Raw genomic sequence first — 57,671 nt, 5'->3', positions numbered from 1 at the left:
GGAGGGCGGCCTCGGCGGCGTGAGCATCGTCGAAGACCGAGGCGTCGAGCGCGGTCGTCAACTCCTGCGCGGCCGACGTCGCGGATCGGGTGCACCGCACTCGCTCATCGGTCGCCTCGATGAGCTTCCGCGCGTCGGCGACCTCGCGTTCGGCGGCGGCGATCCTCCTCGCCACAGACGGGAAGTCGCCGCGAGCCTCCGAGACCGTCGAGGCCGCCTCGGCCAGGCGCTGCTCGATCACCGCATGTGCCTCCCGGGCCGCGGCGAGAGCGGCCGAGGCCGACTCCCGCTCACTCTGGAGGCTGGCGATCCGCGCCGACAGCTCGACGACCCGTCGCTCCAGGGACGACAGGCGCTCAGCGGCAGCGAGGCTCTGAGCATGCTCCTCGTTCGCTCGGGTCAGCTCCTCGGTCGCCTCGCGGACGTCTCTTCCATCGGCACGACTGCTCGCGGCTGCCAGCTCGACCCGCAACGACGAGACCTTCTCGGCAGCGTAACTCTCCGCATCCGCGGCCTCGTCGCGACGGGCCTCGGCGGCGATGATGTCGTCGGCGGATACGGGATCGGAGTGGTCAGCCGGAGCGGGATGCTCGTGAGCGCCGCACACCGGGCAGGCCTCGCCGTCGACGAGAGCGCTCGCGAGCTCACCTGCGAATCCGTCGAGGCGCCGCTGCCGCAATCGCGCGAGCTCCGTCTGCCTCGTCGCCAGAACGGAGCTGGCCTCGGCCAGGTCTTGCTCCGACGCAGCGCACTCGGCGTCAAGCCGCACGACGTCGTGCGCGGCCGCCAGACGCGCAGTCGCCCCCTGCAGAGTCGCAGCGAGGTCGCTCGCCCTGTCCGCGATGCGACGGAGGTCGTGCCGCTCGACCATCGTCTCGTCGAGCTGCGTCGGAAGGGACTCCCCCTCTGCCTCGATCGAGGCGAGTCTCTCCGCCGCGTCCGCGACCTCCTCGGCAGCCCGACCCCGTTCAGCCTCTCGCTCCGCCGCGGATCTCTCGAGTTCGTCTGCGCGCGCCCAGGTTCCTGTCTCGCGCGTTCGCTCGGACGCCCACGCGGCGATGTCGTCGGTGTCGACCCCGTGCGCGCTCCACTCGCGCTGAGCCCGCTGCTCCCTCTCGAGGGCTTGTTCCAGGGCGGCCTGCGCACGCGCTGCGGCCACGATCGTCGTCCGCAGCGTCTCGGCCTCACGCGCTCGGACCAGCTCCTCACGCGCTGCGGTGATCTGCGGCTCGATCTCCTCGAGGCGGTCGAGCGCCCGCCTCGCACGGTCGCGCTCCTCTTGCGCGCGGCGCTCTTCCCTGGCGCTGTTAAGCGCGGCATCCGCCGTCGAGGACCGGGCCTCGGCGTCGTCGCGTTCGGCCGCTCGGCGCTCCGCCCGGTAGTCGGCTCGCGCTCGCGCGCGGGCGAGCTCGTCGAGCCGTTCCTCGGTCGTGAGCGAGCGAGCGGGGGTCGCGCCGTCTCCGCTCTGCGACTCGCCCTCGACGCCGTCGCGCTCCTCGTTCGCGAGGCCCGCGCTGCGGACGAGCCGCTCGGCCTCGTCGAGTCGCGCCGCGACGACGGCGAGGCCGGAGGACAGTTCCTGCTCGGCGGCGCGGCGACGCTCGTCGAATCGGGCCTGCACGTCTTCGAAGCGCTCGGTGCCGAACAGCCTGCGCAGGAGTGCCTGGCGCTCACGACTGCCCGCGAGGAGGAACTCCGAGAAGCGGTTCTGTGCGAGGAGGATGACCTGCAGGAACTGCTCACGGCTCAGTTGGAGGATGTCGTCGAGCTCGTATGCCGCCTCCCGCTCCCTGGCGGCGAGACCGATCCACTCACCCCCGACGAGGGCGTCGAGCTGCACGGACGAGGCCTGCACCGTCAGACCCCCACCCCGCTTCTTGGGTCGCTCGTACTCGGGCGATCGGCGGACCCGGTAGCGCCCGGCCGGTGTGCTGAACTCGACCACGACCTCGGTGACGTCGTCTGGTTCGCAGTGATCGCTGCGCAGGCGCTTGTCGCCGCCGTCGTAGCGGGGCACCCCGCCGTAGAGCCCGAAGCACACCGCATCGAGGATGCTCGACTTGCCCGCGCCCGTGCGTCCTTCGATCAGGAAGATGCCGTCGTCGGCGAACGCGTCGAAGTCGACGACCTGGCGTTCGCGGAAGGGGCCGAACCCTTGGACCTCGAGTCGATGGAGCTGCACCGGGATCCTCCCGCCTCAGACCAGCGCGTCGGCGCGCACGCGGTCGTCGAGGACCTCGCGGATCAGTTCACCCTCGCGCTCGGTAGGACCGTGCCCCCCACGGACGTGCTCGAGGAACGCATCGATGCGCTCGGTGTCCGACACCGCCCCACGCAGACGATCGACGTAGGTGCGCGGCGTCTGATCGCCGACCTCAGCCGGCTGGTGCTGGACCATCGCGCAGAACGGGAAGTGCTCGCGCAGGCGGCGCATCGGCTCGGCCTGAGCGATCGCGTCGGTATACACAGCGCACACCCAGTGATCGGCGTGCGCCTCGACGTTCGCTTTCGAGAGGATCTCGTCGAGTGTGCCTGTGATCGTGACCAGCGGACGCGGCACGGGGAGGTCGAGCCATTCCGCGCCGGCGAGACCGTCTGCGTCGATGTCGACGAGCCACGACCCGCGCGGCTTGCTCTGCTCGCCGAAGCTGTAGTGCAGCGGCGCTCCCGAGTAGCGCACACGCTCACTGACCTGCTGCCGTCCGTGGATGTGACCGAGCGCCACGTAGTCGGGTCCGTCGAAGACGGAGAGCGGCACGACGTCGAGTCCACCCTGGCGCACCTCGCGCTCGAGTCCGACAGTCGCGTCGACCCCCGCCGAGAAGCAGTGGGAGATCGCGACCGACCGACCGGGATGCGCCCGCATGCCCCGGCGGACCAGGTCCATCGCGTGGGCGACGGTCTGCGCCTGCGTGCGCAGCTCGGCATCCGGCCAGTGCTGGCGGACGATGGCGGGCTCGAGGTACGGGATGCCGAAGAAGTGCACCGGTCCGTGTTCGTCTTCGACCGTGATCGGCGTCCCGATCGCCCGGGGATCGGTGAGCACGTGGATCCCGTCGCGCAGCAGCCGCGCCTGGAACCCCAGGCGAGCGGCGGAATCGTGGTTGCCGCTCGTGACGATCACGCGGGCGCCCGTGTCACTCAGGGCGACGAGCGCGTCGCTGAGCAGTGTGTAGGCCGCGCCGGCCGGGGTCGCGGAGTCGAACACGTCTCCGGCGATCACCACGACGTCGACGTCGTTCGCGCGCACCTGCTCCGTGAGCGCTTCGAGGACCTCGGCCAGGGCGTCCATGGTGGAGTTGCCGTGGAACGTGCGGCCGATGTGCCAGTCGGAGGTGTGCAGGATGCGCATACTCACACGGTACGAACCGCCACCGACATTCGCTCAGAGGCGTGCCGCCGACAGCGCGCACCGGATCGGGCGGCGCCGCCGAACAGCAGATCTCGAGCGGGCTCGCGTAACACGGCGTCACACGACACGACGTTCATCGAGAGCGCAGGAGTCCCGCGTGCTCGGGGTGCGCGGAGAACCAGTCGGCGACGTACCAGCACACCGCATCGACCTTGCGATCACCCCGCGCCTCGATGTCGGCGACGGCACCCTCGACGACGGTCCCGGCGTAGCCGTGGCCCCGGAAAGTCGGGATCGTGAAGGCTCTCGTGAGAGCGATGGTCCGGCCGTCGTCGCGGTAGTCGAGCACGCTCACGAGCTTCCCGTCACGAGTCAGCGTGTACCGCGAGGCGTCCTTCTCATCGGTGAGGATGAATCCGGAGGCGAGTGTCGAGGTGGTCACCCCGTCCACGTTACGCCCGCCGCGCCCATGGGTCGCCGTTTTGACACACGGGGACTTCTTCGGACATAATCCCTCCCATGACTACCAACGCAAGCCCCTTGTCCGCCCAGGAGGCGAACGGGACTGCCGGGATGATGATGCCCGGTCGCGTTGGCATGTGTTGCCGAATGTGTCGCTGAACGAACAGCCACTCCGTCTGACCTGACCTTTCGCGATCTGCGGGGTCCGGGTCTCCGAGCATCCACCCTTGCTCGCTCCTCCGGCTCGCCCGGTCATTCATGCAACGCATCAGAGCCTCCCGGCTCACGTCCTGAGGACTTCATCATCATGTCGAACACCGCACTTCTCGAGCGTCCCTCCACCGCAGCCGCCCCGGCCTCCGCCGCCTCGGCCACGCTCGCCGCCGATCTCCCCGCCGTCCGCTCCCCGCGCGGCTTCGCCCTCTACGTCGGACTCGACGAGATCAAGGCCGCCGAAGCCGGCGTGAGCCTCCCGCTCCTCGTCGACGCCCTTCGCCGCACTCTCGCCGAGCTTGCACCCGGCGCCGAGACGCACGCCACCGTCGCTCTCGCGCCGCACGGCTCCGGCGGACGCGACCTCGATGTCGTGCGCCTCGCGCTGCACGAACCGGGCGCGATCGCCCGCACCAAGGCGGCCGCCGAGGAGGAGAGCACCGACGAAGAGGGCGGTGTCGTCGTCGACATCTCCCGCAAGCGCGTCCTCATCGACGGCGAGTCCGCCGCCTTCACCTACAAGGAGTTCGAGCTGCTGCAGTACCTCGTGCTCCGGGAGGGCCGCACGATCGAGCGCAGTGAGCTCGTGTCTGCTCTCTGGCAGGCGCAGGACGACGAGACCCCCGGCGAACGCACGATCGACGTGCACGTTCGTCGTCTCCGCGCGAAGCTCGGACGCTACGAGGACATCGTTCGCACGGTGCGAGGCATCGGCTACCGCTTCGACCGCCACGCCGACGTGGTGATCCGCTACGGCCACGGAACGCCCTCGCCCGACCGCTTCTGATCGGCGCCCGCGCGCGCCCGGGTGTCAGCCCCGCCGCGTAGGGTGGGCGCATGACCCTGACGCAGGATGCCGCAGCCGCCGAGGCGGCCGCTCACCCTCGTCGGGAATCGGTGTACCGACCCGGTCACCCCGTCGACATCCGACGCACGGTCGGCATGCTCCGTCGCGGCCCCGGCGACCCGACGATGGTGTTCGACGGCGCCGTCATCTGGCGCACCGTGCGCACCTCGCGCGGAGCGGCCACCCTTGCACTCCGTGCCGTCGGCGACGAGATCAGGGCGAGCGCCTGGGGCGCCGGCGCCGACGAGGCACTCGAGACCGTGCCCGCCCTGTGCGGCGCGCACGACGACCCCTCGGGGTTCGACCCCTCGCACCATCCCCTCATCGCGGAGGTCGCGCGGCGGTCTCCGGGTATCCGCCTCGCCAGGACGAACGAGGTCTTCGACGCGCTCGCCTGCGCCATCCTCGAGCAGAAGGTCACCGGGCTGGAGGCCTTCCGTGCCTGGCGCCTGCTGGTGACGAAGTTCGGCCACCGAGCGCCCGGCCCCACTCCCCGCCCCATGTACGCGGCGCCCACGGCATCCGAGTGGCACCGCATCCCCTCGTGGGACTGGCACCGTGCCGGTGTTCAGCCCCCGCAGTCCAAGACGATCGTACGAACTGCCGCGCGTGCCGACTCGCTCGCTCGCGCGTTCCGCGCCGCGACGACCGGTGACGACCGCGATCGTGTGCTCACGAGCCTCCCCGGCATCGGCGTGTGGACCTCCGCCGAGACCCGACTCCGCGCGCTGGGCGACCCCGACGCCGTGAGCGTCGGCGACTACCACCTCGCTCACGAGGTCGGCCACGCCCTCACCGGCCACCGCACCGACGACGACGGGATGCTGGAGCTGCTCGCCCCGTGGGCGGGTCACCGGCAGCGTGTGATCCGCCTCATCTTCGCCAGCGGCGTCAGTGAGCCGCGCAGAGGTCCTCGACTCACCCCCGCCGACCATCGCCGGCATTGACCGCGTGCACGACGCGCGACGGATCTAGGCTGAGACCATGTCACGAACCGCGCTCCGCGCCTCCGTCACCGTCGGTCTGCTCGTCGCCGGGGTCGTGATCGGTCTGGTGTTCCAGAACGTGTGGCTCGGCATCCTGCTCGCCGCGATCGTCTGGCTGGGCTGGTTCCTCGGCTACGAGTCCCGTCGGGGTCGCAACGCCGGTGTGAACGACGAGGACCACGGCATCGAGCTGTGACGGCCGACGGTCGCCGCGCTCAGTGGTAGACGGCGAGCGGACCGGACGGCCCGTCGATCACCCGCACCGGGGTGTCGAACACCCGGGTGAGCACGTCGTCGGTCATGATCTCGGCCGGCGTCCCGAACTCGACGATCTCCCCGTCCTTCATGGCGCAGATGCGATCGGCGTAGTGCCCCGCGAAGTTGATGTCGTGCAGCACGATGACGATCGTGCGCCCGAGTTCCTCTGCGGCACGGCGCAGGTGCTTCATCATCTGCACCGCGTGCTTCATGTCGAGGTTGTTGAGCGGCTCGTCGAGCAGCACGAATTCGGTGTCCTGCGCCAGGACCATCGCGACATAGGCGCGCTGCCGCTGGCCACCGGAGAGCTCGTCGAGGAAGCGCTGTTCGAGATCGGTCAGCCCGAGGAAGTCGATCGCCTCCGAGATCCTGTCCTCATCGACCTGAGTGAGTCGCCCGCCCGAGTGCGGGTAGCGCCCGAAGCCGACGAGCTGGCGGACCGTGAGCCGGGTGACGAAATGGTTCTCCTGCCGGAGGATCGAGACGATCTTCGCGACCTGCTTCGACGGCGCGCGATGGACGTCGACGCCGGCGATCTGCACCGTACCCGCGTCCGGAGCGAGCAGCCGACCGGCCATCGTGAGCAGGGTGGACTTGCCGGCACCGTTCGGACCGATCAACGCGACGATGCCGCCGGCGGGCAGATCGAGCGAGATGGGCCCGATCTCGGTGTCGCCGCTGTAGCGGTGGACGAGATCGCGGATGCGGATCACAGTCGCCCCTTTCGGAGGATGACGATCAGGAACACGAGTCCGCCGATCAGCTCGACGATGATCGTGACGGCGCTGACCAGGGTGAACACGTGCTTGAGCAGGAAGTAGGCGACGCCCAGCGTGACGTAGCCCAGCAGCCAGGCGACGGGGAGCAGCAGGCGGTGATCGTAGGTGTCGGCGATGGCGTAGGCGAGAGTGGCGATGAGGAAGCCCAGGAACGTCATCGGACCGAACAACGACGTGCTCATCGCCGACAGCACGGCGACGAGCGTGAGCACGAGCATGACCTGTCGCTTGTGATTCAGCCCCAGGTTGGTGCTGACGTCACGGCCGAGCGCGATGAGATCGAGGCGACGCGCGAGCATCCAGATCGCGCCGCCCGCAGCGAGACAGACCGGGATGACGAACCACAGGAAGTCCGTGTTCGCGTTCGTGATGCTGCCGAACAGACGCGCCGCGAGCACGTCGAACTCGTTGGGGTCGAGCATCTGCTGCAGGAACGTCGAGAGGGCGCCCATCCCGGTGCCCAGGATGATGCCGATCAGCAGCATGACGTGCAGATTCCCGAAGCGCCCGGAGAGCAGCCAGGAATAGAGGAGGACGGCGAAGAGCACCATGAGTGCGGACTGCAGCAGGAACCGCGTGAAGGGGTCGAATCCCGAGAGTCCCGTGACGCCGAAGAAGAACACGATCGCGGTCTGGATGAGCACGTACAGCGACTCGAATCCCATGATCGACGGGGTGATGATGCGGTTGTTCGTCGCGGTCTGGAATGCGATCGTCGCGAACGCCTGGCAGAAGGTCACGACCGCGATCACGAGCACCCCGGAGATGCGCATGCGCGAGATCCGCAGCCACCGCTCGCTGAACGGCAGGTACGGATTGTCCCAGCACAGCAGGAGTGCGGTGACGATCACCGCCCCGACGATCAGCGCGGCGAGGACGAGGCGGTACCGCCGGCGATGAGCGGGATCCGCGAAGGATCCGGTGGTGCGTGGGAGCGGACGGATGCCGAGGTCAGCGGACACCGGTCCCCCTCCGCACCCGAAGCAGCATGACGATGAAGACGATCGAGCCGACCACACCGAGCACGAGTGAGATTGGCACCTCGAACGGCATGATGATCGTGCGCCCGATGAGGTCGCAGACCGTCACGATCCAGATCCCGGTGAGGAAGACCCAGGGGAGATTCGAGCGCAGATCGTCTCCGCGCACCATCGCCACGAGGTTCGGAACGATGAGCCCGAGGAACGGCAGAGCGCCGATGATCACCGTCACCACACCGGTCGTCATCGCGACCAACCCGACACCGAGCAGCACGACGCGCTCGTAGTGGAGGCCGACATTCGTAGCGATGTCGCGCCCCAGCCCGGCGACGGTGAAGCGATCCGCGGCGACCACGACGACGATGCAGACCCCGAGCACGATCCACAGCGGCTCGTAACGGCCGATCTCGATGCCCGTGAAGCGGCCCATGAACCATCCGCCGATCACCTGCAGGAGGTTGAAGCGCAGGGCGAGGAACGTCGAGACGGCGCTGACGACGGCGCCGAACATGATGCCGACGATCGGCACGATCAGCGAGGACTTCAGCGTGACCCGACGCAGGAAGGCGAAGAACACGAGCGTGCCGAGGAAGGCGAAGACGATCGCGATCGCCATCTTCTCGATGACCCCGGACGCCGGCAACAGGATGTATGTGACGAGAAGACCCAGTCCTGCCCATTCGGTCGTGCCGACCGTGGTCGGCTCCACGAAGCGGTTCTGCGTCATGAGCTGCATCACGAGACCCGCCATCGCCATGCTCGCCCCAGCGAGGACGAGCGATACCGTGCGCGGCACACGGGTGATCCAGAGGAACTCCCGCCCCTCGCCGTCGGGAGCCGTGATGTCGGCCACCCCGGTGAAGATCGACACCGCGATGAGGCCCAGAGTCAGTACCCCGGCGAGCAGTAGCGGCCAGGTGCGTGCCCAGCGGGAGCGGGCACGTCGATGCGATGCGGTGCCCGCGAGCGCGTCGATGTTCGTGATGCGCCGAGGCGGCGGCTCAGCGGGGATCGTCGAGGTCACAGGTGTCTCCGTACGGGTGCGCGCCGCTACCGCGTCCAGCGGGCGGGGTAGCGGCGCGCATGCGGCGTCAACGCGTCAGCGCGTCAGCGCGTCAGGCGGACTCGAACAGCTCGGTGAGTCCGTTCAGGACCGCGACGTACGCGAACACGTCCTCGGTCAGGTAGTAGTCGGCGGGCATCACGGTGATGGCTTCGTTCTGCACGGCCGGGACTTTCGCGAGCGCCGCCGAACCGGTGATGAGCTCGAGTGCGGGAACCACGGTCTGCCCCTCCTCCGACACGGCCGCGTCGCGGTCGAGCACGAGCAGGTAGTCCGCGTTCGCCTGGGCGAGAGCCTCGAGGGAGACGTTGTCGCCGGTGTGGTCCGTCGTGCCCTCGGCGTCGAGCGCGGGGGTCATCCCGACCAGATCGAAGAAGATGCTCGCACCGCGCCCGTCGGTCGGGTTGGAGTAGTTGATCTCGCCGCCCGAGGTGACCAGGCCCATGACCGTTTTCTCGGGGTCGTAGGCGTCCTTGGCCTCGTCGAGCGCGGTGTGGAAGTCGTCGACGAGGGCGTCGGCCTCCGCCTTCCTGTTGAAGACCTCGCCCAGGAGGGTGATGCTCTCGACGACGAACTCGTCGGCCGACTGGTCCGCGGGGCCGGTCATGTCCAGGAATGCGGCGTCGGGCGCGGCATCCTTCACACCCTGCGCGTTCTCCTCGCTGCTGAACCGGTAGCCGTTGACGACCAGGTCGGGGTCGGCCGCGACGATCTGCTCGAAGTCAGGCTCGGTGTGCAGGCCGATGTTGAGGATCTCCGACGAGTCCTTGAGCGGGTTCTCGGGGCTGAACAGGTCGAGCGGTGCGACCGTGACGGGGAGGTCCCAGTCGGCGGCGAGCTGGAAGAAACGGTTGTCGGTGATCGCGACGCTGTCGGCGCTCTCGATCGTCACCTCGTTGCCCGCCATGTCGGTGACCGTGACCGGATAGTAGTCCTCGGATGCGGCCGGTTCCTCGACGTCCGAGGCGTCGGACGTGGCAGCGCAGCCGCCGAGGGCGAGCACGGCGACGAGGCCGAATCCGACAGCGGTGAGCGTTCTGGGCATGGACATGGAGGGACTCCTGTTCTGCGGGGACATCGCGCTCTCGGCGCGGAATGGGCAGGGTTAGGCTGACCTAACCCTCACCAGCATAGGTTAGCCTTACTTTATGAGCGACACGCAATCAGGCTTCTCGATCGAGCGCCGCGGGCTCGACCTGCGGTTCCGCACCGTCACGCTCTCCTCCCGCGAGTGGCTCGCGCCCGACTACGTGCGCGTGCGCCTGACAGGCAGCGACCTTGACGGCTTCACATCGCTCGGGTCCGACGACCACATGCGGCTGTTCTTCCCCGCGGGTCCAGTGGACTCGGTCGAGGAGATGCGGGCTGCGCCGAGCCGCGAGTACACGCCCCTCGCGTGGGGAGACGACTGGCTCGACGTGGAGTTCGCGGTGCACGGCGACGCGGGCGTGGCGGCACCGTGGGCGGCGAACGCTCCCCTCGGGTCGTCGATCGGCGTGGGCGGACCGCGAGGCTCGGCCGTGATCCACGGCGAGCCCGCATCCTGGTTCCTCGTCGGCGACGAGACGGCGATCCCGGCGATCCGTCGCTTCGCCGCGCTCATCCCCGAGGGTGCGCCGGCGCGCATCATCATCGAGAGCGTATCGGTGCAGCACGAGGTCGACATCGATTCGCCCGTCGAGGTCGAGTGGCTGCACAGGGGCGCTGCGGCATCCAGCTCGGCCCTGGTCGCCTTCCTCGAGGGGCTGACCGAGGCGGATGCGGTCGGCGACGACCCATTCGTCTTCGTCGCCGCCGAGCAGTCGATCGTGAAGCCCGGCCGCGCGCTGCTGGAGCGGTGGGGCGTCGATTCCGGGAAAGCGGTCGTCAAGGGCTACTGGAAGCGCGGCGAAGCCGAGTATCACGCTCCCCACTGACACCGGCGCGGCGCCCTGACAGACTGGCCGGATGGCTCTTCTCGATCACCTGGGCATCACCGTCGACGACCTCGAACGCGGACGGACGCAGTTCCACCCCGTGCTCACCGCTCTGGGATACGTGAGCGGAGGGGAGGACGACCACTCGATCTCCTGGAACAACGGAGACGAGACCGAGATCATCCTCTACGTCTGGGATGAGGACTCCGAGCCGCATCGGCACGGGCGCATCGGCTGGCAGCACATCGCCTTCGCCGTCGACTCGCGCGACGAGGTCGATCGTCTGCACCACATCGCGAAGGATGCCGGCTGGACGGTCGTCCGCGAGCCGAAGGAGTACCCGCGGTACTCGGCTCGCTACTACGCGTCGTTCGTCGAGGATGCCGACGGCATCCGCATCGAGTTCATGCACAACCCACCGCGGGAGAGCTGACGCGCCGACTCTCTCTGCACCGTACGAGGCTTCGGTCACCTCTCCCCCGCCAGTGGAATCCCGGAATCCGTTGTCGCGGACACATGTCAGACTCGCCTGATCGATGCGACGATCGGGGGATGGGGATCATGAACGATGCGCAGACCTGGACGATGATCGGCGTCGTCAGTGCTCTGCTGTTCGGCATGATCGGCGTCGTCTCGACACTCTTCGTGAGAATCCTGCGCGCCGAGATCGGCGGACTCCGAGGCGAGATGAATGCGCGCTTCGAAGCCGTGGACAGCAGATTCGACGCGGTCGACAGCAAGTTCGACTCCGTCGGCAGCAAGTTCGACGCCATCAACAGCCGCATCGATGCCATGAGCATCCGCATCGACGGGCTCGACCGGGACGTGCAGGCGCTCGTGAAACGAACCTTCGGACTCGACCGCGAATGACGCCGAGGTCACGCCGACGCCGCTTGACGCCCGGGCGTGTCGTCCCCTACTGTGGCAAAGCTGTGCCGATCGGCGCAGCACGCCAGCCGAGGAGACGACGGATGACCGCCCCGCGGAATCTTCCCATCGCAGCGGTGTCGATGTTTCAGCAGAAGCACGACGACCGCTACGAGTCGTACCCTCCGGCGCGCGCCGTGTGACAGCATCCGCTCTCGCAACGCCCCGCACCGTCAGGTCCGGGGCGTTTTCCGTGTGGGAGATCCTCGACCTGTGACTGGACACATCACAAGGAAAGGAATCATGGAGAGGCTCTCCGCACGGCTGCTGTCGTGGGCGTCGCTGATCGACGAGAAGACGCTCGATCAGGCGCACACCACGGCCCGCATGCCGTTCATCCACCCGCACCTGGCGCTGATGCCGGACGCGCACCTCGGAAAGGGGGCGACGGTCGGCTCGGTCATCCCGACGCTCGGCGCGATCATCCCCGCCGCGGTCGGCGTCGACATCGGCTGCGGCATGATCGCCGTCCGCACCCAGTTCGAGAGGGGCGACCTCGAGGGTCGCGACCTCGCGGAGCTGCGGGAGCAGATCGAGCGCGCCATCCCGCTCTCGGCCGGCCGCTACAACCGCAAGGTCGTCGCGACGGCGGAGCCGAGGATCGCCGAGCTCGAGCAGCTCGCCGACACGAACGGTTTCGACCCTGCGAAGTACGCCGGGAACTGGCGGCTCCAGCTGGGCACGCTCGGCTCGGGCAACCACTTCATCGAGGTGTCGGTCGACGAGCTCGACCGGGTGTGGCTCTTCCTGCACTCGGGCTCGCGCGGGGTCGGCAACCGGATCGCCGGGCACCACATCGGTGTCGCGCAGCGGCTCGCGAAGCAGTGGTGGATCGACCTCCCCGACCCTGACCTGGCGTACCTCGTCGAGGGCACGCCGGAGTTCACCCGGTACATCCGGGAACTGCGGTGGGCGCAGCACTTCGCGCTGCTGAACCGGGAGGAGATGATGGACCGCGTCATCCGCCAGGTGTCGGAGTTCCTCGGCTCGTCCGTGGAGGAGCAGGAGCGGATCAACTGCCACCACAACTTCACCGAGTCGGAGAAGCACTACGGCAAGCAGGTCTGGGTGTCCCGGAAGGGAGCCATCCAGGCGGACGCCGGTCGGCCCGGGCTCATCCCCGGATCGATGGGGACCGCGTCGTACGTCGTCGAGGGGCTCGGGGACCCGCAGTCCCTGAACTCCTCACCGCACGGCGCGGGCCGGGAGTATTCGCGGTCCGCGGCGCGGCGCACCTTCTCCCACGCGCAGCTGCGGGAGGCGATGACGGGCATCGAGTTCCGTGACACCGACGCGTTCGTCGACGAGATCCCGCAGGCCTACAAGCCGATCGACCGGGTGATGGCGGATGCCGCGAGCCTCGTGTCGATCCGGCACACGCTGCGGCAGCTCGTCAACGTGAAGGGCGACTGAGGCGAGGGGTGGGCGACGGGCGACGTCGTTCACCCCTTCAGACGCGGGCGGCCGAGCGGGTCAGAGCACCGGCGCCGCGACGGCCTCGGCATCCGTCCGATCGGTGAAGGCCGTCTTCGGCACGAAGGCGAGCAGCGCGGCGGCCGCGAGGGCGGTCACGCCGCACACGACCCACACCGTGACGTACCCGGCGAACGATCCGGCTGTGCCCTCGACGGCGCCTGCGGCTCCGTTCAGGAGCGCGATGCCGAACACGCATGACGCGATCGCGCCGCCCACGGTCTTGACGGAGTTCGTGAGCCCCGTGGCGACGCCGGTCTGCGTCGCGGGAGCGGCCGATGCCGCCGCGGCGGGCAGAGCCGCCACGAGAGCTCCCGACCCGAGACCCACCACGACCATGTTCGTGATGACCTGGGCGTAGGCGTCGTGGAAGGGCAGGAAGAGCAGGAATCCGACGCCGACGAGCACCGACGCCCCCATCAGCGTGACCCTCGGCGAGATAGCGCGGGCGACTCCAGGGAACAGGAGAGCGCCGACGATCATGCCGATCAGGTAGATCCCGATGATCAACGACGTCGCGAAACCCGTGGTGCCGAGACCGTACCCGTAGACCCCGGGATCGGTACGGGCGAACGTCGACAGCGGAGCCTGCGCGCCCAGCACGCTGACGCCGAAGAGTCCGGCGGTGAGGAAGACCGGACCGAGCGCCGGCGAGCGGAACATGCGCACGTCGATGAGCGGGTCGTCGTTGCGCAGCTCCCAGAGCACGAACGGGATCACGAGCAGGATGCCGAGCAGCACGACGCCCCACGACAGCGGGTTGACGAGCCCGCCCTCGAGACGCAGGAGGCTGAGACCACCCGTGAAGCAGATGAGCGCCAGCGAGATGAGGATCACGCCGACGGTGTCGAAGACGCCGCCCACCGGCTCCGGCGACTCGGTGACCCCGAACAGGATGACGAAGAAGCACACGACGATGAGCAGGGCGGGGATGAGCAGCACCACGGTGAGCGGCAGCACGTCGATGAGCGCCCCTCCGGCGAGGGCTCCGATGATCGCGCCGCCTTCGAGAGCGGCGACGAGCAGACCCGCAGCCTTCGCGGTGATCGAGGCGCGTCCCTCCAGGCGGCGGGCACGGGACCAGATCAGGGCGATCTCGAGCGGCAGCCACACCACGTAGAAGCCCATGAGCGTCCACCCGATGAGGAACACCGCGAACGAGTCGGTGAACGGCAGCACCATCGCGGCGGCAGCGGTCAGCGCGGTCGAGATCAACAGCATCCGCTTGTGGCCGACCATGTCGCCGAGCTTCGCGAACGCCGGCACGACGAGCGCCGACAGCATCAGCTGAGTGCCCTCGAGCCAGTTGACGTCGGCGTCGTGGATGCGGAGGTGGCGGGCGATGTCGCTGAGCATGGGCGTGTAGTACCCCTGCAGCACACCGCTCGTGAACTCGACGAACGCCAGGAAGCCGACGACGGCAGCGAGCGTGCCCAGGGTGCGGGTGCGCGTCATCGCGACTCCTCGGTGACAAGGCGGGACCGGTCGCGGCGGCGATCGGCGGCGGGTGAGATCACCCTAGCCGTTCGAGCAGCGCGCGATGGAAGCGCTCGCCGCGCTCGAGAGCGGCGATCTCGACATTCTCGTCCACACCGTGGATCGAGGCCCGCTGCGCGTTCGACATCTCGAGCGGTGCGAAACGGTAGACGGCAGGAGAGAAGCGATGGAAGTGCCGCGAATCGGTCGCCGCCATCATCACGTACGGCACTGCGGGGATGCCGGGGTGCGACACCGCGAGCGCGTCGGCGAGCAGCGCGAACTGCTCGGTGTCGACCGACGATTCCGGGGAGGGCTCGCTCGCATCGACGACCGTCACCGTGACCAGCGGATCACGGATGCGCCGTCGCACCCGCAGCACGGTCTGCTGCGTCGTCTCCCCCAGCGCGATGCGCAGGTTCACAGTCGCCGCCGCCTGTGAGGGCAGCACGTTCGCGGCCGTGCCGCCGGACTGCATCGTGGGGGCGACCGTCGTGCGCACGAGCGCCGCAGCCTCTCCGCCGAGAGCCGCGAACACCCGTCCGGTGAGCCACGGCACGGATCCCAGCAGCCGCAGCAGGTGACGGGCTGCGCCCGGCGTCTCGGCGGCGAGCCGCGTCAGCATCCCGGCGACGGCCGTCGAGACCCGCGGCCGGAAGGTCGTCGGCCCGAGGCGGTCCACCGCTCGCGCGACGCGGCGCACAGCGGTGAGGCTGGGCGGGGCCGAGGCGTGGCCGCCGTCGCCGCGGGCCGACAGCGTGAGGGTCATGACACCCTTCTCGCCGACGCCGATCATCGCCGCACGGCCGGGCACGAAGGGCAGCGGGGCGTCGACGACGGCGCCGCCCTCGTCGACGACCAGCCACGGAACGATGCCGCGGTCGCGGAGCACATGAGCGATCTCCTCGGCGGCGCGGCCGAACGTCTCTTCGTTGCCCCCGAACGAGAGGTACACGTCGCGAGCCGGGGTGAACCCGTCGGCCAGGAGGTTCTCGACGGCTTCGAGCACGACGATGAGCGGCCCCTTGTCGTCGAGCGCCCCGCGTCCGTACACCATGCCGTCGGCGACGACACCGGCGAAGGGCGGGTGGGTCCAGGCGTCGCTCTCGTCGACCGGCACCACGTCGTAGTGCGCCATCAGCACGACCGGGTCATCGGAGCGACCGGCGCTGCCGCGCCAGTGGAAGAGGAGACCGAAGTCGGTGTGCCGCTCGAGAGTCAGCGCCTCGTGCGTCAGCGGGTAGAGCTCGCGGAGGAGGGTGACGAAATCCTCGAAGGGCTGAATCCCGCGCTCATCGAGCTCGGCCGAGACCGTGGGGAGCTGGATCATCCGCGAGAGGCGGCCGGCGATTCCGGGGCGGGGATCTGTCACGAGGGCCATGGTATCGGCGGAGGCATCTCACGGAACGGGAGAGAATCGAGGGGTGAGCCTGTTCGCCTTCGCCCCGTCCCGCGGCCCGCGATGGCCTCTCGCCACACAGGCCGCACTGGGTATCGCCGCGCCGATCGCGATCATGACTCTGCTCGGTCAGCCGTCGCTCGGCTACATCGCGGCGTCCGGAGCGTTCACCGTGCTGTTCGCCGGCTCGGCGCCGGCGATCGATCGGGCGCGCGTGCTGCCGTTCGTCGCCGCGGGTCTGATCGTGAGCGCGGTCCTGGGCGTCGCGGCAGCCGGCACCCCGTGGCTCGTCAGCGTCGGCGTCGTGGTCGTCGCTGTCATCAGCGCGGCGCTGTCGTTCGGCTTCCGTCTCGGGCCACCCGGACCGCTGTTCTTCGTGCTGGTGTTCGGGCTCTCCGCCCATGTCGCCGCGAGCTCCCCGGTGGCGCCGCTCATCTATCTGGCCGCCCTCGCCGGCGGGTGCGCCTTCTCGTACCTGGTGGCGATGACGCCGCTTCTGCTCCCCCGCGCCCGGTCCGTCAGCGCGAGGCCGCTGCGCGAGCTGCTCCCCGGGCCGTCGCTCGACGCCGACTCCCGCCTGCTGCTCCTCCGGGTCGCCATCGTGGCGGTGCTCGGCGTGCTGCTCGGTCTCGTCATCGATCCGACCCGCATTTACTGGATCGTCGGCTCGGCGGTGGCGGTCATCGGCATCGCCGCGGCCCGCCGCGCCGCCGTGCAGCGAGGCCTGCACCGGATGCTGGGCACGGTCGTCGGCGCCGGACTGTACGCGCTCCTGGCGCTGCTGCACCCGAGCGGGCTGTGGCTGGCGCTGCTGCTCGGGGCCCTCCAGTTCGCGATCGAACTCGTCGTGGTACGCCACTACGCGCTCGCCCTCGTCTTCATCACACCGCTCGTGCTCCTCCTCACCGGGGCCGCTACCGGTGACATCGGCTCGATGAGCGTCGCCGGGGAGCGCATCGTCGACACGGTGGTCGGAGCGGCTCTCGGCGCAGCATCCGGTCTCCTGCATCCGCGCTCCCCCGTCGAGGCGTGACCCGTCCGGGAACAGCCGCGGGCGGCATCCTGTTCTCCCCTGAGTGGGAGGGACGACGATCATGGAGCTGACCCTGGTGACCTCGGCGTTCTGCGGTGCCTGCGCGCGGACGCGCGCGGTCCTCGCCGAGGCGACGCGATACCTCCCCGACGCGATCGTCACCGAGATCGACGTCGCCCGCGATCCGGATGCCGCCGAAGCTCTCGACATCCGATCCACTCCGACCGTCATCATCCGCGACGCCACGGGTGCTGCGGTGTTCCGCGCCGAAGGAGTGCCGACCGTGCCTCAGGTGCTGACGGCGGCGGTGAAGGCTCTGCCTGCCTGAACCTCTCTTGTGCGCGTCACGCGACCGACGCACAATGATCGTGCGACGGGGCCGCGTCGGCCCGGCATCACACACCCGGGAGCAGTCATGGCGAATCTGAATCCGTATCTCTCGTTCCGCACCGAGGCGCGGCAGGCGATGGAGTTCTACCGGGATGTGCTCGGGGGAGACCTCGAGATCACCACCTTCGGAGAGTTTCCCGACATGGTTCAGGATCCCGACCAGGCCGACCTCGTGATGCACGCGCAGCTCACGACCGACGACGGCCTCGTGCTCATGGCGTCGGACACGCCGGACGGCATGACGTACGAGGCTCCGGCCGGCATCTCGGTGTCGCTGAGCGGCAACACGCAGGCGCGCACACAGGAGGTGTGGGACGCGCTGTCCGCGGGGCGACGGTCACCATGCCGCTCGACACGCCGCCCTGGGGCGGCACCTTCGGGATGCTCGTCGACCGCTTCGGCATCTCGTGGATGCTGCACGGCGACCCCGAATGACGGTAGCGCCGCGAGCGATCAGCGCAGTGCGTTCTCCTGGATGAACGCTCGGAGCGCCTGCTCGTCGTCGGCCATCTCGGTCACGTGCTGCGGCGCGTCGAGCATGGCGCGCAGCTCGTCGGAGTAGTCCAGCTCGATGCCGATCGCCTCGCGGATCGTGTCGGCGAACTTCTGCGGCTTGGCCGTCTCGAGCACGAGCATGGGGACGCCCGGCTCGAGGTACTCACGAGCGACCTTCACGCCGTCGGCCGTGTGCGGGTCGATCACGTCGTCCGACGTCTCGTAGACCGAGCGGATCGTCGCGAGACGGTCGTCGTGCGTCGAGGTGCCGCTGACGATGCCGTACTCCTCGACGAAGCGGGCGAGGTCCGCCGTGAAGTCGAAGTGGCCGTGCGTGTCGAGGTCGTTCCACGCGCTCACCACACGGGCGGCGTCCCGGCCGACGAGCTCGAAGATGAACCGCTCGAGGTTCGAGGCCTTCGAGATGTCCATCGACGGGCTCGAGGTCGCGAGGGTCTGCGCGGCGCTCCGCGGACGGTAGACGCCCGTGCGGAAGAACTCGTCGAGCACGTTGTTCTCGTTCGCGGCCAGCACGAGGCGGCGGATCGGAAGCCCCATCTCCTTCGCGAAGAACCCGGAGAGGATGTTGCCGAAGTTGCCGGACGGAACCGTGAAGGAGACCTCGGTCCAGCCCCCGGCATCCGTCGCCCGCAGCCAGGCCCAGAAGTAGTAGACGACCTGTGCGGTGATGCGCGCGAGGTTGATCGAGTTCACCGCACCGAGGTGCTGCGCGCGCTTGAAGTCGAGGTCTCCGGCGAGCGCCTTGACGAGGTTCTGGCAATCGTCGAAGACGCCGTCGATCGCGATGTTGTGGATGTTGTCGTCGTCGAGGGAGAACATCTGCGCACGCTGGAACGTGCTCATGCGACCCTGCGGCGAGAGCATGAAGACTGAGATGCGGTCCTTGCCGCGCAGCGCGTGCTCGGCGGCCGAGCCGGTGTCGCCCGAGGTCGCGCCGAGGACGTTGAGGACTTCGCCCCTCTGCTCCAGCGCGTACTCGACGACCTGCCCGAGGAACTGCATCGCGAGGTCCTTGAACGCCAGAGTCGGTCCCTCCGAGAGCCCGACCAGGGTGAGACCCCCGTCGATCTCGCGGAGCGGCACGACCTCCTCGGGGAACGGCGCGTAGGCCGCGGCCGTCATGCGAGCGAGGTCCTCGCGCGGGATGTCGGTGGCGAACAGACCGAGCACCTCGGTGGCCAGCTGCGGATAGGTGAGGGCGCGCCAGCGCTCGAGCGTCTCCCCGTCGACCGTCGGCATGACCTCGGGAACGGCGAGACCGCCGTCGGGGGCGAGGCCTTCGAGCAGCGTCTCGCAGTACGGCAGCGGCGTCATGCCGCCTCGGGTGGAGATGTACTGCACGGGAGCTCCTCAATTCGGAATCGGCACGGGATCTCCATTGTCGCAGGTGCGCCGTCGGTGGTTTCACGATCGGCATCATCGGTCGATCGCCCGCCGCACGCCGGACCGTTCCTCTGCCGCCACCACGCGGTATAGCGTGTGTGTCGCCCCGAGGCAATGGGATATTTCTTCTCCAACCGAACTCGTAGCGTGAGGCTCACCAACTACAGAATCGGGAGCACTCATGTCTGCGAACACCCCCACCGCACATGACCGACGCGCGGACTCGCGGGAGGTCGCCGCGCAGCCGACACCCGCTCCCGAACCTCTGTACGAGCGTGTCGACATCGACCGCTACGTTGTCTTCCATGAGGGTCCCATCGGATACATCGAGCACGTCGCCCCGGTCTTCGTCTGCTACGTCGGAGTGCCCTATCCCCGCGCGGAGGAGGTGGCGCAGGTGCACGATTTCCACGATGCGGTGAAGACGGTCCTGCACCGCGCTGCGTCTGTTCGGCGCGCTCTGTGAGCCTCGAGGTCTGGCCCGGGTCGCCGTACCCCCTCGGGGCGACGTTCGACGGTCAGGGCACGAATTTCGCGCTGTTCAGCGAGGGAGCCGAGAAGGTCGAGCTGTGCCTGTTCGACGAGGACGGCACCGAGCACCGCGTCGAGCTGGAAGAGGTCGACGCCTTCGTCTGGCACGGCTACCTGCCCTCGATCCAGCCCGGCCGCCTGTACGGCTACCGCGTGCACGGTCCGTTCGACCCCACCCGGGGTCAGCGGTTCAACCCGAACAAGCTTCTGCTCGATCCGTATGCCAAAGCAGTGGCCGGCCGCCTCGACTGGGGCCAGTCGCTGTTCGGCTACGACTTCGGTGAGCCGGACTCCCGCAACGACGAGGACTCCGCCGCAGCGATGGTCAAGGGCGTCGTCGTGAACCCGTTCTTCGAGTGGGCCGGCGACCGGCTGCCGAAAACGCCGTATGCGCAGACCGTGATCTACGAGGCTCACGTGAAGGGCCTGACGATCCAGCATCCCGACGTCCCGGAGGATCTCCGCGGCACGTACGCGGGCATCGCGCACCCGGCCGTCATCGAGCACCTCGTGCACCTGGGGATCACGGCGATCGAGCTCATGCCCGTGCACCAGTTCGTGCACGACTCGATCCTCGAGGAAAAGGGCCTCTCGAACTACTGGGGCTACAACACCCTCGGCTTCTTCGCCCCGCACAACCTGTACGCCTCGAGCGGCCAGCACGGGGAGCAGGTGCAGGAGTTCAAGGCGATGGTGCGCGCACTGCACGCGGCGGGCATCGAGGTCATCCTCGACGTGGTCTACAACCACACCGCCGAGGGCAACCACCTCGGGCCGACCCTGTCGATGCGCGGCATCGACAACGAGGCCTACTACCGGCTCGAGGAGGACCGCCGGTATTACACCGACTACACGGGAACGGGCAACAGCCTGAACGCCGGCAACCCGCACTCGCTGCAGCTCATCATGGACTCGCTGCGCTACTGGGTGACAGAGATGCACGTCGACGGGTTCCGCTTCGACCTCGCATCGACCCTGGCCCGCGAGTTCTACGACGTCGACCGCCTCGCGGCTTTCTTCGAGCTCGTGCAGCAGGATCCGGTAGTTTCCCAGGTCAAGCTGATCGCCGAGCCGTGGGACGTCGGCCCCGGCGGATACCAGGTCGGCAACTTCCCACCGCAGTGGACCGAGTGGAACGGCAAGTACCGCGACACGGTCCGCGACTTCTGGCGGGGCGAGCCGCAGGCGCTCGGCGAGTTCGCCTCTCGTCTGACCGGTTCGGCCGATCTGTACGAGCATTCAGGGCGTCGTCCGGTCGCCTCGATCAACTTCGTCACCGCGCACGACGGCTTCACCCTGCGCGACCTCGTCTCGTACGACGAGAAGCACAACGAGGACAACGGCGAGGACAACAACGACGGCGAGTCGCACAACCGCTCCTCCAACAACGGGGTCGAGGGCCCGACCGACGACGAAGGCATCAACCGACTCCGGGCTCGTCAGCAGCGCAACTTCCTCGCGACGCTGCTGCTGTCGCAGGGCGTGCCGATGATCGCTCACGGCGACGAGCTCGGCCGCACGCAGCACGGCAACAACAACGGCTACGCCCAGGACAACGAGATCACCTGGGTGGACTGGGAGGCGGCCGACCACCCGCTCATCGAGTTCACCGCCGCCCTCGCCCGGCTGCGTCGCAACCATCCGACGTTCCGTCGCAGCCGCTTCTTCGACGGGCGCCCCGTGCGCTCGGAGGACGGCGAGCGCACGCCCGACGTCGTGTGGCTGCGACCCGACGGCCGCCGCATGGAGCCGGAGGACTGGGACAACGGCTTCGGCCTCGCCGTCGGCGTGTTCCTCAACGGGCACGGCATCAGGGAGAAGGATCGCCGCGGCCAGCCCGTCTCGGACCAGAACTTCCTGGTCTACTTCCACAGCGGAACGGATGCCGTCGAGGCGGTGCTCCCCGACGACCGCCTCGGCAGCGCCTGGGACGTGGTGGTCGACACCTTCGGCGAGCGCGCGGGCGAGACCCACCTCGCCCCCGGATCGTCGATCACACTCGAGGCGGCCTCGCTGCTGGTGCTCCGCGAAGCCGCGGAGGAGCAGCCGCCGACCGACGACTCGGTCGAGGCGTCACTGCGCATGCAGACCGAGCGCACCGAGGCACCCGCCCCGGCGCCGTCCCCGGAGCTCCCTCGATGACTCGGCGTCCGCTGTCGACCTATCGCCTGCAGATCCGCGCGGGATTCACACTCGACGACGCCGCCGCGACGACGGAGTACCTGTCGGCGCTCGGCGCGTCGTGGGCGTACCTCTCTCCGCTGCTGGCCGCGACGCCCGGATCCGACCACGGCTATGACGTCGTCGACCACTCGCAGGTCGACGAGTCGCGCGGCGGACGGGAAGGTCTCGACCGATTCGCCGCCGCGGCGCGCGCGGCGGGCCTCGGCATCCTCATCGACATCGTGCCGAACCACGTCGGCGTCGGCAGCCCGCGCGACAACCCGTGGTGGTGGGATGTGCTGCGTCTCGGCCGCGCATCGCGGCACGCCGTCGCGTTCGACGTCGACCGCCGCCTGGGCGACGGCCGCATCCGCCTGCCGATCCTCGGTTCACCCCTCGACGACGTGCTGGCCGCCGGCGACATCTCCGTGGACACGACGCGTGCGGACGACGCCCCCGACGGCACGCTGCGCTACTTCGAGCACGTGCTGCCGCTCGCTCCCGGCACGGGCGAGCTCGCAGACGACCTGCCGGCGCTGCTCGATGCTCAGAACTACGAGCTGCGCTTCTGGGAGGACCAGAACGCCGAGCTGAACTACCGCCGGTTCTTCGCGGTGCCGGAGTTGGCCGGAATCCGGGTCGAGCTCCCCGACGTGTTCGAGGAGTCCCACCGCGAGATCGTGCGGTGGATCACCGACGGCCTCGCCGACGGCCTGCGGGTCGATCACCCCGACGGTCTGGTCGACCCAGCCGGCTACCTCGAGAACCTCGCGGATGCCACCGGTGCCGCGTACACGCTGGTCGAGAAGATCCTGGAACCGGGCGAGGAGCTGCCGTCGTGGTGGCGCACCGACGGGACGACGGGGTATGACGCGCTCGCCGAGATCGACCGCGTGCTCGTCGACGGCGACGGCGTCATCGAGCTCGATACGCTCGACGCGCGCTTGCGAGACGAGTCCGGCCTGCCCGTACTGGAGGCCTGGCACGACCTCACGGTCTCGACCAAGCGCATGGTCGCCGAGAGCATCCTGCAGTCCGAGGTGCACCGGCTCGTCCGGTCGCTGCCCCACGGCGTCGTCGCGGCGAAATACGCCCTCGCCGAGATCATCGCGGGGTTCCCCGTGTACCGGGCGTACCTCCCGGCCGGAGGCGAGCACCTGCAGAAGGCGATCGACGCCGCGGTCGCACGCCGACCCGACCTCGCGGAGGCCATCGGCGAACTGACGCCGCTGCTCTTCGACACGACACTCGAGGTGTCGGAGCGCTTCCCGCAGGTGAGCGGCGCCGTGATGGCGAAGGGCGTCGAGGACACCGCGTTCTACCGCTTCACGCGACTGGGCACGCTGACCGAGGTCGGGGCCGACCCGTCGATCGCGTCGCTGTCGGTCGGCGACTTCCACGAGGCGCAGCGCGCCCGACTGGCATCCTGGCCGCACTCGATGACCACCCTGTCGACGCATGACACGAAGCGCTCGGAGGACGTGCGTGCCCGTCTCTCCGTGATCGCCGAGGTGCCGGAGCGATGGGCCGAGATCCTGGCGGATCTGCGCGCCGTCGCGTCGACCGGACACGGACCGTTCGACGCCCTGCTGTGGCAGGCGGCCGTCGGCGCGTGGCCGATCTCGACCGAGAGGCTGCGGGAGTACGGGCTGAAGGCCGCACGCGAGGCCGCAGAGGGCACCACCTGGCAGCACCCGGACGAGGAGTTCGAGAGGGGCGTCATCGCGATCGCCGAGGCGGCGAACGGTGCGGCCCGCGAGATCGTGCAGGGCTTCGTCGACGAGATCGTCGGCCACGGGCGCAGCAACTCGCTCTCCGCGAAGGTGCTGCAGCTCGCGGCGCCGGGCGTGCCCGACGTCTATCAGGGCACCGAGCTCTGGGACCACTCGCTCGTCGACCCCGATAACCGCCGTCCTGTCGACTTCGCGGAGCGGGAGCGGATGCTGCGCAAGCTCGATGCCGACGTGGCACGGGGCGCCCTTCCGCCCATCGACGACTCCGGGATGGCGAAGATGCTCGTCACCTCCCGCACGCTGCGGCTGCGCCGCGACAACCCCGAGCTGTTCGAGCGCTATCGCCCCGGAGTCGCCGCGGGTTCGGCATCCGATCATGTGGTGGCGATGGACCGCGGCGGCGTGCTCGCCGTCGCGACCCGCCTGCCGGTCGCTCTCCAACGGCGCGGCGGATGGGGCGACACGGTGCTGCTGCGCCACGACCTCCCCGCGACCGACGCCTTCACGGGTCGTCGCATCGAGCCGGGCCCTGTGCGGCTCGCCGAGCTGCTCGACACCTATCCCGTCGCACTGCTGGTGGACGAGCGATGATCGGCGTCTGGGCTCCCCGCGCCGAGCGCGTGCGCCTGCGGCGGCTCACCCCCGGCGGCGCGGTCATCGGCGAGCACGAGCTCGCTCGCGACGAACACCGTGATGGCTGGTGGGCGATGGACCTCGACCTGCCCGAGGGCGAGCGCTACGGCTTCCTTCTCGGCGACAGCGACGACCTGCGCCCCGACCCGCGCTCGCTGCGTCAGCCGGGCGGCGTGCACGGCCCCTCGGCGGTGTTCGACACGACCCTCTTCGAGTGGGACGACCAGGATTGGACCGGTCGCCAGCTCGCCGGCGGTGTGATCTACGAGCTGCACGTCGGCACGTTCACGCCCGACGGCACGCTGGACGCCCTGATCGGACGGCTCGACCATCTCGTCGAGTTGGGCGTCACCCACGTCGAGCTGCTCCCGGTCAACGGCTTCAACGGCGAGTGGAACTGGGGCTACGACGGCGTGCTCTGGTACGCGGTGCACGAGGGCTACGGCGGCCCTGCGGCGTATCAGCGCTTCGTGGAGGCGGCGCACGACCGCGGCCTCGCCGTGATCCAGGACGTGGTCTACAACCACCTCGGGCCGAGCGGCAACTACCTGCCCGAGTTCGGTCCGTACCTGCGGGACGGCCAGAGCAACACGTGGGGCGCGTCGGTGAACCTCGACGAGCACGAGGTGCGCGAGTACATCCTCGAGAACGCCCTGATGTGGCTGCGTGACTTCCACGTCGACGGGCTGCGGCTCGACGCCGTGCACGCGCTGCACGACGACGGCCCGACGCACATCCTGCGGGAGATGTCGGAGCGGGTCGACGCCCTCTCCGCGCACCTCGGTCGCCCGCTGACGCTGATCGCCGAGTCGGACATGAACGACCCGACCCTGATCCTGCCCCGCGAGGCCGGCGGCTACGGTCTCACCGCCCAGTGGTCGGACGACTGGCACCACTCCACCCACGTCGCGCTGACCGGCGAGACCGCCGGGTACTACGAGGACTTCGCCGATCCCGAGGCGCTCGTCAAGGTCTCGCGGAGCGGGTTCTTCCACGACGGCACGTACTCGTCGTTCCGGGAGCGGAACCACGGGAAGCCGATCCCGCCGACGGTTCCGGCGTGGCGTCTGGTCACGTTCGCGCAGGACCACGATCAGATCGGGAACCGTGCTGCGGGAGACCGTCTGTCGGCGACCCTCTCGCCGGATCGGCTCGCGGTCGCAGCCGTGCTCACGCTCACCGCTCCCGGTACGCCGATGCTGTTCATGGGCGAGGAATGGGGCGCCTCGACGCCCTGGCAGTTCTTCACCTCGCATCCCGAGCCCGAGCTCGGTCGCGCGACCGCCGAGGGGCGCATCGCGGAGTTCGCGAAGATGGGCTGGGACCCGGCGCAGGTACCGGACCCGCAGGATCCGGCGACGTTCGAACGCTCGCACCTGCGGTGGGACGAGATCGATGAGCCGTCGCATGCCCGCCTTCTGTCGCTCTACCGACGCCTGACGGCGCTGCGGCGCGAGCGGCCGGAGCTCACCGACCCCGAGATGACGCACACGCTGGCCGCCGTCGAGCACGCGGACGCGGCCCCGGACGCCAGGGCATTCCGCATCGACCGGGGTGCGGTGGCCGTGCTGATCAACCTCACGGCGGGCGACGTCGACTTCGAGGTCCGTCGCGGCGACGCCGTGCTGCTGGAGACCGCGGAGTCGCGTCTGCAGGAGGACCGGATGACCCTCGGCCCCGACTCGGCCGCGATCGTCGGGCCGCCGCTCTGAGATCCCTCAGACGGTGAGGTCCTTCGCGAAGCACAGCGACAGGGCGCTCCCGACGTAGTGCCCGTAGAGCGGGATCGCCGCGTATCCCTCGCGCGTGTAGAACCTCACCGCGTCGGGCTGCGCAGTGCCCGTCTCCAGCACGAGACGACGGATACCGAGACTGCGCGCCTCGTCCTCCAGACCGCGCAGCAGGGATGCGGCAGCACCGGTCCCGCGGGCCTCCGGCGCCGCGTACATGCGCTTGATCTCGGCGACCGCGTCTCCGAGATCGGGTTCATCGAGCGGGCGGAGTCCGCCGCAGACCATCGCCTCTCCCGCGGAATCCCGCGCGACGAGGAACACCGGGACGTCGTCCGCGGAGGGGATGATGCCGGGCTCGTGATCGTCGCTCCCGTATCGCTCGTCGAGCTCCCGACGCTGTGCAGCGCGCAGCCGTACGGCATCCGCGTGCTCCCAGTCGACACGGTGGATCGTCACGCCCATCAGTCCCTCGTTTCGTGCTGCATCCACGCTATCGGTGCGAGGTTTCAGCGATGTTGCGGCGGCGATCGGGATCAGATCAGATCCAGCCGCGCTCCTCGGCGAGCAGTACGGCCTGCTGACGCGTGGCGACCGAGAGCTTCGCGAGCACGGCGGAGATGTGGTTGCGCACGGTCCCCGGCGCGAGCGACAGGGCGCGCGCGATCTGCCCGGTCGTCTCACCTCGTCGACCGGCGCGCAGCACATCGAGCTCGCGGTCGGTCAACGGCGAGCGCTCGTCGCTCAGAGCGTCGGCGGCGATCTCCGGGTCGACGTAGCGCGCCCCCGCGGCCACGCGACGGATCACGTCGGCCACCTCGTCGGCACCGCGCGACTTGGGGAGGAAGCCCGCCACTCCCGAGGCGAGCGCACGCCGCAGCACGCCGGGGCGTGCATGGCGGGTGACGACCACGCACCGCGTCGCGATCGCGCGGTTCAGCCGCTCGGCCACCTCGACACCGTCGAGACCCGGCATCTCCAGGTCGAGCAGGCACACGTCGGGAGTGAGCCGCAGTGCCTCAGCGACCGCCTGCTCCCCGTCCTCGCATTCCGCGACCACGTCGATGTCCCCCTCGAGGCGCAGCAGAGCGGCGAGCGCCGAGCGGATCATGCCCTCGTCGTCGGCCAGCAGCACCCGGATCACCGAGCACCTCCGTCCGCGTCGTGGTCGGGCACCGTCACGATCACCGCGAACTCATCGTCGCCCTCGCGCACCTCGAGCGTGCCGCCGACCTCGCCGAGGCGACGCTTCACACCGTCGAGGCCGGAGCCGGAGTGCTCGCGGGGCGCATCCGGATCCACGTCGTTCACGACCTCGTATCGCCATCCGTCCCGCGTGCGGGCGAACGACAATCGGGCGCGGCGACCGGCGCCATGGCGAAGAACGTTGGTGGTCGTCTCGCGGATCACGGGCCCGAGGGCGGATGCCGGTGCCTCACCGGCATCGGGAGCGATCTCCGCCTCGACGATCAGGCCGGCGGCGCTGAGCAGATCGCGGGCATTGGCGACCTCGTCGCCGAGCGGCACCGACCGCACTCGCGTGGCCAGGTCTCGCGTGCCCTGTCGCGCCTCATCGACGCTCACCCGGGCCGCGCGGAGCTGCTCGAGCGCCGCCTCCGGGTCGCGTTCCATGAGGCGTTCGGCGAGCTCCAGCTGCAGCGCGATGACCTGCAGGTGGTGCCCCTGCAGATCGTGCACGTCGGTCGCGATGCGGAGCCGTTCCTGCGTCGCTGCGAGACGCGACTCCGATGCCCGCGCGCGATCGAGGGTGACGAGAACATCCCACCACCACAGCGACGACACCGACATCGCCGGGATGACGATCGCATAGAGCGTGGGAATCCAGTCGGGAATGCCGCCGCCGAGTGCACCGCGGGTGCCGTCGACGAACGCGAAGACGATCAGCACGAGGGTGGCGAGCCCCACGACGCGCACGCGTACGCCACGCTGCCAGTTCAGCAGCACGACCGACTGTGCGAGGGGCATCGCACCGAACAGCCAGCTGTTCGCCGCGAGACCGGCGGCGACACCGTAGGCGACGGCGACGAGCAGCGGCACGGCGATCCTCGCCCACGGAAACCCCGGGCCGTTCTCGATTCGGTGCCTGTACGCAGAGAGCAGCACCATCGTCGACAGCAACCAGACGATGCCGCCGATGCCCAGCACGACCATCGAGATCGGGTCGACGGGGATCGCGAGCACGCGGAGCGCCCACGCGAACACGAGGAACAGCTCGATGAAGACCACCGCGCTGACCGTGTACCACCAGGTGGCGGTGATACCGCGCGCGAGTGCACGCGCCCCGGGCGGCGGATCGCCGAGCGGGCCGCGGAGGTCGGAAGGGCTGCTCATCCCTCCCACCATAGGGGCGTGACAGTTGTCACGGATGCCGCGTGCGAACCGCCCGGAAACCGGTGACGGGGCGACACTGCCGCGGAGCCGGCCGACGCGATGGACTGATGTCATCAGGGCGGAGAGTCCGCCCTCTCAGAACTTCAGGAGCCCACCATGAACCTCGTCGAGACGTTCCAGGACCTCGTCGCACAGGTGCCCGACCTCGTGCAGCCGCTCATCGTCGCCCTCGCCGGCGCCGTGCCCTTCATCGAGGGCGAGGGAGCCGCCGCGATCGGCATCATCGGCGGCATCCATCCGGTCATCGCGGCGATCGCGGCGATGGTCGGCAATTTCCTCTGCGTCGCCATCCTCGTCATCGCCGGCGCCGGGGCGCGCAAGGCCATCGTCACCCGCGCGCGCAGCCGACAGGCGGTAGCGGCCGACGGCAGCTCGCTCGAAGAGATCCCCGCCGAGACCGACCGCGGCTCGGCCCGCCGTGCCAAGTTCCAGCGCGCCTTCGAGCGCTACGGCGTGCCCGGCGTGAGCCTGCTCGGCCCGCTCCTGCTGCCGACGCACTTCACCGCGACCATGCTCGCCGCCTCCGGCGTGAGCAAGGGCCGAGTCCTGATCTGGCAGGCCGTGGCGATCTTCCTCTGGACGACGGCCGTGACGATCATCGTCGGCGGTGCGGTCTACGCCATCCGCTGACGCGGGGATCCGTGTTCGGGTCGCAGGTCGTGCCGTCGAGATCACCTCTCGGCGGCACGACCTGCGACCGGAGCATGACGGGATCGTGCTCAGCGTGCGGTGCGGGGTGCGAGCGTCGACAGCAGCTGCAGCTTCTCGTAGCTCTCCGTGCCCGGCACGGCCGTGTACACGAGCAGAAGATGCGACTGCACCGGGTCGACGAGCGTCTGGCACGCGAGCTCGATCTCGCCGAGCTCCGGATGCACAAACCGCTTCGTCTCCCGGGGGCGGATGCCGACCTCCTGACGCTCCCACGCTGCCCGGAACTCCGCGCTGCGCTCGGAGAGCAGGCGAGAGTACTCGGCCGCCCGCGAGGTCGGTCCCCGCAGCGAGACCAGCTCGCGGAGCCCCGAGGCCCACAGCCGCACGAGGAAGTCGTGGTCGTCGGGGTGATACAGCGCTCGGGTGCGGGCATCCGTGAACCAGCGGAATCCGAGACTGCGCTCCGGCCCCGTGAGCCCGGCCGTATCGCCGGTGAGAGCGACGCCGAGCGGCGTCTGCCGCAGGGTCTCACCCAGCTCGGTCACGATCTCGGCCGGCGTGTCCTCGAGCCGGTCGAGGATGCGCAGCATGCCGGGGCTGATGTGCTCGGTGCCGTTCCCGCTCTGCGGTGGGCGGTGGCCCGCCAGACGGAACAGATGGTCGCGCTCGTCGAGCGTCAGGTGCAGCCCCTGCGCGATCGACGACAGCATCTGCTCCGAGGGCTGCGGCCCGCTGCCCCTCTCGAGCCGAGCGAGGTAGTCGGGTGACATGTGGCTGAGCGCCGCGACCTCCTCGCGGCGCAGACCGGTGGTGCGGCGGCGGCCGCCTCGGGGCAGGCCGACGTCCTCCGGCTGCAGCACCTCGCGGCGGTGGCGCAGGAACTCGGCGAGCGCCTCGCGATCGATCGGCATGTGTCCCCCTGGTTCGTCTGCTCGATCCTCACACGGCGCGGTCTCGGCATCCACTGATCGTCGTGTCCTGGATACGGCCCCGGCGACCCCGCGAGAGTGGACGACGACACCGAGGAGCACACCATGCCACGACACACCATCGACATGACCCTTCCGTCCCTGACCGGCCGGCGCGCCGTCGTCACCGGCGGCAGCGACGGCATCGGGCTGCGTATCGCCGCACGGCTGGCCCGGGCGGGCGCGGAGGTGATCCTGCCCGTGCGGAACAGCACCAAGGGAGATGCCGCGCTGCGGGCGATCCAGGCCGATGCGCCCGGTGCGGCGGTGCGCACGCTGCCGCTCGACCTCTCTTCGCTGGAGTCGGTCGAGTCGTTCGGCGCCGCCATGCGTGCCGACGGGGCGCCCATCCACCTGCTGGTGAACAACGCGGGCGTCATGACGCCTCCCGAGCGGCAGACCACGGCCGACGGCTTCGAGCTGCAGTTCGGCACGAACCATCTCGGTCACTTCGCGCTCGTGGCCGACCTGCTCCCGCTGCTTCGCGAGGGCCGGGCACGGGTGACGTCGCAGATCAGCGTCTCCGCGAACCAGGGGGCGATCAACTGGGACGATCCGAACTGGGAGAAGTCGTATCGCGGCGGGCGGGCCTACAGCCATTCGAAGATCGCGTTCGGGCTGTTCGGCCTCGAACTGGACCGACGCAGCCGGGAGCTGGGCTGGGGCATTACCAGCAATCTCGCGCACCCCGGCGTCGCACCGACGAGTCTGCTCGCGGCCCGCCCGGAACTCGGCCGCGCCCGTGACGGTCTCGACGTGCGTCTGATCCGCTGGCTGTCGGCACGCGGCGTCCTGCTCGGGACTCCCGAGTCCGCGGCTCTGCCGGCGCTGTACGCCGCCGTCTCCCCCGGATCCCGAGGCGGCGCCTTCTACGGCCCGAGCGGCCCCCTGCACCTGGGCGGCGCGCCCGCCGAGCAGCCGCTGTACTCGCGGCTGCGCAGCGAGGACGACGCGCGTCGCATCTGGACGCTGTCGGAGCAGCTCACGGGCGTGGAGTTCCCGCGGAGCTGACCGCGTTTCGTCTCGTCGCTGCGCTCCTCGCTGAACGACCCGCGGGACGAGACCACGGGTCGTTGAGCGAGCGCAGCGAGACGAAACGCGGCTACCCCGTCAGAGTGAACCCCACGGTCGTCGCGTTGCCGGCGACGTCGCGCACGACGAGCGTGTTGTCGCCGGCGACCGCGCCCATCTTCCCGACGACGACATCGTTGAGGTCCGACCAGACGGCATCCGTGAGATTCTTCACGACGCCGTTCAGCACGACGAGGTCGACTTTGCGCGGGTCGTGGAGCTTGAACGAGACCTTGCTGTAGACGCCGTCTCCGCCCACGGTCTGAGCGGTTCCGCCCTTCACCGTGACGGTGGGCGGGGTGACATCGAGCGTGAAGGTGACGGTCGTGGCGTTGCCGGCGAGGTCGGACACCACGAGGGTGTTCGATCCCTCGACGGCCCCGAAGGCACCGGGCACGACGCCGTTGAGATCGGACCAGACGGCATCCGTCAGATCCTTCTCGATGCCGTTCAGCGTCAGTCGATCGACCTTGCCCTCGTCGTGGAGCTTGAACGACACCCTGCTGTAGACGCCGTCGCGTCCGACCGTCGCGCCCGCCTCGCTCTTCACCGTGACCTCGGGGGCGACGTCGTCGACCGCAGCCGCCGTGACGGTCAGGTCTCGCAGCCGACCGAAGTTGTCGAAGGAGCCGAAGCCCACCCGTCCGGTTGGGAACGTCGTGTCGGTCGCCGTCATCAGCGGCGCGTCCAGTCCGTCGAGGTACACGGCGATCTGGCCGGTGTCGGCGCAGCGGATGAGCCGCACGTCATGCCATTCCTCGTCGGTCACTGCGGGCGGTGCGCCGACGGCACCGTTCCACTGATCGTCGATGCGCTCACGATCGACCCCGTTCACCTTGAAGATGCCGTTGTGCGGGTAGATCGTGTTGTCCTTCGACAGATGGGCGTAGTAGTACTCGGTGTCGGACTGCCAGCCGAAGACCACGATCACGTCTCGGTTGTTCACCGACGCCTTCTCGTCGAGCCGCACTTGCGCGGTGAGGTCGAACGAGCCGAGCTCCTCTCCCTCGGTCAGCACGGCGTACTCGAACGGACGCCGGATGCCGTCGGCAGGATCCGTCCCCGGTTCGGTCAACACGATTTCGTCGCCCGGGAATTCCCACTTCGCCGGGGTCCGGGGCGCCCAGTTCGCGGCATCCATGACGTCGTTGATGACCTCGCCGTCTGGCGTGCACGGGGCGGGCGCGGGCGGCTCGCTCGGCGCGGCGCCATAGAGCGCGTACTGCGCGGCGACCTGTTCGGCGGTGGGCACCGTGTCGAGGAGCATCACGTCGTCCATGCGCCCGTGGAACGGGTTCGCCTCGCGGGTGTTCTGCGGGAAGCTGCCGCCGATCTTGATGCCGGCTGGTGCGGTGTCGGACGTCGCGCCCCCACCCCACGGGTTGGATGCCGTGTATCGGCCGGCCAGCTCCTCGCCGTTCATGAACAGCTTCATCTCCCCGGCCGCGAAGTCGAACGTCGCGGCGAGGTGCACCCACTGCCCCTTCTTCAGGATCTCGTCCCACGGCAGATCGGCGGCGAAGGTCCAGGACCCCGCTCCGTCGACGCGTCGACCGAGGGCCACGAGCTTCAGCTCGCCGTCGACCGTGATCACCTCGAGCAGCGCACGCACGGCGTGCCCATCCGAGGTTCCGGTGAGCACACCGGCGAGTCCGATCGCGTTGTACACGTCGTCGGGATTCGCTGTGCCGGAGTTCAGTGCCGGATGGTCGCCCGTCGGCTTGAACCACCCCATGACCGACACCTGCTCGGCGCCCGCGAACGCCGAGAGCGAGTCGACTCCCGAGGCGTCGTAGACGCCCGCCTTCCAGTCGTCGTTCGACGCGGTTCGCGGACTCATCTGCTGGGTCTGCAGCGCCTTGCCCGCTCCGGTGTAGGCACTGTCGGCCACGCGCATCTCGACACCGCCGTTGATGAGCGAGATGTCGGTGCCGGAGCGCCCCTGGTCGACCTCGACCGTCGGGTTCGCGGCACCGGGGTGGTCGAAATCGTGGTGCGTCACGACGTTCGGCGCGAGGTCGGGGAGGACGAACGGCGACGCCGGAGCACCCGCTTCTCGCGCACCCGTCACCTTCCAGATCTTCCCGTTGGCCTTCGACACCAGGTACAGCTCGCCGTCGGCATCCGACCCGAACCGCAGGTCGACGCGTGTGTCGCCGACGAGGTCCTGGAACGTCGTCTCGACGCCGTCGGCGAAGACCCGCAGCTGCTCGATGGTCGCGAGGTCCTCGATGTCTCCGTCGTTGCGGACCATCTCGTCGGCCTGCGTCGAGAGCACCCAGCCGCGCACGAGGTCGGTGAACAGATAGCGCCCCTGCAGCTCGGCGATGTCGCCGCGGTAGACGAACCCGCCGTTCACGGCCACCCCGGCGTCTCCCGTCTGCCCTGGATCGCGGTTGTGGTCGTAGGCCGCAACCGGGTACGTGAACCCGTACTGCGCGTCGTCGGCGGGGAGCGGGAAGATCTGCCGGTTCTCGGCGAGGAACGATCCCTCGCGCACCGACCACCCGAAGTTGTCACCCGGCTCGACGGCGTAGATCGATTCGACCTGCCACTCGCCGATGTGGGCGAGGTACATGGTGTGGTCGCCCTCCGGGTCCCAGCTGATCCGGTGCGGGTCGCGCAGCCCCAGGGCGTAGATCTCCGGAAGAGCCCCGGCCTGGCCGACGAAGGGGTTGTCGTCGGGCACGCCGTAGGCGCCGTTGACACTGTCGTCACCCGTCGGGTCGATGCGCAGCACCTTGCCCTGCGGCGTCGCGAGGTCCTGCGGATTGCCGTTGCCGACGCCGTTGCCGCCGTCGCCGACGAGGATGTACAGGATGCCGTCGTCCGCGCTCCCCTCCTCCGCGGTCGGGTTGAAGGCGATCTGCTGCACGGTGTGCACGCGTCCCCCGAACGGGATGCGCATGACCTCGCGGTGCGTGCCCTCGAACGTCGCAGCCGATGGATCGGTGGCCGTCCACTCGGTGATGACGCTGTGGAACTGCGTGTTGCCGTAAGCGGGGAAGTCGGGCGTGTCTTCGGTCAGCGCCGTGCCGCCCTCGGTGTGCACGGTGTAGAACAGACCGTTCTCGGCGAAGTCGGGGTGGAACTCCGCGGCGCCGAGACCGGTCCCGAGCCCCGCGCTGTTGTGGAAGTTGTCGACGAACTGATCCCGCACGTTCAGGTACGGCACGTGCTCGCCCGTCGCCTTGTCGACGAGGTAGAGGATCGCGTTGTTGTCGGGCACCATCAGGCGACCTGATCCGTCGGGCACCTCGTCGAGGTGCGTGATGCGGTTGTGCCGCACGAGGCGCGGATCCTGCGTGGCCGGGGTGGTCTGCGACGCCGGCAGCTGCGCGAGTTCGGTGACCTCGATGCCGAGGGAGGCGAGCGCGGGGTCGGGCAGCGGATTGAGCAGCGGCTGCGCCGGCGTCTCCCCCGGTGCGCAGTCGCCGTCGTTGCCGGTGGCGATCGCGAGGTTCTCCCGGGCGGTGTCGACGGCGACGTCGTCGAGCAGCAGGCGGCCTGCGCTCGATGCGCCGTTCTTCCAGAAGAAGCGATCGAGCGACCCGTCGACGGCCTGGCGGAATCCGAACTGCTCCTCGGTGCCCTCCGGCAGTCGGGTGATCTGCTCGTACGCGCCGCCCTGGCTGTACACCGCGACCTGGTCGTTCGCGTTGTCGGCGACGATCCACACGCACTGCCAGGCGTCGCGCGACCACACGCCGGCCGGCTGGAACGCCCCGCCGTCTCGCACCCGCAGCACGTCGTCGTTCTGGTTGTTCACGTAGGCGCGGCTGTGCGTGTAGTCGTTCGGAGCATCGATGTCGGTGAGGCCGAACGAGGTGTCGACGCTCCCCGTGCGCAGGAACCGGAAGAACAGGGTGCCGGTGTCTCCCTCGGCGATGGCGGGGATCTCCCGGTAGGCCTGCTGGCCCCCGCCGACGGACTCGACGACCTGGTTGTTGCCGTTCAGCGGATCGGCGACCACCTGCGGCGCCGCCGAGGCGACCCACCCGTCCTGGCCGTTCAGCGCCGAGCGCTGATAGTCCTCGAAGTCGATCAGCTCGGTGAACGGCTCGGCGGCAGCGGCGGGGACTGCGGCGAGCAATCCGCCCACCATGACCGCCGCGACCGCTCCCGCGGCCATCCGTCTGCGTGCTCGGCGCGACGGCGGAGCACCGTCCGTCCGCCCGCTCGTGCTCATCGATCGCATGCTTCGTTCCTGCATCGGAGACCTCTCAACGTCATCGTCGTGCGGTGTCGTGCCGGGGTGACTGCTGCCCGCTCCGGGGCGGCACTGCAGCGGAGCGGAGGATCGTGACGAGCGGGCGGACGGCCCGACCGCGAGTGATGGCCTAGTGGTTGGCGGCGGGCTTCCCTCCGAGGTAGAGCGCGGCCAGCGTGGGGTCGGCGAGCAGCTCGGATGCCGGGCCCGAGATGTGCACGCGACCGAGGTCGAGCACGCAGCCGATGTCGGCGGTCTCGAGTGCTCGGCGGGCGTTCTGCTCGACGAGCAGCACGGCGGTGCCGGCGTCCCTCATCCGGACGACCTGCTCGAACACCTTCTCCGTGGTCTTCGGGTCGAGGCCCATCGACGGCTCGTCGAGGAGCACGACCTTCGGGCTGACCATGAGCGAGCGGGCGAACTCGACCTGCTTCTGCTGGCCGCCGGAGAGGAGACCGGCGAGCTGCTTCCACCGCTCCCCGACGATCGGGAAGAGGTTCTGCACGAACTCGACGCGCTCCTGGATGACCTTCTGGTCCTTCAGCGTGAACGCGCCGAGCATGACGTTCTCGCCGACCGTCATCTCACGGAACACGCTGTGCCCCTGGAGGACATGGGCGAGACCGTTGCGCAGCATCGACTGCGGTCCGTCGCCCGTGATGTCGCGGCCGTCGACCTCGATGCGCCCCGACCGCGGCTTGAGCATGCCGCTCGCGACCTTCAGCACGGTCGACTTGCCCGCCCCGTTCGGACCGACGAGGCAGACGACCGACCCGGGCGGCACCTCGACGGTCAGCCCGCGGAGCACCAGCGCGGCGCGGCCGTAGCCGGCCTCGATGTCGCGCAGCTCGAGTAGATTCTTCGCTTCAGACTCCAAGGTAGGCCTCCAGGACGCGCGGATCTTGCTGGATGATCTCGGGGGTGCCCTCGGCGATCGGCCGACCGCGGTCGAAGACCACGACGTGGTCGCACAGGCTCATGACCATCTCCATGTTGTGCTCGACGATGATGAAGGTCTTGCCCTCCTCGTTGAGCTCCCGCACGAGCGTCGCGATGCGGCCGATGAGCGCGGGGTTCACCCCTCCGGCCGGCTCGTCGAGCATGATCGTGTCGGGCTCGCCCATGAGCACACCGGCGAGTTCGAGCAGCTTCTGCTGGCCGTAGCTGAGGTTGCGCGCCTCGGCGTGCTCGAGGTGGTCGATGCCGACGCGCCGCAGCCATCCGCGTGCGCGTTCGAGCTCGTCGGGATCGTGGGCCGACCGCAGCTGCTGGCGGATGCTCGTGCTCCGCACGGCGACCAGCAGATTCTCCATCACGGTCATCCGCGGGAAGACGCGGCACAGCTGGAAGCTGCGTCCGATCCCCGCGCGGGCGATCCGATCCGGCGACTTCCGCGTGATCGACTGGCCCCGGTAGCGGACCTCGCCCGAGTCGGGCTTGATCATGCCCGTGACGCAGTTGAAGAAGGTCGTCTTGCCCGAGCCGTTGGGGCCGATGAGGCCGTTGACCTTGCCCTCCTGGAAGCGGACGGATGCCGCGTCGACGGCGGTGACGCCGCCGAACGACTTCGTCATCGAGTCCGTGCTCAGGCTCTCGAGAGTGGTGATGGCGGCGTTCATGCTGGCGTCTCCTTGCTCGCGGCATCCGCTTTTCGCTTCTCGTTCTGCTCGAGCAGCTGCGCGGCGGTGATCTCGCGGATCGACGCCTGGTCGGACTTCCGCCGGAACAGCGATCCGACGGCGGGGATCACGCCGTCCGGCATGAAGAGCACGACGACGCCGAGCAGGATGCCGGTGGCGATGAGGTGGAACTGCGTGTCGCCGAACTCGAGCTTGAAGTACTCCAGTGCGACGCCGACCACGACCGCTCCGAGCAGCGGGCCGAACAGGTTGCGCACCCCGCCGAGGAGGGCCATCAGCACCATGTACGAGCCGATGAGGATCGAGAACTGGAAGATCGGGTCGAGGTCGCCGAACCACAGCGCGTAGAGCCCGCCGCCGAGCGCCACGAAGAACGCCGAGAGGATGTAGGCGATCAGCTTGTACCGCGTCGTGGGAACACCGAGCGACTGCGCCTTGTCCTCGTCCTCGCGGATCGACTTCAGCGCCGTGCCGAACTTCGACCGGTCGATGATCCACCACGTGAGCAGGGCCACCGCGAGGATCGCGACGAACAGGTAGAAGAACACACGATGGTGCTCGGGGCGCAGCATGCCGGGGAACGGACGAGGGACGTTGAGGCCTTCGGATCCGCCCGTGACATCGCGCCAGCTCTGGAACACCAGGAGCATGATGAGCACGAACGCGATCGAGACGATCACGAACGACGCGCCGCGCACCCGGAGGGCGGCGATGCCGATCGGGATGGCGATCACGGCCACGAGCACGGTCGCGAGGATCCAGGCGACGAAGCCGGGCAGCGCGAGGTACTTGATGAGGAGGCCGGTGCCGTAAGCGCCGAGTCCGAAGTACGCGGCGTGCCCCAGGGAGATGTACCCGGTGAACCCGCCCATGAAGTTCCACCCCGTCGACAGCACGGCGTAGTTCAGGATGACGACGCCCGCCGACAGGATGTACGGGTTCGGCGCGATGGCCGGGAACGAGAGGATGAGCGCCGCCCCGATCACGATCAGGACGAGGCGCACCCAGGTCGCCGACGGGCGACGGACGGGAGCGGGCGGAGCGACGACGACCGTCTCGGTCGCGATCGGTTCGCGGCTAGAAACGCTGGGCAAGACGACCTCCGAAGAATCCCTGCGGACGGAACATGAGCGTGGCGAACAGGGCGACGTAGAACACCGTCTGCGCCCACGTGGGTCCGAGCGGCAGCTGCAGCAGGCTCTGCGCGATGCCGAGGACGAGGGCGGCGATCGCCGCACCAGGGATGCTGCCGAGGCCGCCGACGACGATGATCGCCATGAGCGGGCCGATCCAATGCCAGTGCAGCGACGGGTAGATCGTGGCGTCGAGCGAGAGCGCCGTGCCGCCGATCGCCGCGGTCGCGAGACCGAGTCCGAATCCGTAGCCGGCGACCCGATCGGTGTTGATGCCGACCAGACGCGCCGCCTCGGGGTGCTGGATCGTCGCCCGCAGCGCCTGACCGAACTTCGTGTACTTCAGCAGCGCGAAGAGACCGGCGAGGGCGACGGCCGCCAACCCGAAGGCGATCAGCTTGACCACCGGCACCTGGGCGCCGAAGACCTCGATGCTCGCACTCGCGTAGGGCAGCGGGATGCGCCGCTGGGTGCCCGAGAAGAAGAATCCGAGCGCCCCTTCGATGATGAGCGCCACCGCGAAAGTGAGCAGCACCGACATCATCGTGAGTGTCAGCGGCTTGAGTCGCGACACGAGCAGCCGCTGCATCACGACGCCGGTCAGGAAGAACAGCGGCACGGTGACGACCAAGGAGACCAGGGGGTCCATCCCCGTCTCGCGGTTGAACCACCAGGCGAGATACGCCGCCAGGATCAGGAACGCGGAGTGCGCGATCATGACGACGCGCATGATGCCGAAGTAGAGGGTGAGCCCGGCGGCCAGGAGGGCGTAGAGCCCGCCCAGCAGGATGCCGAGGATGAGGCTTTGAAGGAGGAGGGATCCGCTCACGATGCGCTGATCACCACGTCGGCTTCGGGAAGAGGAAGTCGGTCTCCTTGACGTCCTCGGGGAGGACGATCCGGATCTCGCCGCCGACCCACTGCTGGATCAGGTGGGCGCCGGTGGGCTTGCCCGTCTCGTCCCAGCTCAGCGGACCGACGACCGTCTCCACCTCGTTCTCGCGGAGCCAGTCGATGAGCTCCTGCTGGCACTCGCCCTGCTCGGCGCAGCCCACCGCCTCGACCGCGGCCGCGACCACCTGGCCCGTCGTGTAGGCGTTCGCCTCGTCTTCGGCCGGCGGGTTCCCGTGCATCTCGGTGTACTTCTCGACGAACTCGATGTTGCTGGGGAACTGCGAGTCCGGCGAGTACCCCGTCGGCGCGAGGATGCCCTCGGTCGCCCCGCCGATCGCCGCGGCGAACTCGGGGTTCGTCGGAGCGGTGGAGAACGCGGCGAGCTCGGGCTGATAGTTCAGCTGCTGCAGCGCGATGATGAGGTTGACCGCATCCTGGTACTGCGTCCCGCCGATCACGATGTCGGCATCCGACTGCGCGATCTTCGCGGCGATCGTGGAGAAGTCCGTGGTGTTCGGCGGGTAGACCTCGTCGACGAGGATCTCGACTCCCGCCTCCTCCAGTTTGTCGCGAAGGCCGTAGGCGGTGCCCTGCGCGAAGGGGTCGTCCATCGCCGCGACGGCGGCGGTCTCGGGACGCTGGTCCTCCGGGAGCGCGAGCAGGTAGTCGGCGAGGTTGTTGTAGTGGTCGTTCGCGATCGCGGGCGCGGCGTAGAAGAGGTTGTCGAAGCCCTGCTCGAACACCTCCGCCGCGGCGCCGGCCGGCTCGACGAAGAGCATGCCGTACTCCTGCGCGACGCGCGCCGAGGGCACGACCAGTCGGGTCGAGAACGGCCCGAAGACCAGGTCGACGCCGTCCTGGGCGATCAGCGACTCGTAGTCGGAGACGACGCGGTCGGCGTTGGACTGATCGTCGAGGATCTTGAGCTCGACCGGGCGACCGAGGAGCCCGCCGTTCTCGTTGACGATGTCGCGCCAGGCCTCGTAGCCCCGCTCGACGCCCTTGCCCGGCTCGGAGAAGTCTCCGGTCAAGGGCAGCGAGATCCCGATGACGATCGGGTCGTCCTCTCCACCCCCGCCCGCGTCTCCCGTTCCGGAACAGGCTGCGAGCAGCAGACCGGCGATGGTGACGGTTCCGATCGCAGCGGGAATCCGTCGGCTGTGGCGGCGTGCAGTCATTGCGGTGTCTCCTACGTCATCGTAGCGAAAGCGCTTTCGTAAGCGCTTCCGCTAATATACTGGGATACAAACGCCGAGAGCAACCCTCAACGCCCATCGCGTCGGATTAGCTCCCTGGGGGAGGTTCTCAATGAAGCGCATCACCGGCACACCGCGTCTGATCGACGTCGCCCAGGCCGCGGGGGTGTCGCTCGCGAGCGCGTCGCGTGCGATGACCGGTGGATCGGGCATCTCGCAGGCCGTCGCCGAGCACGTGCGGCGCATCGCGAAAGAGCTGGGCTACGAGCCCGACCTGCACGCCCGCGGCCTCGCCGGCGGACTCGTGCCGACCATCGGGCTGCTCGTGCATGAGATCGGCGACCCGTACTTCTCCGAGATCGCGAGCGGCGTCATCCGCAGCGCCACGCTCGAGAACCGCTCCGTGCAGATCGCTCAGGCCGAGCGCACCCCCGAGAGCGAGCTCGCGCAGGTGCAGTCGCTCCGGCGCCAGCGGGTCGGCTCGATCATCATCGCGGGTTCCGGCTACTCCGACCCCGCGCACGAGGAGCGGATGACCGCAGCCCTCGCCGACTTCGCGCAGGCGGGCGGACGTGCGGCGGCGATCGGTCGACACCACCTGTCCATCGACTCGGTCCTGCCCGACAACCACGGCGCCGGGGCCTCGATCGGACGCCACCTCGCCGACCTCGGTCACCGACGCATCGGCGTGGTCGCCGGGCCGCTCGAGCTCAACACCGTGACCGACCGCATCGCCGGCCTCCGCGAGGGCCTGGCCGACGCGAACGCCGACCTCACCGTGGTGTCGCACGCCTTCACCCGCGAGGGCGGCATGGCCGGCGCGCGGGAGCTTCTCGACAGGGACCTCACCGCGATCGTCGGACTCAACGACGCCATGGCCATCGGCATCCTGAGCGAACTCCGCCAGCACGGCATCCGAGTACCCGACGACCTCTCCGTCGTCGGGTTCGACGACATCGCCGTCGCCGCGGATGTGGCCCCGGCGCTGACCACCGCCCGCATCCCGATGTTCGAGATGGGACAGCACGCCGTCAGCCTCATCCTGCGCCCGGAGAGCGACGAGCCTCGCGCCGTGACGACGTCTCACGAGCTGATCGTCCGCGATTCCTCTGGACCGCCCCGGCCCTGACGGATCGGGGTCCTCGACTCTGCCAGGATGCTGTCATGCCCCGCTTCGATCTCGATCCCGAACAGCTGCGCGCTTACCGCCCCGACGTCGCCGAACCGGGAGACTTCGACGAGTTCTGGAACACGACCATCGCAGCATCCCGCGCCAAGGCCGAGCCCGCCCGCCTGAGCCGCGTCGACTCGCCGCTGCGTACCGTGGACGTCTTCGACGTCACGTTCTCGGGGTACGACGGCGACCCGATCTCCGGATGGCTGACGCGCCCCGCCGGAGCCCAGGAGCCGCTGCCGGTCGTCGTGGAGTACAACGGCTACAACGGCGGACGAGGCCTGCCTCACGAGCACATCGCGTGGGCCGCGTCCGGCTACGCGCACCTGTTCATGGACACCCGCGGTCAGGGCTCGGGGTGGGGAACCGGCGGCAGCACCCCCGACCCGCACGGCACAGGCCCCTCGGCGGCCGGTTACATGACCCGGGGCATCCTCGACCCCGCCGATTACTACTACCGCCGCGTCTTCACCGACGGGGTGCTCGCGGTCGACGCGGTCCGCGGCATCGACGGACTCGACCCGGAGCGGGTCGCCGTGACCGGCACGAGCCAGGGCGGGGGCATCGCCATCGCCGTCGCGGGTCTCGCCGACGGCCTCATCGCGGCGATGCCGGACGTGCCGTTCCTCTGCCACTTCGAGCGCGCCGTCGGCATGACCGGACGCGACCCGTACCAGGAGATCGTCCGCTACCTCTCGGTGCACCGCGATCAGGTCGACCAGGTCTTCCGGACGCTCTCGTACTTCGACGGCGTCAACTTCGCCAAGCGGGCGACCGCCCCCGCGCTCTTCTCGGTCGCACTGCTCGACCCGGTCTGCCCGCCCTCGACCGTGTACGCCGCCCGGAACAGCTGGGGTGGCACGGCCGACATCGTGGACTACCCGTTCAACGAGCACGAGGGCGGCCTGGGCGAGCAGTGGCTGCGGCAGGCGCATTTCCTCGCCGAGGCGGACGGGGCGCGCTGACCTTCTCTCAGCGCATCGCGTCGGCGCCGCTCAGCGCACCGCGCCCGCGGTCAGCCCGCCCACGAGCCAGCGCTGGAAGAACACCGCCGCGGCGAACACCGGGATCACGCCGATGAACGACGCCGCGGCGATCTTGCCGAAGTGCGGCGTGCGGTCGCCGTAGAACAGCGACAGCGCGACCGGGAACGTCTGCGCGTCCACGCTCTGCGTCAGGAACGTCGCGAGCAGGAACTCGTTGTAGTTCAGGATCGCGACGATGATGCCGATCGCGACGAGGCTCGGCAGCAGCAGGGGTACGACGACGGACCACAGCATCCGCGCAGATCCTGCCCCGTCGATGCGGGCCGCCTCCTCGATCTCGACGGGCAGCCGCCGCACGAACCCCTCCAGCAGCCACACCGCGACCGGGACGTTGACGAGCGCGTACACGAGCGTCAGACCGATGAGCGTGTTGTTCAGACCGATCACGCGCAGCAGCGTGAGCAGCGGCACCACCGCGACGATGGGCGGCAGCAGCCATGGGCTCATGAGCGTCGCGCCGAGCGTGCGACCACCGGCGTTGTGTCTCACGATCGCCCAGGCGCCGGGCACCGCGAAGGCCAGCGAGAGCACGGCGCCGCCGATCGCCGCGAGCACCGAGTTGAGGATCGACCGGGGGATGTCGGTCGCCAGCACGTCACCCCAGTTCGACCAGTGCGGGTCGGCGCTCCACAGCACCCCTGCCACGGTCTCGTCCCGACCCATGAGCGACACCGAGAAGAGGTACAGCAGCGGCACGAGCGTGACGGCGAGCGAGACGAGCAGCACCGTGCTCGCGACCGGACGGGGACGCACGCGACGCTCACTCATGACGGGCCTTTCGGGCGAGGGCCGCGACGACGAGTGTGACGGCCGTGACGATGGCGGCGAAGACGATGGTGACGGCCGATGCTCGGCCGATGTCGAACTCCTTCAGCGCGACCTGCTGGATGAGATAGGTCGTCGTGGTCGACGCCTGCCCCGGCCCGCCCGAGGTCATCACGAACACGAGGTCGAACACCTTGAGCGCGATCACGAGGCGGATGAAGAAGGCCGCCACGACCGTTCCGGCGATCGCGGGCCACGTGATGTGCCGGAAGAGGCGGATGCCGTGGGCTCCGTCGAGAGCGGCCGCCTCGCGCACAGCAGGATCCTGAGTGAGCAGCGCAGCGTAGACGAGGATGACGATGAGCGGCGTCCACTGCCACACATCGGCGAGGCCGATCGCGGGCAGCGCCCAGGCCGTCGTCGAGAGCGGAGCGAGCGAGACGTCGGGCAGCACGGTCGCGAGCAGACCACCGCCCGGGTTGAACACGAGCTTCCACAGAGTGCCGACGACCACCGGCGGAGTGATGAGCGGCAGCAGGAGCAGGGTGCGCACGACCGCTCCCGACCGTGTCGCCCGCTCCAGCGCGACGGCGAGGGCCACCCCGAACACGGCGCTCGCGACCGAGACGACGAGGGCGTAGCCGACCGTCCGCGCGAAGGAGGCGACGACGTCGGCGTCCGTCAGGATGCTCTCCAGGTTCGCCGTGCCCACCCACTCCTGGAAGGGCCGGCCCAGGGTCGAGTCGCTGAAGGCCGCGGCCAGGATGAAGAGCAGCGGGTACGCCCCCAGCACGATGATCGACAGGATCGTCGGCGCGGTGAACAGGGCGACGGATGCCGACGCGCGCCGACCCGCCCGTCGCGGCGCGAGGCCGGACGGGCGGGCAGAACGCGTGAGCGAAGGCGCGGCGAGAGTGTCAGCCAAGGATGTCTTCCCACTCGGCCTGCACGCGGTCGAGCGTCTCCTGCGCCGAGCCGCCGTCGCCCGCGATGAGCTTCGCGAGCTCGTCGGTGAGGATCTGCGCGGCCTGGGAGGCGTTCTCCCCCGTCGGCCAGGCGAGCGATCCGCTGAGCGTCGTGCGGTTGACGCGCTGCAGGTCGGGGTAGGTCTCGCCGTAGGCGGCGCTCTCCAGCGACGACTCGCGGTTCGGGTCGATGCCCGTCTGCGGGTCGGCGACGATGAGTTCGGAGTTCACGTCGCTCGACGCGGCGTACTCGATGAACGCCTTCGCGAGGTCGGTCTTCTGCGTGTTCGCGGCGATGACCCAGGTGAACCCGGCGACGAGCGACGCCTTCGGCTCGGTGTTGTCGCCGCCGACCGGCAGGGTCGTGACGCCCCACTTGCCCGCGACCTTCGAGTCGGGGTTCGTCTCGGAGCCCACACCCAGGTCGGTCCAGTTCTCGATGAAGCCGACCTTGCCGTCGTACCAGGCGCCGTTCCCCACGCCGAAGTCGGTCTCGGCGGGGGTCGGGAAGGCGTAGGGCACCGCATCCACCAGCGCCTGCGCGGCGGCGACCGCCTCGGGCGAGTTGATGGTGGGCTCTCCGTCCTCGTCGACGAAGTCGCCGCCGAACCCGGCCAGTCGGTTCGCGAAGGCGGCACCGAGGATCAGCGGCGACTTCTGACCGAAGATCGCCGAGCCGTAGACGCCCTGGTCGCCCTCGTTCTCGGTGATGGTCTTCACATCGGCGAGGTACTCGTCCCACGTCGCCGGCGGCTCGGTGATGCCGTTCCGCTCGAGGATCTCCGTGTTGTAGAACAGCACGTGCGTGTCGCCGTCGAACGGCAGGCCGTAGCGGCGGTCGCCGACGAGCGTGTACGGGTCGTTGATCGACGGGATGAAGTCGTCGGTCTCGAGCGACGGCGTCTCGTCGATCCAGTCCGTGAGGTCCTGGATCGAGCCGCCCTCCGCGAGATCGCCGATCGACACGTACCAGGGCGCCGCGACGTCGAAGGTGTTCGCGCCGGACTGCTGGTCGAGGGCCAGGGTCGAGCCGATCTCGTCGTAGGGCACGATCGTGAGGTTCACCTCGGCACCCGTCTCCTCCTCGAAGTGCTCCTTGAGCCAGTTGCCCGCTCCCTCGTGCGAGGTGATCAGCAGGGCGTTGAGCGACTGTCCGGAGAAGTCGCCGTCGTCGCCCGAGCCGCCCGCGTCCGGCGACTGCGACGCGCAGCCCGCGATGGCGATGGTCGCTGCCGTGACACCGGCGACGCCGAGAAGCAGACGGCGAGCGCGACGGCTCGGAAGAAGGGACATGAGGGCTCCTCAGGCATCGGGTCGGGAAGCGGATCGGCGCTCACGCTAGGGAGGGGTCGACGGCGCGCGCATCGCCGCCGTAACAGTTCGTCGCGCAGCGACCACGAACGTCATCGGGCGGGCGGGCGACCGCGACGAGTGGCTAGTGTCGCCGCATCCCTACCCTCCCGAGGAGCACCGTGCCCGGCCGCATCATCCTGAACGCCTTCGACATGACCTGCGTGACCCACCAGGCGCCGGGACTGTGGCGGCACCCCGACAATCAGGCCGACCGGTACCACGACCTCGACTACTGGGTGGACCTCGCGAAGACGCTGGAGCGCGGGACCTTCGACGCCCTCTTCATCGCCGACGTGCTCGGCACGTACGACGTGTACCGCGACTCGGCGGCGGCCGCGCTCGGGGATGCCGCGCAGGTGCCGCTCGGCGACCCGGTGGTGCAGATCTCCGCGATGGCGCACGCGACCCAGCACCTGGGCTTCGGCGTCACGGTCGCCACCACCTACGAGCAGCCGTACGCCCTCGCGCGACGGTTCTCGACCCTCGACCACTTCACCCGCGGCCGCGTGGGGTGGAACGTCGTCACCAGCTACCTCGATTCGGCGGCGCGCAACCTCGGCCTCGACACCCAGATCGCCCACGACGACCGCTACGAGATCGCCGAGGAGTTCCTCGACGTCACCTACAAGCTGTGGGAGGGGTCGTGGGAGGACGACGCGGTGCGGCGCGACCGCGGATCCGGCGTCTTCACGGACGCGTCGCGGGTGCACCCGATCGGGCACGAGGGGCGCAACTACCGGGTTCCCGGCATCCACCTCGCCGAGCCGAGTCCGCAGCGCACCCCGGTGATCTTCCAGGCCGGAGCGTCGCCACGCGGCCGCGAGTTCGCGGCAAGGCACGGCGAGGCGATCTTCATCAATGGGCTGCGACCCGAGGTCACCCGCCCCGTCACCGACGACATCCGCGCCCGCGCCGAGGCGCTCGGTCGTCCGCGCGACTCGGTGTCGATCCTCACGCTCGCGACGGTCATCGTCGCTGCGACCGACGAGGAGGCGCAGGCCAAGCTCGACGACTACCGTCAGTACGTCTCGCTCGAGGGCGCACTGGCGCTCTACGGCGGCTGGTCGGGTCTGGACCTGTCGCAGTTCGATCCCGACGTGCCGCTCACCTACGTCGACACGGATGCCGCGCGCTCCGCACTGTCGATCTTCACCAAGGCCGACCCGGAGCGGCAGTGGACGCCTCGCGACATCGCCCACTACGTCGGCATCGGCGGGATCGGCCCCGTCATCGTCGGCAGCGCGCAGACCGTCGCCGACGAACTGGAGCGATGGGTCGAGGTCGGCGGCGTCGACGGCTTCAACCTCGCCTACGTCATCACCCCCGGCACGTTCGAGGACATCGTGGAGCACCTCGTCCCCGAACTGCGCCGTCGCGGTCGTGTCTGGGACGAATATCCCGACGGCACCCTGCGCGGACGCCTGCGCGGCGACGGTTCGCCCGTCGTACCGGACTGGCACCCGGCCCACGCCTACCGCGGCGCCTACGCCGGGGCGACGAGCGCCCTCGACGGCACGATCGGCGAGCCGCTCGATCCCACCGACCTGACCGACCTGACCGACCTCACAGAGAAGGAGGACGCCCGATGAGCGTCATCGCAGAGACCTCGAACCGCAGCCTCTGGGCGGGCACGGCGGATGCCGCGGAGCGCGCGCACTGGAGCGCGGTCGCCGAGCGCGTCGCCGCAGAGCTCGCGACCGACGCCCTGCAGCGCGATAGGGCGAACCAGGACCCCACGGTCGAGCTCGACCTGCTACGCGACGCCGGCCTCGTGAATCTTCTGCAACCGGCGGAGTTCGGCGGCGGCGGAGCGCACTGGGAGACGGCGTTCCTTGTGATCCGCATCCTGTCGCGGGCCGACGCGTCCGTCGCCCAGGTGCTCGCGTACCACTACATCAACTCGGGGAACATCGGCTTCGCCGCCGACCCGTCCGTGCAGGAGGAATGGCACCGCAAGACGATCGCCGGCCGCTGGGTGTGGGGCGACTCGGTCAACCCGACCGACCCCGACCTCGAGCTCACCGCCGACGGCGACGGCTACCGCCTCGACGGTCTCAAGCGGTTCTCCACCGGGGCGTCGGCAGGAGACGTCGTGCTCGCAGCGGCGGCCGTTCGCGGCGGCGATCTCGACGGCACGGTACAGCTCGTCGTTCTCGATCACGATCGCGACGGCATCCGGTACCTGGGCGACTGGGATGCGCTGGGACAGCGCCTCTCGGCGAGCGGTTCGGTGCGGTTCGAGAACGTGCGGGTCGAGGTCTCGGACGTCCTGGGCGAGCTCGGTGACGAGCCGTTCTCCACTCTCATCACCCCCGGCATCCAGCTCGCGTTCGGCAATCTCTACCTCGGCATCGCGGAGGGGGCGCTCGCCCGCGGCCTCGACATCGTTCGCGCGCGACCGCGCGCGTGGTTCCTCAGCCAGGCCGACACCTACCGGCAGGATCCGTTCGTGCAACGCGTGGTCGGGGAATTCGCCTCGCGCATCGCCGCCGTCGAAGCGCTCGCCGATCGAGCCGGCCGCCTGTTCGACGAGGTCGTCGACGAAGGCGCCGCCGTCACGGCCGAGCGCCGCGGGGAGCTGGCCATCGAGATCGCCAAGGTCAAAGTCGTGTCGACCGAGGTCGGGCTCGAAGTCGCCGATCGCATCTTCGAGGTCACCGGATCGAGTTCGGCCCGCGCGGATGTCGGGCTGGATCTGTTCTGGAGGAACATCCGCACGCACTCCCTTCACGATCCGGTCGACTACAAGAAGCTCGAGGTCGGCGCGTGGACGCTGAACGGCGAGCTGCAGCCGATCTCCCTCTACACCTGATGGCCGGGCACGTGACGGAGCAGAAGGCGCGGTCGGATGCCGCGCGCGAACGCCTGCGTCCCCTGTTCGCGGAGATCGCCGCGGGTACGGTGACGCGGGAGCAGAGCCGTTCCCTGCCGTTCGCGGAGGTCGAGGCGCTGCGCGCAGCCGGCTTCGGTCGTCTGCGCCTTCCGGTCGAGCTCGGTGGCGACGGGCTGGACTGGCCGTCGTTCGCGGAGATCCTCATCGAGCTCGCTGCCGCGGATTCGAACCTGCCGCAGATCTTCCGCGGTCACATCGCCTACGTCGAGCATGTGCTCGCTTCTCCCCCCGGTGCACGGCGCGACCTCTGGCTCGATCGTCTCGCGCGGGGAGAGCTCGTCGGGAACGCCTGGTCGGAGAACGGCGCGGCGGCCGTCGGCACCAATGCGACCCGCGTCTCGCGAAGGCTCGACGGCACCTGGCGCGTCGACGGCCGCAAGTTCTACACGACGGGCAGCATCTTCGCCGACTGGATCGACGCGACCGTCGACCTGGACGGCACGACGGTGACCGCGCTGATCCCGCGGCATCAGGGCGGCGTGTCGGTCTCGGACGACTGGGATGGATTCGGCCAGCCGCTGACCGGCACCGGCACCGCGGTGTTCGACGACGCCTCGGTCGATGAGGGCGACGTCGAACCGTTCACCGCGCGGTTCCCGTTCCAGACCGCGGTGTACCAGCTCACCCTGCTCTCGGTGCTCGCGGGCATCGCCGCCGCCGTCGAGCGCGACACAGTCGCACAGGTGCAGGCCCGAACCCGGGTCTACAGCCACGGGTCCGCCGCCCGAGTGGCCGACGACCCGCAGGTGCTCCAGATCGTCGGCGAGCTCACCGCGACGAGCGCGACGGCCAGGGCGCTCGTGCTCGATGTCGCCCGCGAGGTGCAGCACGCGGCCGACAGTCTCGGCACGCCGGAGGCGCAGGATGCCGTGGTCGCGGCCGAACTGCGGTCGACGCACGCGCAGATCCTGCTCACCGATCTCGTCCCCCGCGCTGCGACGCGGCTCTTTGACACGCTCGGAGCGTCGGCCGTGCGGTCGGGCACCGCGCTGGATCGGCACTGGCGCAACGCGCGCACCGTGTCGTCGCACAACCCGTGGATCTTCAAGGCACGCCAGCTCGGCGACCACGCGGTCAACGGCCGAGTGCCGGACTTCGTGTGGGCGGTCGGGGCTGCGACGGTGCAGGGGAACGCGTCGGCTCCTGTCTGAGCCCATCGAGGTCGTACGCCCGAATCGTCCCCGTCCTCGACGGGTCTCTGTCATGCTGTCGATCATGAGGACCGGGATCACTGTGGCGTGGAGCGTCGGTGTCGTCGCCGTGATCGCAGCGGTCGGCGTCGGGGCTGTGATGCTCGCGACGTCCGTCGCATCGAGTGCAGCACCGTCCGGGCCTGCGGAATCGACGCCCGGTCCGACGCCGAGTCCGACGGCAGCTCTCGACGAAGAGGCCGCGATGATGGCCGAACTGGGCGACGGCTACCAGCATTTCGGCCATGGCACGAGCATCCCGAAGAACGCGATCGCGGGGTGCCCCGAAGCGGGCTATATCTTCCTCGGCAGCGACGACGACGGCCCCTCGCACGCCGAACATCTCGGTGCGGATCTCATCGACCTCGGGCCGAGGGATTTCGCCCGAGGCACAGTCGGCTTCGATGCGGCCGGGGGTATCGCCACCTACACGGTGGCGGCCGGCGACGTGGAGACCGTGATCGGCGAGCGATTCTGCATCTACAACGGCATGGCGCTGGGGATGCTGAACGGCTACGCTGGCGGCGACGCGATCCAACCGGGAGATGTCCTCACCTTGAATGCCGACCTCGTCACGGATTGGGTGAGCCCCTACCCGGAGGGCTGAACCCGCCTCACACGGAGGCTCGCCCCTCGAGGATCGCCTCCTCGTCGAGTCCCCGTCCGCCACGGAAGCGAGCCGCCGGATGCGTCTCCGCGACGCGCGGTCCGGCGCCGTGGACACGCTCGCGCAGGGTCTCCCCCGGCGTGTAGGTCTCGCGCAGCCGACCGCGGCGGCGCAGCTCGGGAACCGCGTACTCGATGAAGTCGCGGGCCGTGTCGTACGAGTGGTACTGCACGAGGTTGATGCCGTCGATGTCGTGCTCGTCGAGCCACGACTCGATCTCGTCGGCCACCTGGGTCGGCGATCCGACCGCCATGAACGGCTTCCGATGGAACCCCTTCATCGTCGCCAGGAACTCGCCGATCGTCTGCTCCTGCGGCAGGAACGCCGCCGTGAGGTCGTCGGCCCGCCCCTCACGACGCAGCGCCTCGCCCAGTGTGAGGTCGGCGGGGTGCGCGGTCGGGTCGAACGGCAGACTCGCGTGTGCGAGCACCCCGTCGATGCTCGCGTACCGCTCGTACTCGGCGAGCTTCGCCTCCGCCTCCTCGCGGGTGGGCGCGACGATCACGGTCGCCCCGACGACGAACTTGATGTCGTCGCGTGCGCGCCCCTGCCGCTCGAGCTCGTCGCGGATCCGACCGATCGTGCCGCTCACCTGCTCGAACGAACGGCCACCGGTGAAGATGAGCTCCGCGTGACGGCCGGCGAACTCGATGCCCCGCGACGACTGCGTCGCCTGGATGAGGAAGGGCGTGCGCTGCCGTGACGGCGACGAGAGGTGCGGTCCGGCGACGGAGTACCGCGGCCCGCGGTGGTTGATGTACCGGATCTTGTCGGGGTCGGCGAACACCCCGTTCTCCCGGTCCTCGACGATCGCGTCGTCGTCCCACGACCCCTCCCACAGCTTGTAGAGCACCTCGAGGTACTCGTCGGCGATCTCATAGCGGGTGTCGTGGTCGACCTCGCCCTCGAGGCCGAAGTTCCGCGCGGCGTTGGGGAGGTACGAGGTGACGATGTTCCACCCCACCCGGCCCTTGGTGAGGTGGTCGAGCGTCGACATGCGGCGCGCGAAGGCGAACGGCGGCTCGTACGTGGTCGAGAACGTGATGCCGAATCCGAGGTGCTGCGTCACGGCGGCCATCGCGGGCACGACGAGCATCGGGTCGTTGCTGGGGATCTGGAGTCCCTCGCGGATCGCCGTCTCCGGGCCGCCGCGGAACACGTCGTAGGTGCCGACCACATCGGCGAGGAACACGGCATCGAAGCCGCCGCCCTCCAACAGCTGCGCGAGCTCGGTCCAATACTCGATGTCGGTGAAGGCCGTCCGTCGGTTGCCGGGCAGCCGCCACAGCCCGTGGGTGATGTGGCTGACGCAGTTCATCTCGAACAGATTGAGGATGAGGCGCTTGGGTTCCGACATGACGGGGCTCCTTCCATGACGCACATGCGCCACCGCCGATCGTCCCGCGCGAGCGCCGTGCGACGGCACCCGATGACGCTGCATGTGGCCGGATGACGCCGCGTGACGTCGCACTGCGCCCCGTGACACGAGGGATGTGAGCCGCCGCCCGGCTCGGAATGATCGCACCAACGCGGCGTCCATCGACCGCCGCGTCGACACCCGACGAAAGGCCCCGAGCCCCATGAACGCCTCCAGGACCCGCCGAGCACTGGCCGCGACCGCCACCGCGGCCGTGGTCGCCCTCGCCCTGTCCGCCTGCAGCGGCGGCGCCGTCGCGCAACCGGCCGCCGATGCCGAACGCGTCGACGGCGGCACCATCGTGTACGCCCACCAGCAGGAGCCTCAGTGCCTCTTCGGCGGCTGGATCGAGCAGGCGTACATCTCGTACCAGTTCCTCGACAGCCTGTTCTCCCTCACCGAGGACGGCGAGGTCGTGCCGTGGCTCGCGGAGGACTGGGCCGTGAGCGATGACGGACTGACCTACACGCTCACCCTCAAGGAGGGCGTCGAGTTCACCGACGGCACACCGGTGGATGCCGAGGCCGTCGCGTACAACTTCGACTACTGGGTCGACGGCGGCAACAGCACCGCGGCCGTGTGGCTCGGCGGGTACTACGAGTCGGCCGAGGCGGTGGACGACCTCACGGTCGCCGTGCACCTCTCCCGCCCCTACACCCGCTTCGTCGAGAACCTCACGCAGGGGTACTTCGGCATCCAGTCGCAGCACGCGCTCGAGACCCGCACCGAGGAGGAGAACTGCGAGCAGCCGATCGGCTCGGGAGCCTTCGTGGTCGAGGAGTGGAATCGCGGCGAGAACGTCATCCTCGCGCGCAACGACGACTACACCTCGTGGCCCGAGAACGCGAAGCACACCGGTCCCGCGTACGTCGAGAAGGTGGACTGGCGGTTCGTCGCCGACGGCGTCACCCGGGTCTCGGCGCTGCGTTCCGGCGAAGCCGACGCGATCTACGACATCCCCGCGATCGAGTGGCAGGGCATCGAGGACGAGCAGTACGAACTGCACAAGTACGTGACACCGGGCCGCCCGCAGCAGATCTCCTTCAACACGACGCGGGCTCCGTTCTCCGACGAGAACCTCCGCAAGGCCTTCATCTACAGCCTCGACCGCGAGAGCATCGTCGACACGATCGGCCACGGAGTCATCCCGTTCGAGGGCAACGGCGGCGTGAGCAGGGCGACGCCGGCGTACAGCGAGAAGGCCGCCGACTGGTACGCCTACGACGCCGACGAGGCGAACCGGCTGCTCGATGAAGCCGGCTGGACCGAGCGCGACGACGACGGCTACCGGGTCAAGGACGGGAAGACCCTCGAGGTCGTCTTCCCGTACAACGCCGGCACCATCATCAACGCCGACGGCGCGTCCATCTTCCAGGCCGTGCAGGAGCAGGCGAAGGCGACGGGGTTCAACGTGGACCTCATCCCGGTACCGCCGTCCGAGACATGGGCGGGGACCTACGCCGGGCGCGACGCCTACGACATCTCGGCCGGGTACTGGACCTCGGTGAACGCCGGCATCCTCTACATCAACTGGCGCCCGAGCACGGAGGACAACCCCAACTTCGCCAACAGCGCCTTCTACGACGATCCCGCGCTCGAGGCGATCATCCTCGCGGCGAACTCCGAGCCGGATGCCGCGGCACAGGACGCCCTGTATCAGCAGGCCCAGGAGTACATCGCCGAGCGCGCGCTCTCGTTCGGCCTGTACGACCGGCTGAGCACCCTCGGTGTGAACCCGCATCTGCGCGACGTCTGGCAGGAGCACGCACAGGGAGGACCGACGTTCTATGACGCGTACTTCGTCGAGTGAGGCCCGACCGGCCGACCGGATCTCCTCCGGTCGACCGGCGGCCCCGAAGCGGACGCTCCGCCGCCTCCGCAACCTGGCATCGAACCTGATCGGCGCCCTGGTCGTGCTGTGGGGTGCTGCCACCGCCGCCTTCCTCGCGCAGACCGCACTGCCCGGCGATCGCGCGACCGCGATCCTCAACATCCGCACCGGCCAGGCGCAGGAGCGCACTCCCGCCGAGCTGGCACCGATCATCGACGCCTATGGGCTCGACCACCCCCTCGCCGTGCAGTACCTGAACTACATCGGCGGGTTGCTGCGCGGTGACCTCGGCACGTCGTACCAGCAGTTCCGGCCGGTGTGGGACCTCATCGGCGAGCAGCTCGGATCGACGCTCGTGCTCACGCTCACCGGCATCCTGCTCGCCTGGGTGCTGATGATCGGGTGGGTGACGCTCACCGCGGGTCGCGGCCCGCGGGTCCGCGCGCTGGGCTCGGCGGTCGACACGGTCACCGCCGCGCTGCCGCCGTACTGGCTCGGCATCCTCCTCCTGCTGGTCTTCGCGCTCACGCTGCGCTGGTTCCCCGTGATGGGCGGCAGCGGGGTCACCGGCATCGTCCTCCCCGCGCTCACGCTGGCGATCCCGCTCGCTGGGTTCATGGGCCAGTCCGTCCGCGCCGAGTACGAGCGGGCACTCGATCAGCCGTTCGTGCTCAGCGCGCGGATGCGCGGCATGGGCGACCTCGGCATCCGCCTGCGCCACGTGCTGCGTCACGGCTCGATCCCCGCCGTCACGCTCACGGGGTGGGCGCTCGGCGCGACCGTCTCGGGAGCCGTGATCGTCGAGCAGATCTACTCGCGTCCTGGCATCGGCAAGACCCTCGTCGCCGCGGTCGGCGCGCAGGACCTGCCGGTCGTCACCGGCATCGTCGTGCTCGTCGCCGTCCTCTACGTCGTCGCCAATCTCCTGGTCGACGTCGTCTACACGCTCATCGACCCGAGGCTGAAGACGTCATGACCACCGCTCCTCTCTCCCCGTCCGGCGTCCCCGTCACGGCGCAGCCGCGCGTTCGTCGCCGTCTGCGTGTGAACCGGTCTGTGCTCGTCTCGATCGTGTTCGCCGTGCTCTTCGCGGTCGCGGCGCTCACGCCGGGCGTGCTGGCCACCCACAACCCGACGGCGCAGAGCTTCGCCGACGCGCTGCAGGCTCCGTCGCTCGCGCACTGGTTCGGCACTGACGAGGCGGGGCGCGATCTGTACAGCCGCGTCGTGCACGGCACCCGCGAGTCGCTGCTCATCGGCATCGGCGCGGCCGGAATCGCCTTGGTCGCCGCCCTCGTGCTCGGTTCGGTCGCCGCGCTCGGCGACCGCGTCTCCGCGGCGATCGTGAACCGCGGGATCGAGGTCGTCTTCGCCTTCCCGAACCTCCTGCTCGCCCTGCTGCTCGTGTCGATCCTCGGGCCGTCGCCCTGGACGCAGGTCGTCGCCGTCGGGGTCAGCACGGCTCCGGGCTACGCGCGCATGGTGCGCGGCCAGATCCTGTCGGCCAAGAACGCCGGCTACGTCGAGGCCGCCCGGGCACTCGGTCACGGGTGGTGGCGGATCCTCGCGCGGCACATCCTGCCGAACGCGATCCGGCCGCTCGTCGCCGTGTTCACCATGGCTATCGGTCAGTCGATCGTCTGGGCCTCCGGACTCTCGTTCCTCGGGCTCGGCGTCGCGCCGCCCTCCTCGGAATGGGGCGCCCTGCTCGACGCCGGACGCACGAACATCCTGCAGGCGCCGTGGCTCACCTTCATCCCGGGTCTCGTCATCCTCGCGCTCGCGCTGACGGCGACGACGATCGGCAAGCACATCCAGAACAGCCTCGAGAAGGGACGCTGACATGAGCGTCGTCGAACTCCCCGCACGATCCGCCGCGCCCGCGAGCGCGATCGATCCTCGCCTGACCGTCCGCAACCTGCACGTCGGATTCACGCGCGACGGCGAGACCCGCAGCGTCGTGCGCGACGTGTCCTTCACCCTCGGCGCAGGTCGGTGCGTCGCGATCGTCGGCGAGTCCGGATCAGGCAAGAGCGTCACCGCGCGAACGCTTGCCGGGCTCACCGGGCACGGCGCACACGTCGAGGCCGAGGAGATCGCGCTCGGCGAGGTGGATCTCACCGCGCAGACCGGCCGGTCATGGCGCGGCATCCGCGGCCGGCGCATCGGATTCATCCAGCAGGATGCTCTGGTCTCGCTCGATCCGCTGCGCCCCGTCGGGCGCGAGATCGAGGAGGCACTGCGGCTGCACGGATGGCGCGACCGCTCGGCGCGACGACGCAAGGCCGTCGAGCTGCTCGCGAGCGTCGACGTGCCGAACCCCGAACTCTGCGCGCGACAGCGGCCCGGTGAGCTGTCGGGCGGACTGCGGCAGCGCGCTCTGATCGCATCGGCGATCGCCCTCGACCCCGAGGTGATCATCGCCGACGAGCCGACCACCGCGCTCGATGTCACGGTGCAGGCCCAGGTGCTGTCGCTGCTGGAGGACGCGAAGGCTCGCGGAGCGTCGATCATCCTCATCAGCCACGATCTTTCGGTGGTCGCGCGGCTCGCCGACGACATCCTGGTGATGCGGGGCGGGGAGGTCGTCGAGCAGGGGGCGGCAGCGCAGGTGCTCGGCGCACCGCAGCATGAGTACACGCAGAGCCTGGTCGACGCCGTGCCGAGCGGACACACCCGCGGCGAGCGCCTCGCCCCGCAGCAGACCACCGTCCCGAATCTGCATCTGGCTCGGCCGTCGTCCGGCGAGCGCGGCGAACCCGTGCTCGTGGCCCGAGACCTGGTCAAGCGGTTCATCGCCCCGAACGGACACCACAGCACCGCTGTCGATCACGTGTCGTTCTCGCTGCACCGCGGCGAGACGCTCGGGATCGTCGGCGAATCGGGATCGGGCAAGAGCACGACGGCCCGCATCGCCCTCGCGCTGGAGACCGCGGATGAGGGAGAGGTCCGACTGCTGGGGTCACCATGGTCGGGAGTCTCCGAGCGGAGGCGGCGTGTGCTGCGCCCCCGTATCGGCGTCGTCTACCAGGACCCGCTGAGCTCGTTCGACCCGCGCTGGAACGTCGAGCGGATCCTGCTCGACGCCATCCCCGCCGATGCCGGTCTCACCCGCCGCCAGCGCGAGCAGCGGGTCGTCGACCTGCTCGCGCAGGTGGCGCTTCCAGCATCCGCGCGCGAGCGCTTTCCGCTCCGACTGTCGGGCGGGCAGCGGCAGCGCATCGCGATCGCGCGGGCACTCGCCACCTCGCCCGAGATCCTCGTGCTCGACGAGGCCGTGTCGGCGCTCGATGTGTCGGTGCAGGCGCAGGTGCTCGACCTGCTCGTCGATCTGCAGGATGAGTACGGGCTCAGTTACCTCTTCATCTCGCACGACCTCGGCGTGATCCATCACCTCAGCGACCGCGTGCTCGTGATGAAGGACGGCCGTGTCGTCGAGGAGGGCGATGCCGAGCGGATCTTCCGCCACCCGGAGCACCCGTACACCCAGGAGCTGCTGCGCTCGCTGCCGACGCTCGAGGTCGGAAACGGAGCGGATGCCGAGGAGATCGCGTGAGCGATTCGTGTGCTAACGTGCCCTCGACCGTGCAGTGAGGGCGAGGAGGTGACATCCGTGAACGAATCGACAAGGATGCTCCTCGCAGGAGTCTCGGGCGGACGATAGGTCGTCCGGGAGCGCCGCGAATCCGCAGCATCCCGAAAGGCACGACCATGCACTTCACCTCTGAATCACGCGCCGACGACGGTCTCCTTGAGCGCCGTTTCTCTCTCGGCCACTTCGGCGGAGTCCTCTGGACCCCGTCATCCGCCTCGGTCTCCTCTGCCGCGCCGCTGATACTGCTGGGCCAGCCCGGTGGCCTCTCACTGGAGCGGATGCTGCCGCGACTCCGCTCGCGAGCGCGCAGCGCCGGCCACCTCGGGATGGCGTCCGTCGCGATCGAGATGCCTGGCG

51 protein-coding genes and 1 pseudogene (2 of these 52 only partly in view) are annotated in these 57,671 nt (G+C 69.4%); 28 read left to right on the top strand and 24 right to left on the bottom strand.

Going from position 1 to position 57,671, the window contains the following annotated elements; genetic code table 11:
• The 3 genes from AUC47_RS01055 to AUC47_RS01045 form a co-directional block, all read right to left on the bottom strand.
• Nucleotides 1-2,182, bottom strand: partial view of an AAA family ATPase gene (locus AUC47_RS01055; RefSeq protein ID WP_096713375.1) — the 5' portion only. The gene continues 824 nt to the left of window position 1, outside the view; 2,182 of the gene's 3,006 nt are visible here — the first part of the coding sequence; it begins with the start codon at nt 2,180-2,182; the stop codon falls past the left edge of the window.
• Nucleotides 2,183-2,197: 15 nt separating this feature from the next.
• On the bottom strand, nt 2,198-3,352 hold the full coding sequence (locus AUC47_RS01050; RefSeq protein ID WP_096713374.1) for an exonuclease SbcCD subunit D: 1,155 nt from the start codon (nt 3,350-3,352) through the stop codon (nt 2,198-2,200).
• Nucleotides 3,353-3,485: 133 nt separating this feature from the next.
• Nucleotides 3,486-3,794 (bottom strand): GNAT family N-acetyltransferase, encoded by a 309-nt coding sequence (locus AUC47_RS01045; protein WP_179297472.1) that lies wholly within the window; start codon nt 3,792-3,794, stop codon nt 3,486-3,488.
• Between the two features lie 327 nt (nt 3,795-4,121).
• Here AUC47_RS01045 and AUC47_RS01040 point away from each other — a divergent pair, with 327 nt between their 5' ends.
• Genes AUC47_RS01040 through AUC47_RS01030 form a run of 3 tightly spaced genes read left to right on the top strand, consistent with a single transcriptional unit; the run spans nt 4,122 to nt 6,056 of the window.
• Nucleotides 4,122-4,814 carry a winged helix-turn-helix domain-containing protein gene (locus tag AUC47_RS01040; protein WP_096713373.1) on the top strand — a complete coding sequence of 231 codons (693 nt, stop codon included), beginning with the start codon at nt 4,122-4,124 and terminating at the stop codon, nt 4,812-4,814.
• A 50-nt stretch (nt 4,815-4,864) separates the two neighbouring features.
• Nucleotides 4,865-5,821: a DNA-3-methyladenine glycosylase family protein gene (locus AUC47_RS01035; protein WP_096713372.1), complete on the top strand. Its 957-nt coding sequence runs from the start codon at nt 4,865-4,867 to the stop codon at nt 5,819-5,821.
• Nucleotides 5,822-5,858: 37 nt separating this feature from the next.
• The gene (locus AUC47_RS01030; protein ID WP_096713371.1) at nt 5,859-6,056 is read left to right on the top strand and encodes a hypothetical protein; all 198 of its coding nucleotides are present in this window, start codon (nt 5,859-5,861) and stop codon (nt 6,054-6,056) included.
• Nucleotides 6,057-6,075: 19 nt separating this feature from the next.
• Here the strand turns inward: AUC47_RS01030 and AUC47_RS01025 are convergent, their stop codons facing one another.
• From AUC47_RS01025 to AUC47_RS01010, 4 genes are all read right to left on the bottom strand, one after another.
• Entirely contained in the window at nt 6,076-6,831 is a 756-nt protein-coding gene (locus AUC47_RS01025; RefSeq protein ID WP_096713370.1) for an iron ABC transporter ATP-binding protein, read from the bottom strand.
• Nucleotides 6,828-7,859 (bottom strand): iron chelate uptake ABC transporter family permease subunit, encoded by a 1,032-nt coding sequence (locus tag AUC47_RS01020; protein WP_096713369.1) that lies wholly within the window; start codon nt 7,857-7,859, stop codon nt 6,828-6,830. Before AUC47_RS01020 ends, AUC47_RS01025 begins: the two co-directional genes overlap by 4 nt.
• The gene (locus tag AUC47_RS01015) at nt 7,849-8,862 is read right to left on the bottom strand and encodes an ABC transporter permease (RefSeq protein WP_096713441.1); all 1,014 of its coding nucleotides are present in this window, start codon (nt 8,860-8,862) and stop codon (nt 7,849-7,851) included. Before AUC47_RS01015 ends, AUC47_RS01020 begins: the two co-directional genes overlap by 11 nt.
• Nucleotides 8,863-8,992: 130 nt before the next feature.
• Complete coding sequence (locus AUC47_RS01010) at nt 8,993-9,991, bottom strand: ABC transporter substrate-binding protein (protein WP_179297471.1); 999 nt, start codon at nt 9,989-9,991, stop codon at nt 8,993-8,995.
• Between the two features lie 97 nt (nt 9,992-10,088).
• Here AUC47_RS01010 and AUC47_RS01005 point away from each other — a divergent pair, with 97 nt between their 5' ends.
• From AUC47_RS01005 to AUC47_RS00990, 4 genes are all read left to right on the top strand, one after another.
• Nucleotides 10,089-10,856, top strand: coding sequence for a siderophore-interacting protein (locus AUC47_RS01005; RefSeq protein WP_096713367.1), 768 nt, complete (start codon nt 10,089-10,091; stop codon nt 10,854-10,856).
• A gap of 31 nt (nt 10,857-10,887) precedes the next feature.
• The gene (locus tag AUC47_RS01000) at nt 10,888-11,289 is read left to right on the top strand and encodes a VOC family protein (protein ID WP_096713366.1); all 402 of its coding nucleotides are present in this window, start codon (nt 10,888-10,890) and stop codon (nt 11,287-11,289) included.
• Between the two features lie 128 nt (nt 11,290-11,417).
• Nucleotides 11,418-11,726 carry a heat shock factor-binding 1 family protein gene (locus AUC47_RS00995; RefSeq protein WP_256999389.1) on the top strand — a complete coding sequence of 103 codons (309 nt, stop codon included), beginning with the start codon at nt 11,418-11,420 and terminating at the stop codon, nt 11,724-11,726.
• Between the two features lie 300 nt (nt 11,727-12,026).
• A complete protein-coding gene (locus tag AUC47_RS00990; RefSeq protein ID WP_096713364.1) occupies nt 12,027-13,196 on the top strand; it encodes an RtcB family protein in 1,170 nt (389 codons plus the stop codon).
• A 60-nt stretch (nt 13,197-13,256) separates the two neighbouring features.
• On the opposite strand, the gene AUC47_RS00985 is transcribed toward AUC47_RS00990, so the two are convergent.
• Together AUC47_RS00985 and AUC47_RS00980 are read right to left on the bottom strand one after the other, a co-directional pair.
• Nucleotides 13,257-14,711, bottom strand: coding sequence for an MFS transporter (locus tag AUC47_RS00985; protein WP_096713363.1), 1,455 nt, complete (start codon nt 14,709-14,711; stop codon nt 13,257-13,259).
• Nucleotides 14,712-14,769: 58 nt separating this feature from the next.
• A complete protein-coding gene (locus AUC47_RS00980) occupies nt 14,770-16,113 on the bottom strand; it encodes a M20/M25/M40 family metallo-hydrolase (protein ID WP_096713362.1) in 1,344 nt (447 codons plus the stop codon).
• Nucleotides 16,114-16,156: 43 nt separating this feature from the next.
• Between AUC47_RS00980 and AUC47_RS00975 the strand changes: the two genes are divergently transcribed.
• From AUC47_RS00975 to AUC47_RS16970, 4 genes and pseudogenes are all read left to right on the top strand, one after another.
• On the top strand, nt 16,157-17,164 hold the full coding sequence (locus AUC47_RS00975; RefSeq protein WP_256999388.1) for an FUSC family protein: 1,008 nt from the start codon (nt 16,157-16,159) through the stop codon (nt 17,162-17,164).
• A 61-nt stretch (nt 17,165-17,225) separates the two neighbouring features.
• Nucleotides 17,226-17,492 carry a glutaredoxin domain-containing protein gene (locus tag AUC47_RS00970; protein WP_096713360.1) on the top strand — a complete coding sequence of 89 codons (267 nt, stop codon included), beginning with the start codon at nt 17,226-17,228 and terminating at the stop codon, nt 17,490-17,492.
• A gap of 87 nt (nt 17,493-17,579) precedes the next feature.
• Nucleotides 17,580-17,825: pseudogene (locus AUC47_RS16975) on the top strand (VOC family protein); the annotation flags it as partial.
• Between the two features lie 38 nt (nt 17,826-17,863).
• Nucleotides 17,864-17,989, top strand: a complete 126-nt coding sequence (locus AUC47_RS16970) for a hypothetical protein (RefSeq protein WP_306453239.1) — start codon at nt 17,864-17,866, stop codon at nt 17,987-17,989.
• An 18-nt stretch (nt 17,990-18,007) separates the two neighbouring features.
• Here AUC47_RS16970 and thrC read toward each other — a convergent pair whose 3' ends face one another.
• Nucleotides 18,008-19,411, bottom strand: coding sequence for a threonine synthase (gene thrC, locus AUC47_RS00960; protein WP_096713359.1), 1,404 nt, complete (start codon nt 19,409-19,411; stop codon nt 18,008-18,010).
• A 223-nt stretch (nt 19,412-19,634) separates the two neighbouring features.
• Here thrC and AUC47_RS00955 point away from each other — a divergent pair, with 223 nt between their 5' ends.
• From AUC47_RS00955 to treZ, 4 genes are read left to right on the top strand one after another with little or no spacing between them, the layout of a single operon-like run.
• On the top strand, nt 19,635-19,919 hold the full coding sequence (locus AUC47_RS00955) for a hypothetical protein (RefSeq protein ID WP_096713358.1): 285 nt from the start codon (nt 19,635-19,637) through the stop codon (nt 19,917-19,919).
• Complete coding sequence (glgX, locus tag AUC47_RS00950) at nt 19,916-22,126, top strand: glycogen debranching protein GlgX (protein ID WP_096713357.1); 2,211 nt, start codon at nt 19,916-19,918, stop codon at nt 22,124-22,126. The genes AUC47_RS00955 and glgX overlap by 4 nt, the downstream gene beginning before the upstream one ends.
• Nucleotides 22,123-24,471, top strand: a complete 2,349-nt coding sequence (gene treY, locus AUC47_RS00945) for a malto-oligosyltrehalose synthase (protein ID WP_096713356.1) — start codon at nt 22,123-22,125, stop codon at nt 24,469-24,471. The genes glgX and treY overlap by 4 nt, the downstream gene beginning before the upstream one ends.
• Nucleotides 24,468-26,225 (top strand): malto-oligosyltrehalose trehalohydrolase, encoded by a 1,758-nt coding sequence (treZ, locus tag AUC47_RS00940; RefSeq protein ID WP_096713355.1) that lies wholly within the window; start codon nt 24,468-24,470, stop codon nt 26,223-26,225. The genes treY and treZ overlap by 4 nt, the downstream gene beginning before the upstream one ends.
• 6 nt (nt 26,226-26,231) lie before the next feature.
• Here the strand turns inward: treZ and AUC47_RS00935 are convergent, their stop codons facing one another.
• From AUC47_RS00935 to AUC47_RS00925, 3 genes are all read right to left on the bottom strand, one after another.
• Nucleotides 26,232-26,708: a GNAT family N-acetyltransferase gene (locus tag AUC47_RS00935; RefSeq protein ID WP_096713354.1), complete on the bottom strand. Its 477-nt coding sequence runs from the start codon at nt 26,706-26,708 to the stop codon at nt 26,232-26,234.
• A 76-nt stretch (nt 26,709-26,784) separates the two neighbouring features.
• Nucleotides 26,785-27,387 (bottom strand): response regulator transcription factor, encoded by a 603-nt coding sequence (locus AUC47_RS00930; protein ID WP_096713353.1) that lies wholly within the window; start codon nt 27,385-27,387, stop codon nt 26,785-26,787.
• Nucleotides 27,384-28,595 (bottom strand): sensor histidine kinase, encoded by a 1,212-nt coding sequence (locus AUC47_RS00925; protein WP_096713352.1) that lies wholly within the window; start codon nt 28,593-28,595, stop codon nt 27,384-27,386. Before AUC47_RS00925 ends, AUC47_RS00930 begins: the two co-directional genes overlap by 4 nt.
• A gap of 156 nt (nt 28,596-28,751) precedes the next feature.
• Here AUC47_RS00925 and AUC47_RS00920 point away from each other — a divergent pair, with 156 nt between their 5' ends.
• Nucleotides 28,752-29,285, top strand: coding sequence for a small multidrug efflux protein (locus AUC47_RS00920; RefSeq protein WP_096713351.1), 534 nt, complete (start codon nt 28,752-28,754; stop codon nt 29,283-29,285).
• An 89-nt stretch (nt 29,286-29,374) separates the two neighbouring features.
• Here the strand turns inward: AUC47_RS00920 and AUC47_RS00915 are convergent, their stop codons facing one another.
• Nucleotides 29,375-30,217, bottom strand: coding sequence for a helix-turn-helix transcriptional regulator (locus AUC47_RS00915; RefSeq protein WP_096713350.1), 843 nt, complete (start codon nt 30,215-30,217; stop codon nt 29,375-29,377).
• Between the two features lie 123 nt (nt 30,218-30,340).
• Between AUC47_RS00915 and AUC47_RS00910 the strand changes: the two genes are divergently transcribed.
• Nucleotides 30,341-31,285, top strand: a complete 945-nt coding sequence (locus AUC47_RS00910; protein WP_096713440.1) for an SDR family oxidoreductase — start codon at nt 30,341-30,343, stop codon at nt 31,283-31,285.
• Nucleotides 31,286-31,376: 91 nt separating this feature from the next.
• Here the strand turns inward: AUC47_RS00910 and AUC47_RS00905 are convergent, their stop codons facing one another.
• From AUC47_RS00905 to AUC47_RS00880, 6 genes are all read right to left on the bottom strand, one after another.
• A complete protein-coding gene (locus tag AUC47_RS00905) occupies nt 31,377-35,534 on the bottom strand; it encodes a PQQ-dependent sugar dehydrogenase (protein WP_256999387.1) in 4,158 nt (1,385 codons plus the stop codon).
• Between the two features lie 151 nt (nt 35,535-35,685).
• Entirely contained in the window at nt 35,686-36,432 is a 747-nt protein-coding gene (locus tag AUC47_RS00900; protein ID WP_096713349.1) for an ABC transporter ATP-binding protein, read from the bottom strand.
• Nucleotides 36,422-37,174 (bottom strand): ABC transporter ATP-binding protein, encoded by a 753-nt coding sequence (locus AUC47_RS00895; RefSeq protein WP_096713348.1) that lies wholly within the window; start codon nt 37,172-37,174, stop codon nt 36,422-36,424. The genes AUC47_RS00900 and AUC47_RS00895 overlap by 11 nt, the downstream gene beginning before the upstream one ends.
• On the bottom strand, nt 37,171-38,289 hold the full coding sequence (locus AUC47_RS00890) for a branched-chain amino acid ABC transporter permease (RefSeq protein WP_256999386.1): 1,119 nt from the start codon (nt 38,287-38,289) through the stop codon (nt 37,171-37,173). Before AUC47_RS00890 ends, AUC47_RS00895 begins: the two co-directional genes overlap by 4 nt.
• Nucleotides 38,273-39,157: a branched-chain amino acid ABC transporter permease gene (locus AUC47_RS00885; RefSeq protein WP_096713347.1), complete on the bottom strand. Its 885-nt coding sequence runs from the start codon at nt 39,155-39,157 to the stop codon at nt 38,273-38,275. The genes AUC47_RS00890 and AUC47_RS00885 overlap by 17 nt, the downstream gene beginning before the upstream one ends.
• Nucleotides 39,158-39,167: 10 nt before the next feature.
• Nucleotides 39,168-40,400: an amino acid ABC transporter substrate-binding protein gene (locus tag AUC47_RS00880; protein ID WP_096713346.1), complete on the bottom strand. Its 1,233-nt coding sequence runs from the start codon at nt 40,398-40,400 to the stop codon at nt 39,168-39,170.
• 130 nt (nt 40,401-40,530) lie between these two features.
• Between AUC47_RS00880 and AUC47_RS00875 the strand changes: the two genes are divergently transcribed.
• Entirely contained in the window at nt 40,531-41,547 is a 1,017-nt protein-coding gene (locus AUC47_RS00875) for a LacI family DNA-binding transcriptional regulator (RefSeq protein WP_096713345.1), read from the top strand.
• A gap of 35 nt (nt 41,548-41,582) precedes the next feature.
• Complete coding sequence (locus AUC47_RS00870; protein ID WP_096713344.1) at nt 41,583-42,557, top strand: acetylxylan esterase; 975 nt, start codon at nt 41,583-41,585, stop codon at nt 42,555-42,557.
• 30 nt (nt 42,558-42,587) lie between these two features.
• Here the strand turns inward: AUC47_RS00870 and AUC47_RS00865 are convergent, their stop codons facing one another.
• From AUC47_RS00865 to AUC47_RS00855, 3 genes are read right to left on the bottom strand one after another with little or no spacing between them, the layout of a single operon-like run.
• Entirely contained in the window at nt 42,588-43,406 is an 819-nt protein-coding gene (locus AUC47_RS00865; RefSeq protein WP_096713343.1) for a carbohydrate ABC transporter permease, read from the bottom strand.
• A complete protein-coding gene (locus AUC47_RS00860; protein ID WP_096713342.1) occupies nt 43,399-44,328 on the bottom strand; it encodes a carbohydrate ABC transporter permease in 930 nt (309 codons plus the stop codon). The genes AUC47_RS00865 and AUC47_RS00860 overlap by 8 nt, the downstream gene beginning before the upstream one ends.
• Nucleotides 44,321-45,661 (bottom strand): ABC transporter substrate-binding protein, encoded by a 1,341-nt coding sequence (locus AUC47_RS00855; RefSeq protein WP_096713341.1) that lies wholly within the window; start codon nt 45,659-45,661, stop codon nt 44,321-44,323. The genes AUC47_RS00860 and AUC47_RS00855 overlap by 8 nt, the downstream gene beginning before the upstream one ends.
• Before the next feature lie 179 nt (nt 45,662-45,840).
• On the opposite strand from AUC47_RS00855, the gene AUC47_RS00850 reads away from it, so the two are divergent.
• The 4 genes from AUC47_RS00850 to AUC47_RS00835 all read left to right on the top strand — a co-directional run bounded on the left by AUC47_RS00850 (nt 45,841) and on the right by AUC47_RS00835 (nt 50,411).
• A complete protein-coding gene (locus tag AUC47_RS00850; RefSeq protein ID WP_096713340.1) occupies nt 45,841-47,310 on the top strand; it encodes an LLM class flavin-dependent oxidoreductase in 1,470 nt (489 codons plus the stop codon).
• The gene (locus tag AUC47_RS00845; protein WP_096713339.1) at nt 47,307-48,533 is read left to right on the top strand and encodes an acyl-CoA dehydrogenase family protein; all 1,227 of its coding nucleotides are present in this window, start codon (nt 47,307-47,309) and stop codon (nt 48,531-48,533) included. Before AUC47_RS00850 ends, AUC47_RS00845 begins: the two co-directional genes overlap by 4 nt.
• An 11-nt stretch (nt 48,534-48,544) precedes the next feature.
• The gene (locus AUC47_RS00840) at nt 48,545-49,765 is read left to right on the top strand and encodes an acyl-CoA dehydrogenase family protein (RefSeq protein ID WP_256999385.1); all 1,221 of its coding nucleotides are present in this window, start codon (nt 48,545-48,547) and stop codon (nt 49,763-49,765) included.
• A gap of 64 nt (nt 49,766-49,829) precedes the next feature.
• Nucleotides 49,830-50,411, top strand: a complete 582-nt coding sequence (locus AUC47_RS00835; protein ID WP_143740680.1) for a hypothetical protein — start codon at nt 49,830-49,832, stop codon at nt 50,409-50,411.
• 7 nt (nt 50,412-50,418) lie between these two features.
• Here the strand turns inward: AUC47_RS00835 and AUC47_RS00830 are convergent, their stop codons facing one another.
• Nucleotides 50,419-51,828: an NtaA/DmoA family FMN-dependent monooxygenase gene (locus AUC47_RS00830; RefSeq protein ID WP_096713336.1), complete on the bottom strand. Its 1,410-nt coding sequence runs from the start codon at nt 51,826-51,828 to the stop codon at nt 50,419-50,421.
• Nucleotides 51,829-52,051: 223 nt separating this feature from the next.
• On the opposite strand from AUC47_RS00830, the gene AUC47_RS00825 reads away from it, so the two are divergent.
• The 5 genes from AUC47_RS00825 to AUC47_RS00805 form a co-directional block, all read left to right on the top strand.
• Nucleotides 52,052-53,698 carry an ABC transporter substrate-binding protein gene (locus AUC47_RS00825; RefSeq protein WP_096713335.1) on the top strand — a complete coding sequence of 549 codons (1,647 nt, stop codon included), beginning with the start codon at nt 52,052-52,054 and terminating at the stop codon, nt 53,696-53,698.
• On the top strand, nt 53,676-54,695 hold the full coding sequence (locus AUC47_RS00820; protein ID WP_256999384.1) for an ABC transporter permease: 1,020 nt from the start codon (nt 53,676-53,678) through the stop codon (nt 54,693-54,695). The genes AUC47_RS00825 and AUC47_RS00820 overlap by 23 nt, the downstream gene beginning before the upstream one ends.
• The gene (locus AUC47_RS00815) at nt 54,692-55,561 is read left to right on the top strand and encodes an ABC transporter permease (RefSeq protein ID WP_096713334.1); all 870 of its coding nucleotides are present in this window, start codon (nt 54,692-54,694) and stop codon (nt 55,559-55,561) included. Before AUC47_RS00820 ends, AUC47_RS00815 begins: the two co-directional genes overlap by 4 nt.
• 1 nt (nt 55,562) lies before the next feature.
• Nucleotides 55,563-57,275 (top strand): dipeptide ABC transporter ATP-binding protein, encoded by a 1,713-nt coding sequence (locus AUC47_RS00810; protein WP_179297470.1) that lies wholly within the window; start codon nt 55,563-55,565, stop codon nt 57,273-57,275.
• Nucleotides 57,276-57,430: 155 nt separating this feature from the next.
• Nucleotides 57,431-57,671, top strand: the 5' end (the start) of a protein-coding gene (locus AUC47_RS00805) for an alpha/beta hydrolase (protein WP_096713333.1). Its footprint extends 506 nt past the window's final position; the window shows 241 of its 747 coding nt (coding positions 1-241); it begins with the start codon at nt 57,431-57,433; its stop codon lies beyond the right edge, outside the window.

Origin of the sequence: Microbacterium sp. SZ1 (genome assembly GCF_002362255.1) — a bacterium.
Taxonomy (GTDB): domain Bacteria; phylum Actinomycetota; class Actinomycetes; order Actinomycetales; family Microbacteriaceae; genus Microbacterium.
This window is presented reverse-complemented; position numbering and strand designations above follow the sequence as displayed.

Coding starts and splice junctions, on each gene's coding strand:
- AUC47_RS01050 (WP_096713374.1), bottom strand. CDS start 3,352: ATGCGCATCCTGCACACCTCCGACTGGCACATCGGCCGCACGTTCCAC.
- AUC47_RS01040 (WP_096713373.1), top strand. CDS start 4,122: ATGTCGAACACCGCACTTCTCGAGCGTCCCTCCACCGCAGCCGCCCCG.
- AUC47_RS01035 (WP_096713372.1), top strand. CDS start 4,865: ATGACCCTGACGCAGGATGCCGCAGCCGCCGAGGCGGCCGCTCACCCT.
- AUC47_RS01030 (WP_096713371.1), top strand. CDS start 5,859: ATGTCACGAACCGCGCTCCGCGCCTCCGTCACCGTCGGTCTGCTCGTC.
- AUC47_RS01010 (WP_179297471.1), bottom strand. CDS start 9,991: ATGTCCATGCCCAGAACGCTCACCGCTGTCGGATTCGGCCTCGTCGCC.
- AUC47_RS01005 (WP_096713367.1), top strand. CDS start 10,089: ATGAGCGACACGCAATCAGGCTTCTCGATCGAGCGCCGCGGGCTCGAC.
- AUC47_RS01000 (WP_096713366.1), top strand. CDS start 10,888: ATGGCTCTTCTCGATCACCTGGGCATCACCGTCGACGACCTCGAACGC.
- AUC47_RS00995 (WP_256999389.1), top strand. CDS start 11,418: ATGAACGATGCGCAGACCTGGACGATGATCGGCGTCGTCAGTGCTCTG.
- AUC47_RS00990 (WP_096713364.1), top strand. CDS start 12,027: ATGGAGAGGCTCTCCGCACGGCTGCTGTCGTGGGCGTCGCTGATCGAC.
- AUC47_RS00985 (WP_096713363.1), bottom strand. CDS start 14,711: ATGACGCGCACCCGCACCCTGGGCACGCTCGCTGCCGTCGTCGGCTTC.
- AUC47_RS00980 (WP_096713362.1), bottom strand. CDS start 16,113: ATGGCCCTCGTGACAGATCCCCGCCCCGGAATCGCCGGCCGCCTCTCG.
- AUC47_RS00970 (WP_096713360.1), top strand. CDS start 17,226: ATGGAGCTGACCCTGGTGACCTCGGCGTTCTGCGGTGCCTGCGCGCGG.
- AUC47_RS00955 (WP_096713358.1), top strand. CDS start 19,635: ATGTCTGCGAACACCCCCACCGCACATGACCGACGCGCGGACTCGCGG.
- treY (WP_096713356.1), top strand. CDS start 22,123: ATGACTCGGCGTCCGCTGTCGACCTATCGCCTGCAGATCCGCGCGGGA.
- treZ (WP_096713355.1), top strand. CDS start 24,468: ATGATCGGCGTCTGGGCTCCCCGCGCCGAGCGCGTGCGCCTGCGGCGG.
- AUC47_RS00935 (WP_096713354.1), bottom strand. CDS start 26,708: ATGGGCGTGACGATCCACCGTGTCGACTGGGAGCACGCGGATGCCGTA.
- AUC47_RS00925 (WP_096713352.1), bottom strand. CDS start 28,595: ATGAGCAGCCCTTCCGACCTCCGCGGCCCGCTCGGCGATCCGCCGCCC.
- AUC47_RS00920 (WP_096713351.1), top strand. CDS start 28,752: ATGAACCTCGTCGAGACGTTCCAGGACCTCGTCGCACAGGTGCCCGAC.
- AUC47_RS00915 (WP_096713350.1), bottom strand. CDS start 30,217: ATGCCGATCGATCGCGAGGCGCTCGCCGAGTTCCTGCGCCACCGCCGC.
- AUC47_RS00910 (WP_096713440.1), top strand. CDS start 30,341: ATGCCACGACACACCATCGACATGACCCTTCCGTCCCTGACCGGCCGG.
- AUC47_RS00905 (WP_256999387.1), bottom strand. CDS start 35,534: ATGAGCACGAGCGGGCGGACGGACGGTGCTCCGCCGTCGCGCCGAGCA.
- AUC47_RS00895 (WP_096713348.1), bottom strand. CDS start 37,174: ATGAACGCCGCCATCACCACTCTCGAGAGCCTGAGCACGGACTCGATG.
- AUC47_RS00880 (WP_096713346.1), bottom strand. CDS start 40,400: ATGACTGCACGCCGCCACAGCCGACGGATTCCCGCTGCGATCGGAACC.
- AUC47_RS00875 (WP_096713345.1), top strand. CDS start 40,531: ATGAAGCGCATCACCGGCACACCGCGTCTGATCGACGTCGCCCAGGCC.
- AUC47_RS00870 (WP_096713344.1), top strand. CDS start 41,583: ATGCCCCGCTTCGATCTCGATCCCGAACAGCTGCGCGCTTACCGCCCC.
- AUC47_RS00865 (WP_096713343.1), bottom strand. CDS start 43,406: ATGAGTGAGCGTCGCGTGCGTCCCCGTCCGGTCGCGAGCACGGTGCTG.
- AUC47_RS00855 (WP_096713341.1), bottom strand. CDS start 45,661: ATGTCCCTTCTTCCGAGCCGTCGCGCTCGCCGTCTGCTTCTCGGCGTC.
- AUC47_RS00845 (WP_096713339.1), top strand. CDS start 47,307: ATGAGCGTCATCGCAGAGACCTCGAACCGCAGCCTCTGGGCGGGCACG.
- AUC47_RS00835 (WP_143740680.1), top strand. CDS start 49,830: ATGAGGACCGGGATCACTGTGGCGTGGAGCGTCGGTGTCGTCGCCGTG.
- AUC47_RS00830 (WP_096713336.1), bottom strand. CDS start 51,828: ATGTCGGAACCCAAGCGCCTCATCCTCAATCTGTTCGAGATGAACTGC.
- AUC47_RS00825 (WP_096713335.1), top strand. CDS start 52,052: ATGAACGCCTCCAGGACCCGCCGAGCACTGGCCGCGACCGCCACCGCG.
- AUC47_RS00820 (WP_256999384.1), top strand. CDS start 53,676: ATGACGCGTACTTCGTCGAGTGAGGCCCGACCGGCCGACCGGATCTCC.
- AUC47_RS00815 (WP_096713334.1), top strand. CDS start 54,692: ATGACCACCGCTCCTCTCTCCCCGTCCGGCGTCCCCGTCACGGCGCAG.
- AUC47_RS00810 (WP_179297470.1), top strand. CDS start 55,563: ATGAGCGTCGTCGAACTCCCCGCACGATCCGCCGCGCCCGCGAGCGCG.